Annotated in this window: 44 protein-coding genes (1 of these 44 running past the window's edge); 20 read left to right on the forward strand and 24 right to left on the reverse strand. The window is 72.1% G+C overall.

Annotated elements, in window-relative coordinates:
- The first annotated feature begins 163 nt into the window (after positions 1–163).
- Positions 164–2,362 carry a transglycosylase domain-containing protein gene (locus AB0K10_RS27680; RefSeq protein ID WP_363688202.1) on the forward strand — a complete coding sequence of 733 codons (2,199 nt, stop codon included), beginning with the start codon at positions 164–166 and terminating at the stop codon, positions 2,360–2,362.
- Between the two features lie 141 nt (positions 2,363–2,503).
- Here AB0K10_RS27680 and AB0K10_RS27685 read toward each other — a convergent pair whose 3' ends face one another.
- Positions 2,504–2,866, reverse strand: coding sequence for a DUF1330 domain-containing protein (locus tag AB0K10_RS27685; protein WP_363688204.1), 363 nt, complete (start codon positions 2,864–2,866; stop codon positions 2,504–2,506).
- A 134-nt stretch (positions 2,867–3,000) separates the two neighbouring features.
- Between AB0K10_RS27685 and AB0K10_RS27690 the strand changes: the two genes are divergently transcribed.
- The gene (locus tag AB0K10_RS27690) at positions 3,001–3,621 is read left to right on the forward strand and encodes a TetR/AcrR family transcriptional regulator (protein ID WP_363688206.1); all 621 of its coding nucleotides are present in this window, start codon (positions 3,001–3,003) and stop codon (positions 3,619–3,621) included.
- Between the two features lie 129 nt (positions 3,622–3,750).
- On the opposite strand, the gene AB0K10_RS27695 is transcribed toward AB0K10_RS27690, so the two are convergent.
- Together AB0K10_RS27695 and AB0K10_RS27700 are read right to left on the reverse strand one after the other, a co-directional pair.
- Positions 3,751–4,479 carry a hypothetical protein gene (locus AB0K10_RS27695; RefSeq protein WP_363688208.1) on the reverse strand — a complete coding sequence of 243 codons (729 nt, stop codon included), beginning with the start codon at positions 4,477–4,479 and terminating at the stop codon, positions 3,751–3,753.
- 121 nt (positions 4,480–4,600) lie between these two features.
- Complete coding sequence (locus AB0K10_RS27700; protein WP_363688210.1) at positions 4,601–6,448, reverse strand: thiamine pyrophosphate-requiring protein; 1,848 nt, start codon at positions 6,446–6,448, stop codon at positions 4,601–4,603.
- 120 nt (positions 6,449–6,568) lie between these two features.
- Between AB0K10_RS27700 and AB0K10_RS27705 the strand changes: the two genes are divergently transcribed.
- The 3 genes from AB0K10_RS27705 to AB0K10_RS27715 are packed head-to-tail and all read left to right on the forward strand — an operon-like array spanning position 6,569 to position 10,624.
- Positions 6,569–7,381: an RNA methyltransferase gene (locus AB0K10_RS27705; RefSeq protein WP_363688212.1), complete on the forward strand. Its 813-nt coding sequence runs from the start codon at positions 6,569–6,571 to the stop codon at positions 7,379–7,381.
- Between the two features lie 28 nt (positions 7,382–7,409).
- A complete protein-coding gene (gene argG / locus AB0K10_RS27710) occupies positions 7,410–8,861 on the forward strand; it encodes an argininosuccinate synthase (RefSeq protein ID WP_363688214.1) in 1,452 nt (483 codons plus the stop codon).
- Positions 8,862–8,902: 41 nt separating this feature from the next.
- Positions 8,903–10,624, forward strand: a complete 1,722-nt coding sequence (locus tag AB0K10_RS27715; protein ID WP_363688216.1) for a PucR family transcriptional regulator ligand-binding domain-containing protein — start codon at positions 8,903–8,905, stop codon at positions 10,622–10,624.
- Positions 10,625–10,762: 138 nt separating this feature from the next.
- Here AB0K10_RS27715 and AB0K10_RS27720 read toward each other — a convergent pair whose 3' ends face one another.
- Entirely contained in the window at positions 10,763–12,112 is a 1,350-nt protein-coding gene (locus AB0K10_RS27720) for a hypothetical protein (RefSeq protein ID WP_363688218.1), read from the reverse strand.
- An 83-nt stretch (positions 12,113–12,195) separates the two neighbouring features.
- On the opposite strand from AB0K10_RS27720, the gene murD reads away from it, so the two are divergent.
- Positions 12,196–13,542 carry a UDP-N-acetylmuramoyl-L-alanine--D-glutamate ligase gene (gene murD, locus AB0K10_RS27725; protein WP_363688220.1) on the forward strand — a complete coding sequence of 449 codons (1,347 nt, stop codon included), beginning with the start codon at positions 12,196–12,198 and terminating at the stop codon, positions 13,540–13,542.
- A 7-nt stretch (positions 13,543–13,549) separates the two neighbouring features.
- Here the strand turns inward: murD and AB0K10_RS27730 are convergent, their stop codons facing one another.
- Entirely contained in the window at positions 13,550–14,518 is a 969-nt protein-coding gene (locus AB0K10_RS27730) for a hypothetical protein (RefSeq protein ID WP_363688222.1), read from the reverse strand.
- An 87-nt stretch (positions 14,519–14,605) separates the two neighbouring features.
- Here AB0K10_RS27730 and AB0K10_RS27735 point away from each other — a divergent pair, with 87 nt between their 5' ends.
- Both AB0K10_RS27735 and AB0K10_RS27740 read left to right on the forward strand, forming a co-directional pair.
- Positions 14,606–15,490: a hypothetical protein gene (locus AB0K10_RS27735; protein WP_363688224.1), complete on the forward strand. Its 885-nt coding sequence runs from the start codon at positions 14,606–14,608 to the stop codon at positions 15,488–15,490.
- A gap of 19 nt (positions 15,491–15,509) precedes the next feature.
- Positions 15,510–16,322, forward strand: coding sequence for a hypothetical protein (locus tag AB0K10_RS27740; protein WP_363688226.1), 813 nt, complete (start codon positions 15,510–15,512; stop codon positions 16,320–16,322).
- Here the strand turns inward: AB0K10_RS27740 and AB0K10_RS27745 are convergent.
- Positions 16,306–17,199 carry a glutamate cyclase domain-containing protein gene (locus AB0K10_RS27745; RefSeq protein WP_363688228.1) on the reverse strand — a complete coding sequence of 298 codons (894 nt, stop codon included), beginning with the start codon at positions 17,197–17,199 and terminating at the stop codon, positions 16,306–16,308. The genes AB0K10_RS27740 and AB0K10_RS27745 overlap by 17 nt on opposite strands.
- A gap of 253 nt (positions 17,200–17,452) precedes the next feature.
- Here AB0K10_RS27745 and ngcE (AB0K10_RS27750) point away from each other — a divergent pair, with 253 nt between their 5' ends.
- From ngcE (AB0K10_RS27750) to AB0K10_RS27760, 3 genes are all read left to right on the forward strand, one after another.
- Positions 17,453–18,868: an N-acetylglucosamine/diacetylchitobiose ABC transporter substrate-binding protein gene (ngcE, locus tag AB0K10_RS27750; RefSeq protein WP_363688230.1), complete on the forward strand. Its 1,416-nt coding sequence runs from the start codon at positions 17,453–17,455 to the stop codon at positions 18,866–18,868.
- 63 nt (positions 18,869–18,931) lie between these two features.
- A complete protein-coding gene (locus AB0K10_RS27755; RefSeq protein ID WP_363688232.1) occupies positions 18,932–19,840 on the forward strand; it encodes a sugar ABC transporter permease in 909 nt (302 codons plus the stop codon).
- A gap of 5 nt (positions 19,841–19,845) precedes the next feature.
- On the forward strand, positions 19,846–20,736 hold the full coding sequence (locus AB0K10_RS27760) for a carbohydrate ABC transporter permease (protein ID WP_363688412.1): 891 nt from the start codon (positions 19,846–19,848) through the stop codon (positions 20,734–20,736).
- 235 nt (positions 20,737–20,971) lie between these two features.
- Here AB0K10_RS27760 and AB0K10_RS27765 read toward each other — a convergent pair whose 3' ends face one another.
- The gene (locus AB0K10_RS27765) at positions 20,972–21,958 is read right to left on the reverse strand and encodes a BadF/BadG/BcrA/BcrD ATPase family protein (RefSeq protein ID WP_363688234.1); all 987 of its coding nucleotides are present in this window, start codon (positions 21,956–21,958) and stop codon (positions 20,972–20,974) included.
- Positions 21,959–22,162: 204 nt separating this feature from the next.
- Between AB0K10_RS27765 and AB0K10_RS27770 the strand changes: the two genes are divergently transcribed.
- Genes AB0K10_RS27770 through AB0K10_RS27790 form a run of 5 tightly spaced genes read left to right on the forward strand, consistent with a single transcriptional unit; the run spans position 22,163 to position 27,181 of the window.
- Positions 22,163–23,116: a MurR/RpiR family transcriptional regulator gene (locus tag AB0K10_RS27770; protein ID WP_363688236.1), complete on the forward strand. Its 954-nt coding sequence runs from the start codon at positions 22,163–22,165 to the stop codon at positions 23,114–23,116.
- Complete coding sequence (locus tag AB0K10_RS27775) at positions 23,113–23,862, forward strand: SIS domain-containing protein (RefSeq protein WP_363688238.1); 750 nt, start codon at positions 23,113–23,115, stop codon at positions 23,860–23,862. The genes AB0K10_RS27770 and AB0K10_RS27775 overlap by 4 nt, the downstream gene beginning before the upstream one ends.
- A gap of 26 nt (positions 23,863–23,888) precedes the next feature.
- Complete coding sequence (gene ngcE, locus AB0K10_RS27780) at positions 23,889–25,325, forward strand: N-acetylglucosamine/diacetylchitobiose ABC transporter substrate-binding protein (RefSeq protein WP_363688240.1); 1,437 nt, start codon at positions 23,889–23,891, stop codon at positions 25,323–25,325.
- An 18-nt stretch (positions 25,326–25,343) separates the two neighbouring features.
- Positions 25,344–26,252, forward strand: a complete 909-nt coding sequence (locus AB0K10_RS27785; RefSeq protein WP_363688242.1) for a sugar ABC transporter permease — start codon at positions 25,344–25,346, stop codon at positions 26,250–26,252.
- On the forward strand, positions 26,252–27,181 hold the full coding sequence (locus AB0K10_RS27790) for a carbohydrate ABC transporter permease (protein WP_363688244.1): 930 nt from the start codon (positions 26,252–26,254) through the stop codon (positions 27,179–27,181). Before AB0K10_RS27785 ends, AB0K10_RS27790 begins: the two co-directional genes overlap by 1 nt.
- 4 nt (positions 27,182–27,185) lie before the next feature.
- On the opposite strand, the gene AB0K10_RS27795 is transcribed toward AB0K10_RS27790, so the two are convergent.
- Both AB0K10_RS27795 and AB0K10_RS27800 read right to left on the reverse strand, forming a co-directional pair.
- Entirely contained in the window at positions 27,186–28,883 is a 1,698-nt protein-coding gene (locus AB0K10_RS27795; RefSeq protein WP_363688414.1) for an ABC transporter ATP-binding protein, read from the reverse strand.
- 50 nt (positions 28,884–28,933) lie between these two features.
- Positions 28,934–30,661, reverse strand: a complete 1,728-nt coding sequence (locus tag AB0K10_RS27800; RefSeq protein ID WP_363688416.1) for an ABC transporter ATP-binding protein — start codon at positions 30,659–30,661, stop codon at positions 28,934–28,936.
- A 99-nt stretch (positions 30,662–30,760) separates the two neighbouring features.
- Between AB0K10_RS27800 and AB0K10_RS27805 the strand changes: the two genes are divergently transcribed.
- Both AB0K10_RS27805 and AB0K10_RS27810 read left to right on the forward strand, forming a co-directional pair.
- Positions 30,761–32,470, forward strand: coding sequence for a bifunctional 3'-5' exonuclease/DNA polymerase (locus AB0K10_RS27805; protein WP_363688418.1), 1,710 nt, complete (start codon positions 30,761–30,763; stop codon positions 32,468–32,470).
- 252 nt (positions 32,471–32,722) lie between these two features.
- Positions 32,723–33,316, forward strand: a complete 594-nt coding sequence (locus AB0K10_RS27810; RefSeq protein ID WP_363688420.1) for an NTP transferase domain-containing protein — start codon at positions 32,723–32,725, stop codon at positions 33,314–33,316.
- A 54-nt stretch (positions 33,317–33,370) separates the two neighbouring features.
- Here the strand turns inward: AB0K10_RS27810 and AB0K10_RS27815 are convergent, their stop codons facing one another.
- Positions 33,371–34,432, reverse strand: coding sequence for a LacI family DNA-binding transcriptional regulator (locus AB0K10_RS27815; RefSeq protein WP_363688246.1), 1,062 nt, complete (start codon positions 34,430–34,432; stop codon positions 33,371–33,373).
- A 16-nt stretch (positions 34,433–34,448) separates the two neighbouring features.
- Here AB0K10_RS27815 and AB0K10_RS27820 point away from each other — a divergent pair, with 16 nt between their 5' ends.
- Positions 34,449–35,654, forward strand: a complete 1,206-nt coding sequence (locus AB0K10_RS27820) for an MFS transporter (RefSeq protein WP_363688248.1) — start codon at positions 34,449–34,451, stop codon at positions 35,652–35,654.
- Positions 35,655–35,687: 33 nt separating this feature from the next.
- Here the strand turns inward: AB0K10_RS27820 and AB0K10_RS27825 are convergent, their stop codons facing one another.
- From AB0K10_RS27825 to AB0K10_RS27890, 14 genes are all read right to left on the reverse strand, one after another.
- Positions 35,688–36,335 (reverse strand): DJ-1/PfpI family protein, encoded by a 648-nt coding sequence (locus tag AB0K10_RS27825; protein ID WP_363688250.1) that lies wholly within the window; start codon positions 36,333–36,335, stop codon positions 35,688–35,690.
- Between the two features lie 30 nt (positions 36,336–36,365).
- The gene (locus AB0K10_RS27830; protein ID WP_363688252.1) at positions 36,366–37,322 is read right to left on the reverse strand and encodes a helix-turn-helix domain-containing protein; all 957 of its coding nucleotides are present in this window, start codon (positions 37,320–37,322) and stop codon (positions 36,366–36,368) included.
- Between the two features lie 201 nt (positions 37,323–37,523).
- Positions 37,524–38,933 carry a GH1 family beta-glucosidase gene (locus AB0K10_RS27835; protein ID WP_363688254.1) on the reverse strand — a complete coding sequence of 470 codons (1,410 nt, stop codon included), beginning with the start codon at positions 38,931–38,933 and terminating at the stop codon, positions 37,524–37,526.
- Positions 38,930–41,170: an alpha-xylosidase gene (gene yicI / locus AB0K10_RS27840; protein WP_363688256.1), complete on the reverse strand. Its 2,241-nt coding sequence runs from the start codon at positions 41,168–41,170 to the stop codon at positions 38,930–38,932. The genes AB0K10_RS27835 and yicI overlap by 4 nt, the downstream gene beginning before the upstream one ends.
- Complete coding sequence (locus AB0K10_RS27845; RefSeq protein ID WP_363688258.1) at positions 41,167–42,042, reverse strand: carbohydrate ABC transporter permease; 876 nt, start codon at positions 42,040–42,042, stop codon at positions 41,167–41,169. The genes yicI and AB0K10_RS27845 overlap by 4 nt, the downstream gene beginning before the upstream one ends.
- A 1-nt stretch (position 42,043) precedes the next feature.
- Positions 42,044–43,015: a sugar ABC transporter permease gene (locus tag AB0K10_RS27850; protein ID WP_363688260.1), complete on the reverse strand. Its 972-nt coding sequence runs from the start codon at positions 43,013–43,015 to the stop codon at positions 42,044–42,046.
- Between the two features lie 67 nt (positions 43,016–43,082).
- Positions 43,083–44,387 (reverse strand): extracellular solute-binding protein, encoded by a 1,305-nt coding sequence (locus AB0K10_RS27855; protein WP_363688262.1) that lies wholly within the window; start codon positions 44,385–44,387, stop codon positions 43,083–43,085.
- Positions 44,388–44,472: 85 nt separating this feature from the next.
- Positions 44,473–45,522 carry a LacI family DNA-binding transcriptional regulator gene (locus AB0K10_RS27860; protein WP_363688422.1) on the reverse strand — a complete coding sequence of 350 codons (1,050 nt, stop codon included), beginning with the start codon at positions 45,520–45,522 and terminating at the stop codon, positions 44,473–44,475.
- A gap of 634 nt (positions 45,523–46,156) precedes the next feature.
- Complete coding sequence (locus AB0K10_RS27865; protein ID WP_363688264.1) at positions 46,157–47,065, reverse strand: amidohydrolase family protein; 909 nt, start codon at positions 47,063–47,065, stop codon at positions 46,157–46,159.
- On the reverse strand, positions 47,062–47,871 hold the full coding sequence (locus tag AB0K10_RS27870; protein ID WP_363688266.1) for a metal-dependent hydrolase: 810 nt from the start codon (positions 47,869–47,871) through the stop codon (positions 47,062–47,064). The genes AB0K10_RS27865 and AB0K10_RS27870 overlap by 4 nt, the downstream gene beginning before the upstream one ends.
- Before the next feature lie 103 nt (positions 47,872–47,974).
- The gene (locus AB0K10_RS27875) at positions 47,975–49,660 is read right to left on the reverse strand and encodes a serine/threonine-protein kinase (RefSeq protein ID WP_363688268.1); all 1,686 of its coding nucleotides are present in this window, start codon (positions 49,658–49,660) and stop codon (positions 47,975–47,977) included.
- A 118-nt stretch (positions 49,661–49,778) separates the two neighbouring features.
- Entirely contained in the window at positions 49,779–51,701 is a 1,923-nt protein-coding gene (locus tag AB0K10_RS27880) for a protein kinase (RefSeq protein WP_363688270.1), read from the reverse strand.
- 83 nt (positions 51,702–51,784) lie between these two features.
- Entirely contained in the window at positions 51,785–53,119 is a 1,335-nt protein-coding gene (locus AB0K10_RS27885) for a glycosyltransferase family 4 protein (protein WP_363688272.1), read from the reverse strand.
- A 138-nt stretch (positions 53,120–53,257) separates the two neighbouring features.
- Positions 53,258–55,201 (reverse strand): amylo-alpha-1,6-glucosidase, encoded by a 1,944-nt coding sequence (locus tag AB0K10_RS27890; RefSeq protein ID WP_363688274.1) that lies wholly within the window; start codon positions 55,199–55,201, stop codon positions 53,258–53,260.
- A 42-nt stretch (positions 55,202–55,243) separates the two neighbouring features.
- Here AB0K10_RS27890 and AB0K10_RS27895 point away from each other — a divergent pair, with 42 nt between their 5' ends.
- Positions 55,244–57,671: the 5' portion of a glucosidase gene (locus AB0K10_RS27895; protein WP_363688276.1), read on the forward strand. The gene runs 281 nt beyond the window's last position; only the first 2,428 of its 2,709 coding nucleotides appear in the window; its start codon is at positions 55,244–55,246; the stop codon falls past the right edge of the window.

The raw sequence follows: 57,671 nt of genomic DNA on the forward strand, positions 1-57,671 counted from the left end.
GGCGAACTGGGGGCTGCTCGCCTGGCCGGCGGACGACACGGTGACGGTGGCCGCCGCCCGGCTACGGGAGGACCGGGCCCCGCTGTACGTGGGGGGGTGAAGTTGGTGACAGTTGGGTTTGCGGGGTGGCCGGTTGGCGTTTTTTGTGGCAATCCTGGGGAGCATGGCCGCCTCTCGCTCGCCGCTGTCGCGGCTGCTCACCGTGTTGCTCGCCGGCGTGCTGGCAGGGCTCGCCCTGGCCGTCGCCGCGCTCCCGGGCAACCTGCTGGTCGGGTTCGCCGCGCGCGCCGCGATCGGGTCGTACGCCGCGTTGCCGGCCTCGCTGAAGACACCGGCCACCCCGCAGCGCTCGTACCTCTACGCCAACGACGGCAAGACGCTGCTCACCACGTTCTACGACGTGAACCGCACCGACGTCGCGCTGGCGGACGTCGCCCCGGTGATGCGGCAGGCGATCGTGGCGGCCGAGGACCGGCGGTTCTACGACCACGGCGGCGCGGACCTGCGGGGCCTGGCCCGGGCGGTGGTCGCCAACGTCAAGGGCGGCGGCACCGAGCAGGGTGGCTCCACGCTGACCATGCAGTACGTCCGCAACGTCCTCAAGACCGACCCCACCCGTACGCCGGAGGAGCGCGCCGCCGCCACCGACCCCACCGTCGGGCGCAAGCTCCAGGAGATCCGGTACGCGGGCGCGCTGGACAAGAGCCTCGGTAAGGACGAGATCCTCAACCGGTACCTGAACATCGCCTACTTCGGCGCGGGGGCGTACGGGATCGCGGCGGCCAGCCAGCGCTACTTCGGCACGGCGCCGGCGAAGCTGACCCTGGCCGAGTCGGCGCTGCTCGCCGGCCTGGTGCAGTCCCCGGACGCGTACAGCCCGATCGGTGGCGACAAGGACGAGGCGCTGGCCCGTCGGTCGTACGTGCTGGACTCGATGGTCGCCACCGGCGCGATCACCGCCGTCCAGGCCACGCAGGCGAAGGCGCAGCCGCTGGCCCTGCACCCGACCGCGCAGCCCAACGGCTGCACCGCCGTCGCCCAGGGCCACGACGACTGGGGCTACTTCTGTGACTATCTGCGCCAGTGGTGGCTGACCCAGCCGGCCTTCGGCGCCACCACCGCCGAGCGCGAGCAGGCCCTGCGCTCGGGCGGCTACACAGTCGTCACGTCGCTGGACCCGAAGGTCCAGGCCACCGCGCAACAGCAGGCCACCAAGGTGTACTCCTACGACAACAAGCGCGCCCTGCCGATCGCGGCCGTGCAGCCGGGCACCGGGCGGGTGCTGGCGATGGCGGTCAACAGGCACTACAGCCTGGCCGACAACCCGACCGGGCAGGCGAACTACCCGAACACCGTCAACCCGTTGATCTCCGGCGGGGCCAGTGTCGACGGGTACCAGGCGGGTTCGACGTTCAAGCTGTTCACCATGCTCGCCGCGCTGGAGTCGGGCCGTACCCTCTCCACCGGCTTCGACGCGCCCGCCAAGCTGCCCACCCGCTACGCCGCCGAGGGCCCGGGCAGTTGCGACGGGCACTGGTGCCCGGCGAACGCCAACCCGGACTGGATGGACGGGTACCGGATGATGTGGGACGGCTTCGGTCGTTCCGTGAACACCTACTTCGTCTGGCTGGCCGAGCAGGTCGGCCAGGACAAGGTGGTGCAGATGGCGCAGCGGCTCGGCATCACCTTCCGCGCCGACTCGGACGCCTCCTTCGCCAAGAACAACGCCGCCAACTGGGGTTCCTTCACTCTCGGCGTGGCGGCCACCACTCCGTTGGACCTGGCGAACGCGTACGCCACGGTGGCTGCCGAAGGCACCTACTGCACGCCGGTGCCGGTGGTCTCGGTGACCGACGCGAACGGCGCGAAGGTGCCGGTCGGGCAGCCGTCCTGCAAGAAGGTCCTCGACCCCGACGTCGCGCGTGCCGCGACCGACGCCGCTCGGTGCCCGGTGGGCCAGCAGTCGGCGTTCGGGCAGTGCAACGGCGGCACCGCCACCGGCGTGAACGACATCCTCGACGGTCGGCCGGTGGCCGGTAAGACGGGTAGCTCGGAGGAGAACGCCACCGAGACGTTCGTCGGCTTCACCCCGCAGGTGGCCGTTGCCGGCATCGCCGCCAACCCGGACGACCCGGCCGACTCGGTGGGCTCGGCGGTGCAGAGCAAGGTGATCGACGCGGTCGCCCGGGTCATCGCCACGGCGGTGAAGGGGCAGCCGGAGAAGGCGTTCGCCGCTCCCAGCAAGGAGTTGGCAGGCGAGCCCCACCGCCCGGTGGAGCGCCCGACCGTCCCCGAGCGTCAGCAGCAGCCCGCTCAGGACCCGCGTTCGGCCCTGCAACGCTGGCTCGACCGTCGGGGCTGACCCCGGACGCAGTGGCGGCCTGGCCCACCTCGGGCCGGGCCGCCGTGCTCTTCCCGCAGGTCCGCTGGCGGGCCTCGGTCACTCCGAGGTCACTGCCGTGCCTGGCGGCGACCTCGGAGTGCGACTCGACCGGGCCCAGCCTCAGCTGTTGGCGGAGGCTGCCGAGATGGCGGCGCGCACCTGCTGGGCGAAACCGGCGACGGTGAAGTCCGGGGCCAGGCTGTCGACCAGGATGATGTCCGAGACCGCGTTGTTCGTCCGCAGTGGCAGGATCGCCCGGTACTCGGGCGAGTTGTACCAGTTCTCGGCGTCGGCGCGGGTGGGGAACTCCATCAGGACGACGGAGCCGGGCCAGGTGCCCTCGACCACGTCCACGTCGCCCTGGGCGAGCCACTTGCCGCCGTACGGGCGCACGGTCGCCTCAACCTGCTCCAGGTACGACAGGCCCGCCTCGTTCGGGATGCCGCCGGGGATGCGCAGGTGGTTGATCAGGTAGGTGCTCATGGGGCTCTCCAAGTCCTCGAGCTTTAGATGACGCCTATAATCTAACGAAGGCTCGCCGTTGCGGCAAGTTTTGGATTAGGAGCATCCTCTATAATCGAGGAGTCGAGTGGTGAGCACGTGAGAGAGGAAGCGCGATGGGCAGGACGTCACGTGCCGAAGCGGCGAGGCACCGCGAGGAAGTGGTGGCCGTCACCTCGCGGCTGCTCCGCGAACGCGGCGCGGCGGGCATGAGCGTGCAGGACCTCATGGGTGCCGCCGGACTGACCCACGGAGGGTTCTACAAGCAATTCAGCTCCAAGGACGAGTTGCTGGGCATTGCCGCCACGACGGCGTTCGGCGAACTCCTGGCCCTGCTGGACCAGTTCTCCGACGACCTGCCCGACCGGTCGGAAGCGCGGAGGGCGTTGCTGCGGCACTACCTGTCACCCGAGCATCGCGACACACCCGGCACGGGATGTGCCAACACCGCGCTGGCCGCCGACGCCGCCCGGGCATCCGCCGACAGCCCGCTCCGCACGTCGTACGCGGTGGGTCTTCAGGAGACCGTCAAGCGAATGACGGACCTCGCGGAGGCGCCCGGCCGAGACGGGACCGAGGCCCGCCGGCGCGCGCTCGTCGACCTCGCCACGATGGTCGGTGCGCTCACGCTGGCCCGCGCGACGGGGCAGACGCCCCTGTCGGAGGAGATCCTCCAGACCGCGCAGGAAGCCCTGTCGAGCCCGGCCAGCGCACGCGGCGACGGGGACGGCAGCTGACGATTCGCCGGCAGCGGTCCACCCGGGACCCAGCGTTCGGCCCCGCGACGCCGGCGCGACCGTCGGGGCTGACCCGCGACGCGACGGCGCCTCCCCACCCGCAGGGTTGGGGAGGCGCCGTCGGGTCGACTACTTCTTGTTCTTCAACTGGTCGAAGTCGACAACCTGGCCCGCCGGCGGCGCCTTCACGTCGTCGAAGGTCGCGCCGAACTCGCTGAACGTGATCTGACCGGGTGAGTCCTGGTTGCCTTCCATCCGCATCGGGTACGGCTCGCCGGTGGTGGCGATGTAGAGCGTGCCGCTCTTGTCGCCGTCGACGAGGCCGATGGTCTTGACGCCGTCGATCTCCTTGCCCTCGCCCTTGGTCATGGTGCCGTCCGGCTTGAGCAGCTCGTCGATGTTGGCGACGTCGAACAGCTGGGAGAAGTCGTCCTTGGCGGACACCTTGGCCCACTTGTCGCCCATCAGCTTCACGATCTGGTCCGACGCCTGGGCGCCGGCGTTCTTGGCCCAGAATTTCTCGTCCGGCCGGATGTACTGCTGCCCGGCGACGGAGAGCAGCTCCACGGTGCCCTCGTTCGTGGACACCTGGCCACCCAGGTCGCTGCCGGTCACCTTGAAGTCGAGCTTCATCTTCTGGCCGTCGTTGTCGACGTCGCCCACCAGGTGGTACGACTTGGCGTTCTGCACGGCCGTCGTGGCGCGCTGCAGAGCCTCGTTCGGCGCGAGCGCGGCGACACCGTTGTCGGCGGGTGCCGTCGACTCCGGCTTCCCGTCGTCACCGCCACCCCCGCAGCCGCTCAGCAGGGCCGCCACCACGAACGCGGCCACACTTGCTCTGACTGTCGTCGATCCCATCGTCAGCTCCCTTGTGCCACCCCCCGTGGGTGAGCGGCAGGCAGGTACCCACGATTGATCTCGGGCAATCCTTCGATCTACCGGCACCGCAGGCGCCGGGCTCCTCTCGCGACCGTCGCGGTCAGCCCTTGCGGCGGCGGGGGCGGTAGCTGGCGATCGTCGCGGGCAGGCCACGGCGGATGATGCCGGCCCAGTCGGTGTCGCCGCGGAGCACCGCCGCGGCGGTCTTGCGGGCCTGCTCCACGGTGAAGTGCGGCGGCAGCATCAGCTCGGCCGGGTCGACAAGCGCGTTGATGACGACCGGCCGGTCGGCGGTCAGCGCCCGCTCCCAGACGCCGGGCACCTGCTCGGGCGCGTCGACCAATTCCCCGTGCAGCCCGAGCACCTCGGCCCACCGGTGGTAGCCGATGTCCGGCAGTTGCTGGCTGTCCGGGAACATCGGCGTGCCCTCGCTGGAGCGCTGTTCCCAGCTGACGAACGCCAGGTCCCTGTTGTTGAGCACCAGCACCACGAACCGCGGGTCGGCCCAGCTGCGCCAGTACTTCGCCACGGTGATCAGCTCGTTGACACCGTTCATCTGCATGGCCCCGTCGCCGATCATCGCGATCAGCGGCCGGTCCGGGTGGGCGAACTTGGCACTCAGCGCGTACGGCATGGCGCCGCCCATCGACAGCAGCGTCCCGGACAGGCTGGCCAGCATTCCGGGTCGGACCTGCACGTGGCGGGCGTACCAGGCGGTCGCGGTGCCGCAGTCCACGGCGAGCATCGCGTCGTCGGGGAGCCGGTCGCTGAGCGTGGTGAACAGCAGTTGCGGGTTCACCGGGTCGGCGGTCTGCGCGGCCAGGTCGCGCTGGGCGCGTCGCCACGCCGAGGTGGCCTCGGCGATCTCCGCCCGCCAGGCGGTCGGACCCGGGCCGGGGCCCAGCTCGTCCAGCAACGCCCGGAGGGTGGGGCGGGCGTCGCCGGTCAGGTTCACCTCGGTCGGATAGCGCAACCCGAGCTGCGTGCCGTCCAGGTCGATCTGCACCGCGCGGGCCTTGCCCGGCGGCGGGTAGAACTCCGAGTACGGCATGTTGCTGCCCACGATCAGCAGCCGGTCGCAGCCGCTCATGAGCTGCCAGCTCGGCCGGGTGCCGAGCAGCCCGATCGCGCCTGTCACCCACGGCTCCCGGTGGTCGACGACCGTGAAGCCGAGCAGCGCGGTGGACACCCCGGCGCCGAGCCGGTGGGCGATCTCGCGGACCTCGTCCTCGGCGCCGAGCGCGCCCTGCCCGACAAGCATGGCCACCCGCTCGCCGCCGCGCAGCACCTCGGCGGCGCGGCGCAGGTCGGCCTGCGGCGGCACGGTCGGCGTGCTGCTCGGCACGTTGCTGGTGTGGTAGTAGCCGTGCGCGTGCGGCGGGTCGGGGATGGCCGGCTCGTCCTGCAGGTCCGACGGGAGGATCAGGGCGGTGACGGTACGCCGAGACAGCGCCGTGCGGCACGCCCGGTCGACGAGGTGACGCACCTGCGCCGGGTGGTCGAGCTGGGCCAGGAACGCCGAGGCCACGTCCTTGTAGAGGGCGAGGAGGTCCACCTCCTGGTAGTAGCCGCCGCCCTCGGCGGTGACAGCGGTGTGCCCGACCAGGGCGACCACCGGTTGGTGGTCGAGTTTGGCGTCGTACAGGCCGTTGAGCAGGTGGATGGCACCGGGACCGCTGGTCACCAGCGCGCAGCCCAGCGGCCCGCCGCCGTACTTGACGTGCGCGGAGGCGGCGAAGCCGGCGGTCTCCTCGTGCCGTACCTGGACGAACTGGGCGCGCTCGTTGGTGCGTTGCAGAGCCGAGGTGATGCCGTTGATGCCGTCGCCGGGATAGCCGAAGTAGCGGCGCACGCCCCAGCTCGCCAGGCGGGAGACGATGTGGTCCGCGACGGTCGGACGTCGGGGCAGCGTGCCCTCTTCGCCCGGTGCCGTGTGGTCTGCGCTCACCTGGCTGGTCCTTCCCGTCGGGTCCGGTACGCCATCGGTCGTTCCCCTTCTCGACCGGACAAAACACCCTGCGGGGCGGGCGTCCGGGGTGGGGGTCGGCGGTCGGGGCAGAATCGTCGGGTGCCCGTCCACCAGATCACCGACCCCGACGACGACCGGATCGCCGACTACCGCGCGCTCACAGACGTCGAGCTGCGCACCCGCTGGGAACCCCCGCACGGCCTGTTCATCGCCGAGGGTGAGCTGGTGCTGCGCCGAGCGCTGCGCGCCGGCTACCCGGCCCGGTCGTACCTGGTCGACGCCAAGCGCGCCGACCAGCTCGCCGACCTGGACACCGGCGACGCGCCCGTCTACGCCGCCACCCAGGACGTGCTGCAGCGGGCCACCGGCTTCCACGTACACCGGGGGGTGCTGGCGTCGTTCCACCGCCGTTCGCTGCCGACGGCGGCCGAGGTGCTCGCCGCCGCGCGCCGGGTGGTGATCCTGGAGGACGTCAACAACCACACGAACCTCGGCGCGATCTTCCGGGGCGCCGCCGCGCTGGGCGTCGATGCCGTGCTGCTGTCGCCGTCCTGCGCCGATCCGCTCTACCGGCGCAGCGTCCGGGTCAGCATGGGCGAGGTCTTCGCGATGCCGTACGCGAAGTTGGAGCGCTGGCCCGCCGGCCTCGACGAGGTGCGGGACGCGGGCTTCACAGTGCTCGCCATGACGCCGGCGCCGGACGCCGTACCCATTCAGCGGTTGACCCCGGCGCAGCGCGCGCGGGCGGCGTTGCTGCTCGGCGCCGAGGGTCCCGGCCTCACCGCCGCGGCGCAGGCGGCCAGCGACGTGCGGGTGGTCGTCCCGATGCGGCGTGGCGTGGACTCGTTGAACGTCGCCGCAGCGGCTGCGGTGGCGTTCTGGGAACTGGGTCGCGACGATCCGCTTGCATGACCATGCGTCTTGTTGAATAATCTTCCCCGTGTCCAAGGTTCTCACCTCCCTGCCCATCGGCGAACGTGTCGGCATCGCCTTCTCCGGCGGCCTCGACACCTCTGTCGCGGTCGCGTGGATGCGCGACAAGGGCGCCGTCCCCTGTGCCTACACCGCCGACATCGGCCAGTACGACGAGCCCGACATCGGCTCGGTGCCCGGCCGTGCGCTCAGCTACGGCGCCGAGGTCGCCCGGCTTGTCGACTGCCGCGCCGCCCTGGTCGAGGAGGGCCTGGCGGCGCTGACCTGCGGCGCCTTCCACATCCGCTCGGGCGGGCGGGCGTACTTCAACACCACCCCGCTGGGCCGGGCGGTGACCGGGACCCTGCTGGTGCGGGCGATGATCTCCGACGACGTCCAGATCTGGGGCGACGGCTCGACCTTCAAGGGCAACGACATCGAGCGGTTCTACCGCTACGGCCTGCTGGCCAACCCGATGCTGCGCATCTACAAGCCGTGGCTCGACACCGACTTCGTCACCGAACTGGGTGGCCGCAAGGAGATGTCGGAGTGGCTGCTGGAGCGCGGCCTGCCGTACCGGGACAGCACCGAGAAGGCATACTCCACCGACGCCAACATCTGGGGCGCGACGCACGAGGCGAAGACGCTGGAGCACCTCGACACCGGCATCGAGACGGTCAGCCCGATCATGGGCGTCCGTTTCTGGGACCCGTCGGTGGAGATCCCGACCGAGGACGTCACCATCGGCTTCGACCAGGGCCGCCCGGTGACGATCAACGGCAAGGAGTTCGGCAGCCCCGTCGACCTGGTGCTGGAGGCCAACGCCATCGGCGGTCGGCACGGCCTGGGCATGTCCGACCAGATCGAGAACCGGATCATCGAGGCCAAGAGCCGGGGCATCTACGAGGCGCCCGGCATGGCGCTGCTGCACGCCGCGTACGAGCGGCTGGTCAACGCCATCCACAACGAGGACACCCTGGCCAACTACCACAGCGAGGGCCGCCGCCTCGGCCGCCTGATGTACGAGGGCCGCTGGCTCGACCCGCAGGCGCTGATGCTGCGCGAGTCGTTGCAGCGCTGGGTCGGCACGGCGGTCACCGGCGAGGTGACGCTGCGGCTGCGCCGGGGCGAGGACTACTCGATCCTGGACACCACCGGCCCCGCGTTCAGCTACCACCCGGACAAGCTGTCGATGGAGCGCACCGAGGACTCGGCGTTCGGCCCGTCCGACCGGATCGGCCAGCTCACCATGCGCAACCTGGACATCGCCGACTCGCGGGCGAAGCTGGAGCAGTACGCCTCCCTCGGCATGGTCGGCGGCGCGGCGCCCCAGCGGATGATCGGCGCCGCGCAGGCGGCCTCGACCGGGTTGATCGGCGCGATGCCCGAGGGCGGCGCGGAGGCCATCGCCTCCCGGGGCGTCGCCTCCGCCGCCGACGAGGCCCTCGACCGCGCCGCCATGGAGTTCGGCGTCGACTGATCGGCCCCGGCACGTCGAGGTCCGGGGTCACGGACGGTAGCGTGTCGGCCGTGTTCCCTACCGTCCGTGAGGTCCTCGCCCTGGACCCCGTCCGCCACGGCACTCCGCGCGTGGTGGCCGGGGACGCCGGGCTGGACCGACCGGTCCGCTGGGTGCACGTCGCCGAGGTGCCCGACATCGCCACCCTGCTGGGCGGTGGCGAGCTGGTGCTCACCACGGGCATCGGGCTGCCGGCCGACGACGCGGGACTGCGCGCGTTCATCGGCGACCTCGCCGACGTCGGCGTCTCCGGGCTCGTCGTCGAGCTGGGCCGCCGCTACGTCGGCGGCGTACCCCGGGTGATGATCGCCGCCGCCGAGCGACGCGGCCTGCCCCTGGTCGAGCTGCGCCGGGGCACCCCGTTCGTACGGATCACCGAGGCGGTGCACGCGCTGATCGTCGACGCGCAGCTCACCGAGCTGCGGGCCGCCGAGGAGATCCACCAGCGGTTCACCGACCTCTCCGTCGAGGGCGCCGACGCGTCCGAGGTGATCCGGCAGGCCGCCGAGTTGTCCGGGTGCCCCGTCGTGCTGGAGAACCTGTCCCGGCAGGTCCTCGGGTACGACCCGGCGGGGGAGAGCGCCGAGCTGCTGCTGGACGGCTGGGAGCAGCACTCGCGGCGGATCCGGCCGGCCGGGCGTACCGCGTACGACCCGGACAGCGGCTGGCTGGTGACTGTCGTCGGCGCCCGGGGGCAGGACTGGGGGCGACTGCTGCTGCGCTGGCCGGCCAGCGGGGATGCGTCGAGCGCCCGGGCCGGCGAGCCGACAGTCGCCCCGCCGACCCGGCTCACCATCCTCATCGAGCGGGCCGCGTCGACCCTCGCGCTGGGCCGGTTGATCCGCCGCGACGCCGAAGGGCTGGAACGGCAGCTCCACCGCACCCTGCTCACGGCGTTGCTCGACCACTCCCGACCCGTCGACGAGGTGGCGCTGCGGGCCAAGGCGCTCGGAGTGGCACTGGACCGGCGGCACCTCGTCGGCGTGATGGTTCGCCAGCGGGCCGACGACCCCGCCGGAGAGGCCGGCCCGGAGGCCGGCCAGGCCCGGCTGCGGGACCTGTCCGAGGCCGTCGGCCAGGCACTGCGGGAGGCGAAGCTGACCGCGCTGACCAGCGCGGTCGACGACAACTCGGTGGGCGCGCTGCTGGCGCTGCCCGACCCGGCCGCCGAGGACCGCGCGCTGTCCGCGTTCGCCCACGCCCTTCGTCGGGTACGCCTCGACGCCGGCACCGGCCGCGCGGCAGCCGGCGACGGCTCCCGGGGCGGTGTCCCGGGCGCGGTGATCGTGGCCGCCGGGTCCGGGGTGAGCAGTCTGCGCGAGGCGCGGCGGTCGCTCGTCGAGGCGCGGCAGGTCGCCGAGGCGGCCCGGCGGGACCGGCGGGACCTGCCGATCTTCCGGCTGCCGCACGTGGGCCTCGCGGGGCTGCTGCACCTGCTGCGCGACGAGCCCCGGCTGCAGACCTTCGTGGAGCGCGAACTCGGCCCGCTGCTGCAGTACGACGCCCAGCACCCCCGGGAGCGGCTCCTCGACACCCTCCGCGCGTACCTGGAGCAGGGGCGCAACAAGTCCGCCGGCGCCGCGGCCGCCCACCTGTCCCGCCCGGCCTTCTACGAGCGCCTGGCCCGCATCGCCCGCATCCTCGACGTGGACCTCGACTCGGTAGAGGCAAGCCTCTCCCTGCACGTGGCCCTGCTGGCCCTGGAAGCGGTAAGAACCCCCTGACGCGCCTGCCCCACCAACCCACGGTTGGTTGATCATGAAGTTATTGTCATGACACGCCGATGCGAGTGGCAATAACTTCATGATCAACGGGGCGAGGGCGGGGCCGGGCGGGGCCGGGCGGGGCCGGCCGGGCCGGGGTTAGGACAGGGTGGTCAGGGCTTTCGCGTAGGTTTCGGGAATGTGGTTGGGGCCGCCGGGGGTGAAGACGTCCGAATGGGCCACCGCCGACCAGGCCGTCTCCGGTACGGCTTCGACCAGTGCCTTGATCACCGGGGCGTCGCGCCACTGGTCCTGCTCGGCGAGCAGGCCGAGAGCCACCACCGACTCCTCGACCTCGCCCACGCACTCGAACGGCTTGTGCCCGTCCACGCCCAGCAGCTCCCGGTAGCCGGGGATCTGCTCCGGGTCGGCCAGCAGGTCGCCGCCGAAGATGTGGGTGACCCGCTCGCGGGGCATGAACGGCGCCATGGCGAGGAAGACGAACCGGCACTTCGGGCAGTCCCGGCACCAGCGCTCGGACGCGTCGCGCAGCTTGAACGCCTGGTTGCAGCTCGTCACCACGTCGTCGTACCGGGTGAACTCGGCGAACAGCCGGGCGATGTGCAACTCGGACAACGACCGCAGCAGCGAGAAGTACGGTTCGGTCAGGCCGGCGTGCTCGGCCAACGCCCCCCGCAGCAGGCCCTCGGCCTCGACGCCCTTGGACCACTGGTGGTTGATCTCGTGGCCGTTCCAGACCAGGTTCGGGTCGGACGCGGAGCGCTCGTTGGACATCACTACCGGGCCGAGCCCGTGCAGCACCGCCGTCGCGACCGCGATCAGCGAGTTGATGGCGGTGACGGGAATGTGCCCGTTCAGCGCGCCCGCCGCGTTCAGGTCGAACAGCACCGGGTCGATGCGCCGCCGGGCCGAGAGGGGGGTGAGCCCGGACGCCTCGTTGACCGAGACGATGACGTGGTTCGGGTTGACCGAGAACGGCACCGGGTCCAGCTCGGCTCGGCGCAGCGCCTCCAGGCTGACGATCGAGTCCTTGCCGCCGCCGACCGCGGAGAGGGGGCGACGGTTGGAGTCGTCGTACACGCGCGGTGGCTCCGGTGCGCCGCCCGGCACCTCCGGGCGCAACTCGAGCACGTGCGGCAACTGGTTGCGGTACGCGTACTCCGCGAGGCCCTTGCTGTAGACGGCCGTGACGTAGTCGACGGTGGCCGCGCCCAGCGGCGCCGGCAGTACGAGCCGGGGCGGCGCGGCGGTCTTGTAGTAGCTGACCCCGGCGACGAGGTGCAGCACCTCCAGCACCCGGCCGAGGGTAGCCACGGTCTCGTCCGACGGCGGCTGCGCCGGCAGCGGAAGGGTGATCACCTCGGTGAACCGTTGCTCACCGGCCGGGCCGGTCAGCGCGTAGTCGAACAACACCTCGCCGGTGGCGAAGTCGATCGAGTAGGACGGGAAGGTGAAGGCGTCCATCCGCCGGAGCTGCTCGTTGGGCACACGCCATACTAGGCCCTGGTTCGTCCGGCCGTGTCCGGACCGGGCCCCCGCCCTGCCGCCGCCGCGACCCCGAGGAGAGCCCAGTGCGCCTGTCTGACCTGCGCGGACGTACCGTCGCCGTCTGGGGGACCGGCCGGGAGGGCCGGGCCGCTGTGACGGCGATCGCCGCGCACGGCCCCGCCGAGCTGGTCGCCGTCGACGACAGCGCCAACTTCCTGTCCCTGCCCTGGGACGGCCCGCTGGCCGAGGCGGCCCCGCTGGTCACCGGGGAGGCCGGCTTCGCCCGGCTGGCCGCCGCGGACGTGGTGGTCCGCTCGCCCGGCGTGCCGCAGACCCACCCCTGGCTGATCGAGCTGCGCCGACGCGGCGTGCCCGTCACCCAGGGCACGGCGCTGTGGATGGCCGACCACGCCGCGCGCACGGTCGGGGTCACCGGCAGCAAGGGCAAGAGCACCACCTCCAGCCTGATCAGCCACCTGCTCACCGCGATGGGCCGCCCGAACGTCTTCGGCGGCAACATCGGCGTGCCGACCCTCGACCTGCCGGAGGCGGAGCTGTACGTGCTGGAGCTGTCCAGCTACCAGTGCAGCGACCTCACCGACTCGCCCCGGGTGGCAGTGGTCACCGCCCTCTTCCCCGAACACCTGGACGCGCACGGCGGTGAGCGGGAGTACTACCGCGACAAGCTCAATTTGCTCGCCCACGATCCGCAGACGATCGTGGTCAACGGCGCCGACCCACGGCTCGCCGCCGAACTGGGGGAGCTGCCGGCCGTCCGCGCCGGCCGACCCGACACCACCCACGTCGCCACCGGAGCGGACGGCACGCAGTGGTTCCACCTCGGTGACCAGCCGCTCTTCCCCCGCGCCGTGCTGCCGCTGGTCGGCCGGCACAACGAGGGCAACCTGTGCGTGGCCCTGGCCGTGCTCGACGCGCTCGGCGTGGACGTGGTGGCCGGCAAGGACCACCTCGCCGTCGCGGTGGCCGAGTTCCAGGGGCTGGCCCACCGGCTCACCGAGATCACCGACCCGTCCGGCTTGACCTTCGTCGACGACACCCTGGCCACCAGCCCGTACGCGGCCATGCACGCCATCGACGCGTACGAGGGGCGGCCGTTGACCGTGATCGTCGGCGGGACCGACCGAGGGCTGGACTACACGCCCCTGGCCGAGCACCTCGCCGAGCGGGAGCTGACCGTGATCGGCATCCCGGACAGCGGCGCCCGCATCGTCGCGGCCCTCGACGGCCTGCCCAAGGTGCGGACGGAGTTGGTCGACGACCTGGTGGAGGCGGTCCGGCTGTCCCGGGAGGTCACCCCGGCCGGTGGGGTGGTGCTGCTGTCCCCGGCCGCGCCGAGCTACGGCCGGTTCCGCAACTTCGAGCACCGCTCCGAGGTCTTCGCCCAGGCCGTCGCCGACACCGCGAGCTGAGCCCGGGTCACCGCCGGGCGACCTGGTCGTGCAGGGCGCGCATCGAGCGGATGGCTGAGCGGATCTCCTGGAGGTAGCGCCCCGGCGTGAGCGTCTGCTCGGGCAGCACCGCGAGGTCGGCAAGCGTCGGGTCCACCCCGACGGTCTCGATGCGGCACCCGTACGGCACGGCCAGCGTGCGCAGCGCGTCGCAGTGCTGGAACGGCACGTAGATCGGCGCGGTGACCATCAGCACCTCGTCGTCCGGCGCGAGCCGGACGTGCTCGGCCCAGAATCGCTGCGTGTCGGCGGTGTGGGCGCGCCGCCGGTGCGGTTCGCTGGACGGCGCGGCCAGCACCCGTACCGCGGGCAGGCCCCTCGGCCGGTAGGTCCGCGACGACCAGGAGTGGTGGGGGTGGCCGGCGTCGACGCCTGCCTGCTCGGCCGGGGCGGTCACCCCGAACACCTGCCGGACCGCCGTGTCCAGCACGTCCACCTCGGTCTCGTCCGGCGGCAGCCCCGCGTCGGCAAGGGTGGCGCGTTCCCACTCGGACAGTGGTCGGAAGCTGCCCAGCACGGCGACCTCGCCGGTCACCCGCAGGCCGGTGCGCAGCAGGTGCGAGGCGTACGCGACGCGACGCACGCAGGCGTGCGCCAGGCCGCCCAGCACGACCAGGTGGGCGTACGCCGAGCGGGCCGGCGGCGTCGCCCGCGCCATGCCGAGCGCGGTGGCCGCGTCGAGGACCAGCCTGGACGTGAGCGCGTCGAAGGCCGGCTCCCGGGCGTCCGGGCGTTCCCGCCCCTGCCGGAAGTCCCAGTGCCGGGCGGAGAAGTCGTCGAGGAAGCGCAGCACGTCGGCGAGGTCGCCGGCCGGCCAGTCACCGCCGAAGTGCCGGACCAGGCCGCGGAGCGGGGTGGAGTCGACCCAGGCCCGGACGTCCGCCGTGATCTGCTCGGCGACCGTCCCGGTGGACGGAGCCGCGTCCGCGCTCTGCACCTGCCGGATGCTACCGCCCCGGCTCGGCGGCGCTTGCGATTGTGGCCAGCGTCTACCCTGGCGGCACCGGCTGAGGGGAGACGTGCGTTGGCCCGTGACATGCCCCGGAACGTGCCCCGTCCGCGGTTGCGGGGGCGCGGCGGCGCGTCCGACGGTTTCGCGCGTCTGGTGGCGCACACCGACCCCGTGGCGTTGGTCGGCATCACGCTGTCGATCAGCCTCAGCGTCATTCTCGACCTCACCAACGCCGCCTCCGGGGTGGAGTCGCTGCTGGCCGGCCTGATGGGCATCACCATCTCGCTGCTGGTGGACTCGCTGGCCCGCGCGGAGCGCCGGTTCCACCTGCGGACGTTGCTGGACGGCCCGCCGTGGCTCGTCCACACCACCACGGAGCTGGCCGGGGCCATGCGGGAGGCGGCCGAGCAGCACGCCGGTACGCGGGTCGCGGCGGAGGCGCAGCGGCGCTACGAGCAGTTCCGGCTGGAGGCCGAGCAGCTCGCGCAGGGGCGGATCATCCGGCGCGGCGACGAGGACGAGGACCTGGTCGGCGCGACCCGCGACTGCGTGCACCGGCTGGACGCGTTGACAAACGTGATGCCCCGGGTGAGCGGGGAGCTGAGCTGGTGGCGCAGCGAGATCGGCCGGCGCTACTGGGAGGCGAACATCGCTGCCCTGCAGCGGGGTGTCCGGATCACCCGGGTCTTCGTCTACGCCACGCTTACCGACGAGCTGTCCGACCTGGTGCAGCGGCAACGCGCGGCCGGGGCGCGGGTGGGTCTGCTGCCCTTCGGTGTGGTCAGTCCACAGCTCCTCGTCAATCTGACAATCTGGGACGGGTCGAGCTGTTGGGAGGCCCGGATGACCGCGCACGGGGAGATCGGCGAGAACCAGTTCTCGGTCAACCGGGCGGACGTCGAGCGTCTCGGTCGCGTGTTCGACGTCTGCGTGAACGCCGCGACCTTCCAGGACTGACGGCGGAGACGGGGACGCCATGACGTGGAGCGCGGTCCTGCTGGTGACTGTCGTGGTCTGGGCGGTCAGCGTGATCCGCTCGGTCCGGCTCCGGGCGCTTGTCTACAGCCTGCCGTTGCCGATGACGCTCGCCCTGGTCAGCACCCCGTACGGGGTGGGCGGCGCGCAGGTGCTCGGCGTGCTCGGGCTCAACCTCTTCTTCGTCACCGTGGCGGTCACCCACCAGCGGATGCGCTGGCCGATCCTGCTGGCGGACGGCGCGGGGATCGGTGTGTACGTGGCGCTGAGCGCCGGTCTGCTGGCCGTCGACATCCCGTTCGAGGTCGCCCTCGCCGCCACTCTCGTGCTCTGGCTGGCGGCCGTGCTGTTGCTGCGCCGTCGCGCCCGCTTGCGCACCGCAGCCGCTGACGACCCGGTCGCCGTCGCCGAGACGCGTACGGACGGTCTGCCCGCGCTGCTCAAGCTGGTGGTCATCTTCGTGGGGGCGATCCTCACCGCGTTGCTCGGCACGGTGCTGCGCGGCATGGTGGTGACGTTCCCGTACTCGGGGGTCCTGGTCGCCGTCGAGGCTCGCCGTCAGTTGTTCGAGTTCAGCGGGCACTTCGTCCGCAACAGCCTCGCGCTTGTCGGTTTCCTCACCGCGTACCACTACGTGCAGGGTGTCTCGCCGGCCGTCGCGCTGGGTGCCGGCTGGGTGGCCTTCGCGGTGGTCGCCGCCGCCCTGCACCTGCCGCTGCGCTCCCGTGGAGCCGCCGGGGCCAGCCCGCCGAGACGCGTGTCGAGACCGCTGCGGCCGGCGGCCGATCCTCCCACCCCTACCGGCCTGCCCTGACCAGCTCGGCGATCTCGCTGAGCGGTGCGGCGTACGCGGGCCAGTCGAGGCCGTCGACGCTGAGGGTGGGGCGGCGGCGTACCCCGTCCACCGCGCCCGCGCGCACGATCGCGGTCAGCAGGTCGTACGACCACGCGGGCTTCAGGAGCGTCCGAAGCTCGGGCACCTCGGGGCGCAGCAGCGACAGCGCGCCGACGAGGGCGGCGGCGGCCCAGTTGGAGGTGCCGCCGACGAGCAGCGCGTCCGCGCCCACCACGCACCGGATCCGCTCGCCCGAGGCGACCACCCGTCCGATCAGGTCCGCCGGCAGCAGGCCCATGCCGAGTTCGTTGCCGCCGTCGCCGATGCCGATCCGAAAGGCCGACCCGGCGCGGTAGAGCCGGTCCAGGGGCGCGGTGTGCGCGCCGATGTCCTCGCCACGCATGTTGCGGGGGCGCCCGTCCACTCCGGGTCCGGCCCGTTCGCAGGCGATGAGGTGCGTCAGCCGACCGTAGCGGGGCAGGAGGGCTGCGGCCCACTCCTCGTACCCCCGCAGTGGCGCGACGTCCACCGGCAGGCCCGGCGCGGCGGCGGCGACTGCGGCCTCGACGACCGGCGCGCAGGGCTCGTCGGTGACGAGCCGGCACCGGCCGCCGAGCAGGCGCAGCGCGGCGGCGATCTGCACCGCGCCGAGCGGGCCGTCGGTCTCCGCGGCCGGCGGTTCGGCGCCGGGGATGAAGAACCCGGTGAACACCGCGGCGTCCGGCGCGCCGGCGGCGAGCGACCGGGCGGCGGCCGACAGTCCGCCGGCCGCCGGCGCGGCCAGCGCCTCGCTGCCTCGGCCCACCTCGCGGGCGGCGACGCGTTCCAGCGCGGCGATGGTCTCGTCGATACGCATCGCGTGCCTCCCCGGCGAGAGTGGACGGACCCAGGGTAGGAGACCCCGGCCAGCGAGGCTCCCCACCCCGATCTGAACGGTCACCGCAGGCGGTGGTGATAACGGTTCGACCCTCAGGACTTGAAGTCGCGGCCTCGCTGTCGTAGAAATTCTTCAGCAACAACGCGTTAACTGAAGAGAATCGACGTGCCTCGCGCGGCGGACACCTTCCCCCACTTCCGGCGATCCGCCCGACCCGACCCGAGGAGACCTGATGAACAGGCGTGACATCCTGCGGCGCAGTGCCGCTGCCGGCCTGCTGGCCACCCCCGCCGCCGGCCTGTTGGCCGGTTGTGCGACAGGCGGTGGCGGTGACAAGGGCGATGCCGGCACCTACCAGGGCACCAAGAGCGCCGAGAACCCGCTCGGCGTGAAGGAGGACGCCCCGCTCGAGGTGGTGATCTTCGGCGGTGGGTTCGGTGAGGAGTACGCCAAGGCCCACGAGGCCATGTACACCGAGAAGTACCCGAAGGCGAAGATCAAGCACTCCGCCACCCAGGAGATCAGCAAGACCCTCCAGCCGCGCTTCGTCGACGGCACCCCGCCCGACGTGGTCAACAACTCCGGCGCCGGCCAGATCGACTTCAACGGCCTGGTCAGCCAGAACGCCATCGCCGACCTGGGCGACCTGCTCGCCGCGCCGAGCCTCGACGTGCCAGGCAAGACGGTCCGCGAAACCCTGCTGCCCGGCGCGGTCGAGGTCGGCTCGTACGACGGCAAGTTCCTGGTGCTCAACTACACCTACACGGCGTACGGCATCTGGTATTCCAGCAAGCTCTTCGCCGACCGCGGCTGGTCGTACGCCAAGAACTGGGACGAGCACATCGCCCTCTGCCGGCAGATCAAGGCCGCCGGCATCGCCCCCTGGACGTACGCGGGCCTGCACCCGCGCTACATGAGCTGGCCACTGATCGCCACCGCGATCAAGCTCGGCGGACCGTCGGTGGCGACCGCTATCGACAACCTGGAGCCGAACGCCTGGAAGTCCGACTCGATGCGGACCGCCGCCGACGCGTGGCACCAGATCATCAAGGACAAGTTCATCCTGGAGGGCTCGCCCGGCCTGGACCACAAGCAGTCGCAGACCGCCTGGTGCCAGGGCAAGGCCGCCTTCATCTCCTGCGGCTCCTGGCTGGAGAGTGAGCAGAAGGACGTCACGCCTGCCGGGTTCAACATGACCATTGCGCCCACCCCGAGCCTGGGCAGCGGCGACAAGCTGCCGTTCGAGGCGATCCGGGGCACCGCCGGTGAGCCGTTCATGGTGCCCGCGAAGGCCCGCAACCTCGCCGGTGGCCTGGAGTACTTCCGGACCATGCTGTCGCGCAAGGGCGCCCAGGACTTCACGAAGAAGGTCGCCAGCCTCACCGTGGTCGCCGGCGCGAGCGAGGGCGTCGAGCTGCCGTACGGGCTCAACACAGTGGTCAAGGCGCTCGACGCGTCCGGCGCCAACGGCTTCAACTGGGTCTACAACAACTACTACCGCAAGCTGGAGCGCAATCTCGTCGACGCGGCGTGCGGCGAGTTCTTCAGCGGCCGGATCGGCCCGGCGGAGTTCCTTGAGCAGTGCCAGAAGGGCGCCGACTCGATCGCCCAGGACAGCTCGATCAAGAAGTACAAGCGAGCGGCCTGACCGCCCGGCCGGTGGGGGAGAGATCCACCCCCACCGGCCGTACCCAACGGAAGGGGTCCCCTCGTGAGACATGGCAAGTGGCCGCTGATCGTCACGTTCCTGGTGCCACCGGTGCTGCTGTACGTCTTCTTCGTCGTCTCGCCGTACCTGCAGGCGTTCCAGATCTCCACCACCGACTGGCTCGGCTACTCCGCCGACGCCAACCCGGTCGGCCTGGCGAACTTCAAGGCCCTGTGGCACGACGACTACGTCTGGAACGCGCTGACGAACAACGCGATCCTGCTGGCACTGGTGCCCGTGCTGACCATCGGGTTCGGGCTCTTCTTCGCCACCATGCTCGCCCTGGGCGGGCGCCGGGGCCGCGCCGGGGTGACAGGGGTACGCGGCGGCGCTTTCTACCGCACCGTGTACTTCTTTCCCCAGGTGCTCTCCGTGGTGATCATCGCGCTGCTGTTCAAGGAGGTCTACCACCCCAACAAGGGGCTGCTGACCAGCGCGCTGCACGCCGTCGGCCTGCCCGCGCCGACCTGGCTCGGCGACCCCGCGACCGCCTTCTGGTGTGTGCTGGCGGTGATGGTGTGGAGCAACGTCGGCTTCTACGTCGTCCTGTTCGGCGCCGCGATGTCGGCCGTGCCGAAGGAGATCTACGAGGCGGTGCTGCTCGACGGCGCGTCCCGCTTCACCACGCTGCGGCGGATCACCCTGCCGCTGCTCTGGGACACCGTGCAGGTCGCCTGGGTCTACCTGGCGATCTTCGCCCTGGACGGCTTCATCCTCGTCCAGCTGATGACCAACGGCGGGCCGAACTTCTCCACCGACGTGATCGGCGTCCGCATGTACGACACCGCCTTCGGCAGCGAGACCAAGTTCGGCTACGCCTCGGCGATCGGCGTGGTGATGTTCTTCCTGACCCTCTCGGTGGCGGTGCTGTCGCTGCGGGTCGGCCGGCGCGATCGGATCGAGTACTCGTGACCACAATGGACCAGCCCACAGTCACCGCGCCGACGCCGGCCGCCGGTCGGGACCGCCCGGTCCGCCGGGAACTCGGCGTCGCCAACGCTCTCTCGCACGGCTTCCTGCTGCTCTGGGGCCTGCTCACCGTCCTGCCGCTGCTCTGGATGTTCCTCAGCTCGTTCAAGACCAACGGCGAGATCCTGGCCGACCCCTGGGGGCTACCCGAGGCACTGCGCTGGGACAACTGGGCGCGGGCGTGGACCGGGGCGCACATCGGCAGGTACTTCCTCAACAGCCTCGTGGTGGTCACCGGCTCGGTGAGCCTCACCATGCTGATGGGCGCCGCCGCCGCGTACGTCTTCGCCCGCTATGAGTTCCGTGGCCGGCAGATCTTCTACTACCTGTTCGTGGGCGGCCTGATGTTCCCGGTGTTCCTCGCACTGGTGCCGCTGTTCTTCGTGGTCCGCAACGCCGGCCTCTTCGGCACCTGGACCGGCCTGATCCTGGTGTACGCGGCGTACTCGCTCCCGTTCACGGTGTTCTTCCTGACCGCTTTCTTCCGGACCCTGCCGACCTCGGTGGCGGAGGCGGCCATGGTCGACGGCTGCGGTCACTTCCGGCTGTTCTTCCGGGTGATGCTCCCGATGGCACGTCCGGGACTGATCAGCGTGGGGATCTTCAACTTCCTCAGCCACTGGAACCAGTTCCTGCTGCCGCAGGTGCTGATGCAGGGCGACGAGTCCAAGTGGATGCTCGCCCAGGGGTTGTTCGCGCTGTCGGTGAGCCAGGGCTACGCGGGCGACTACGCCCGACTCTTCGCCGGGCTGAGCATCGCGGTGCTGCCGGTGCTGGCGATCTACGTGGCCTTCCAGCGGCAGGTCCAGGCCGGCCTCACCGCCGGCCAACTCAAGTAGGACACAGTCACTACTGACCGATCCCGATCATCCCACCGGCCGCCCGGCCAGCCCTCCAGAGCCGGCCCCGCCCACCCGACCCACCCAAGATCCGCGCAACTTCGGTGAAACTGCTGCTGCACGGCTCGTCGAGGCAGCAATTTCGCGGATCTTGGCTCGAGCGCGATCCTGGGCGGGGCGGCGCGGTGCGGCCCCGGGGCGGCGCGGGGGCGGCCCGGGGCGGTGGGTGGGTGGGTCAGGGGTTGGGGAAGAGTCGGGCGTGTAGGGCCGCTGGGTCGGTGACCTCGGGGAGGTCGCGGGCGGCGAGCCAGGCCGCGGCGGCGGCCCCGTCACCGGCGGTGCGCAGGGGCGCGGACGGCCAGCGTCGGCCGACCTCGGCGCGGACGGCAGTGGCCAGCGGGGTGTCCGCGGTGAGCAGCCCGCCGCCGAGGACCACGGGCGTCGTCGCCCCCGCCGGACGGATCCGGCCGACGCTCTCGGCGAGGTGGGCGGCAGCCTCCGCGATCAGGGCGGTGGCGACCGGTTCGCCGTCGGTCGCGGCGGTGACGACAAGTGGCGTCAGCCGGGCAAGCTCGATCGGCGGCCGGCGGGTGACCGCCTGGATCGTGGCGTCCACTGTGTCGCGAGGGCGGGGAGCGACGTCGGCGCTGCCCAGCAGGTCGGTGAGCACCGCCGCGCCCAGCGTGCCGGGGGCACGGCCGGCGTCCAGGTCGGCGAGGAGCCGGCGGACCGCCTCGCGGCCGAGCCAGAAGCCCGACCCGGTGTCGCCGAGCAGCCAGCCGTGGCCGTCGGCGATCCGGTCGAGTCGCAGGTCGGTGACCTGCGCGGTGATCGCGCCCGTGCCGGCGATGAGCACCGTCCCGTCGGGCTCGGCGGTACCGGAGGCGTAGGCCACCAGGGCGTCGCCGTGCACGGCGTACGGGCAGCGTAGGCCGGCGTCGTGCCAGGCCCGGTCGAAGGCGGCCCGGCCGGCGGGGTCGGCGAGCAGCCGGGGGGCGCCGGCCAGCCCGATGGTGCCGGCGGCCACCCGGGTCGGGTCGACGTCGGCGAGCGCGGCGCGCAGCGCGGTCAGCAGTTCGGCGGCGGCCCGTTCGGCACCGTGGCTGGTGGGGTTGCCACCGCCGGCCCGACCGGTGCCGAGGCGTTCGCCGGTGAGGGTCAGGGCGGTCGCCCGGGTGGACGTACCCCCGACGTCGAGACCGACCACGACGGTGTCGGACATCGGCACGAGCCTCCTTGCGCTGGCGGTACTGGGCCTGTTCATGCTGGTCGGCGCGGCCGCGTAGGGCAACTTCGGGCGGCCGCGAGGGCCAGTGCGCCAGGTAACAGTTTGAAAACTTCGCCCACAGTCTTGACACGGAGGGCCGTTCAGTAAGAACTTTTACCACTAACAGTTAACAGTCTTTTCGGAAAGGTGAGGCGTCCCATGGTTGATCACGAGGTGGACACCGTCGCGGGGACCGCGATGGTCGACGCCCCCGTGACCGACCGACGACACTCGCCCTCCAACGGCGTGCTGGCCCGGGTGCGCAACAGTCTCGGCGAGCTGACCGGAGCGCTGCGCCGGGTCGCCGAGCACGTGCTCAGCGACCCGGAGGCCGCCGCGCGCTCGACAATCGTGGAGCTGGCCGAGCGCAGCGGCACCTCGCCGGCCACCATCACCCGCTTCTGCCGGGCGATGGGCTTCGAGGGGTACGCCGACCTGCGGCTGGGCATCGCCGCCGAGACCGGCCGGGCCCGCTCGGCCGGCTGGACCGTCGACATCGGCCGCGAGATCCAGCCGAACGACCCCCTCGCGCGGGTCCTCGACCAGATCATGGCCGCCGACACCAGGGCCATGCACGACACCGCGGCGCTGCTCGACCTCGGGGAGGTGGAACGCGCCGCCGTGGCGATCGCCGGCGCCAGCCGGGTGAACATCTTCGGCGCCAGCGGCAGCGCCCTCGTCGGCGAGGAGATGCAGTTCAGCCTGCACCGCATCGGCGTGGCCGCCTGGGCCTGGAGTGACGTGCACGAGGGGCTGGCCAGCGCCGCGCTGCTCGGTGTCGGCGACGTCGCGCTCGGCATCTCGCACACCGGGCAGACCAGGGAGACCATCGAGATGCTCGCCGAGGCGGGCAGCCGGGGCGCCACCACTCTCGCCCTCACCGGCTTTCCCCGCTCACCGCTGGCCGAGCTTGCCGACATCGTGCTGCTCACCGCGAGCCAGGCCACCACCTTCCGGCCGGACGCGCTCTCCGCCCGCCACCCGCAACTGGTGGTGCTCGACCTGCTCTACATCGCCGTCGCCCAGCGCACCCACGACCGCGCCCACGCGGCCTTCCGCCGTACCGCGCAGGCCGTCGACGGGCACAAGGCCGCGAAGGGAACCCTCTCATGATCAGTGCCCAGGGGTACGCGGACGCCGTCCGCCCCGTGCTCGACCGGCTGCTCGACTCGGAGGCCGACGGGATCACCCGGGCCGCCGACCTGATCGCCGACAGCCTGCGCTCCGGCGGGGTGCTCCAGGCGTTCGGCGCGGGGCACTCCGAGGCGTTCGCCGCCGAGCTGGTCGCCCGCGCCGGTGGGCTGGTCCCCACCAACCGGCTCTCGGTACGGGATCTGGTGGTGCACGGTGACGCCCCGCGTGACGTGCTCGCCGACCCCAAGCTGGAACGCGATCCCTCCATCGCCCACCAGATCTACGCGCTCGCGGCGCCCCAGCCGCGCGACGTGTTCGTGGTGGCGTCCCAGTCCGGCATCAACGGCTCGGTGGTCGAGCTGGCGGCGCTGGTCACCGAGCGCGGTCACCCGTTGATCGCGGTCACCTCGGTCGAGCACACCGCACGGGTGGCGCCACGGCACCCGTCCGGTCAACGGCTCGCCGACCTCGCCGACGTCGTGCTGGACAACGGCGCGCCGTACGGTGACGCACTGCTGCCGCTCGAGGGCGGCGGCGCGGTCTGTGCGGTCTCCTCGGTCACCACGGCGCTGCTGGCGCAGTTGCTGACCGCCGAGGTCGTACGACGGTTCCACCAGGCCGGGGAGGTACCCCCTATCTACCTCTCCGCCAACGTCCCCGGCGGGGACGAGCACAACAACGCCCTCGAGTCGCGGTACGCCGGACGTCTCCGGCGCACCGCCTGACCCGAATTCCACAAGGAGAGACGACGATGTCGATTACCCCCGAGCACCCGGCCGCACTCGACCGTCGCACGGTGCTGCGTCGCGCCGCCGCCGTGGGCATGCTCGCCACCCCGGCCATCGGCCTGCTCAGCGCCTGCGCCACGAGCAGCGGTGACAAGGAGAACGAGCAGGTCGCCGGCGGCACCAAGAGCGAGAAGAACCCGCTGGGCGTCAAGGAGGACGCGCCCATCGAGGTGATCATCTTCAACGGCGGCTACGGCGAGAAGTACGCCACCGACGTGCACGAGCCGCTGTACAAGACCGCGTTCCCCAAGGCGGAGATCAAGCACCAGTCCACGCAGGCGGTCTCCACCGTCCTGCAGCCGCGATTCGCGTCCGGCAACCCGCCGGAGTTCGTGAACAACTCGGGCGAGAAGCTGATGGACTTCGGCGCGCTTGTCGCCGACGGCCAACTCCAGGACCTCACCGAGCTGTGGGACGCCCCGTCGGTCGACGACCCGGCCAAGAAGGTCCGCGACACCGTCGTGCCGGGCACCGTCGAGGCGGGCTCGTTCAACGGCAAGCCGTACGTGCTGTACTACGTCTCCACCGTCTTCGGCATCTGGTACTCGGCCAAGCTCTTCAAGGACAACGGCTGGGCGCCGGCGAAGACCTGGGACGAGTTCATCACCCTGCTCACCGCCATCAAGGCCAAGGGCATCACCCCGTACGGCTACGCCGGGGCGAACGCGGCGTACTACCAGTGGAACGTCATCCTCACCCAGGCCGCCAAGCTCGGTGGCGTCGAGGTGCTGAAGAACATCGACAACCTGGAGGACGGCGCCTGGAAGCAGGACGCGGTCAAGCAGGCGGCCACGGCGTGGGCCGAGGTCGGGGCGAAGTTCAGCGACAAGAGCTTCGAGGGGCTCAAGCACACCGACGTGCAGCTGCGGCAGAACCAGTACAAGGTGGCCCTGTACCCCAGCGGTGACTGGCTGGAGGGCGAGCAGAAGAAGGACACCCCGGCCGGCTTCGACTACCAGCTCATGCCGGTGCCGAGCCTCACCGCGTCGGACAAGCTGCCGGCGACGGCTCTGCGGGCCACCGCGGGCGAGGGCTACTTCGTCTCGGCGAAGAGCAAGAACCCCAAGGGCGGCCTGGAGTACATGCGCCAGATGCTGTCCAAGGCGGGCGCGAAGGGCTTCACCGAGGTGGTCAAGGCCCCGACCGTGGTCACCGCCGGCTCGGAGGGCTTCGCCTTCCCGCCCGGTGTGGCCAGCTCGCAGGCCGCGCTCAAGGCGGCCGGGCAGGACGTGTTCAACCTGTACTTCGACGGCTGGTACAAGGAGCTCGACACGGAGGCGCGCAGCGCCACCAACGAGCTGATGTTCGGCCGGATCAACGCGGACGCCTTCGTGGAGCGGATCCAGAAGCGCGCCGACGCGATCAAGAAGGACAGCTCGGTCGCCAAGTTCAAGCGCTGATCGATCGGAGCTAGGGTCATGCGGCACGGCAAGTATCCATTCGTGATCGGGTTCCTGTTCGCCCCGGTCGCGCTGTACGTGACATTCGTGATCTGGCCGTACGCGCAGGCGTTCCAGATCTCGATGACCAACTGGCGAGGGCTCTCCGCCCCGCAGTGGGTGGGCTTCGACAACTACCGGAGGCTGCTCGACGACGGCGCCTTCTGGAAGGCGGTCCAGCACCACGGCGTACTGCTGCTTGCCCTGCCGCTGATCACCATCGCCATCGCGTTGTTCTTCGCCTTCCTGCTCAACGTGGGCGGCAAGAGCAGCGGCGGTCAACGCCAGGGGGTCTGGGGGGCGAAGTTCTACCGGGTGGTGTTCTTCTTCCCCCAGGTCCTGGCGGTGGCGATCATCGCGGTGCTGTTCCAGATGGTCTACCGGCCGAACGAGTCGGGTCTGATCAACGGCGTGCTGATGAAGCTCGGCCTGGACCCGATCCTCTTCCTGGTCAAGCCGAACCTGGCCCTCTGGTCGATCCTCGCGGTGCTGGTCTGGCAGGCCGTCGGCTTCTACGTGGTGCTCTTCTCGGCCGGGATGGCCTCCATCCCGGGTGAGATCTACGAGGCCGCGGAGATGGACGGGGCGAGCAGGGTGACGCTGTTCTTCCGGGTCACCCTGCCGCTGCTCTGGGACACCCTCCAGGTCGCGTGGGTGTATCTGGGCATCGCGGCGTTCGACGCGTTCGCCATCGTGGCGGTGCTCTCGGTGGACGGGGGTGGCCCGGACGGCGCCACCACAGTCCTGGCCATGGAGATCTACCGCAACGCGTTCGTCTACTCGAAGTACGGCTACGCCTCGGCGATGGGCGTGGCGCTGTTCTTCCTCACCCTCACGTTCGCGGCGCTGACGCTGCGGCTCACCAAGCGGGAAAGCGTGGAGTACTGATGAACCCGCAGTCGACGCTGCCGCCGACGCCGGCGGCCCTACCGCCGAAGACCGGCGGCCCGTCCGCGCCCGGCGGCCGGCGCGGCAAGGACCCCCGCTCGGAGGTACGGCTCTTCGCCGGCCTGGGGCACGTCGCGCTCGCCGTGTGGGCGGTGATCGTGATCGTGCCGATCCTCTGGACCTTCCTCGCCGCGTTCAAGAACACCAGCGAGATCTTCAGCAGCCCGTGGACGCTCCCGGCTGAGCTGCGGTGGGAGAACTTCGGCCGGGCGTGGACCAAGGCGCACGTCGGCCGGTACTTCCTCAACAGCGTCCTCGTGGTCTCGTGCAGCACGTTCCTCACCATGCTGCTCGGCTCGATGGCGGCCTACGTGCTGGCGCGGTACCGGTTCTGGGGCAACCGGGCGATCTACTACCTGTTCGTCTCGGGGTTGGCGTTCCCGGTCTTCCTGGCCCTGGTGCCGCTCTTCTTCGTGGTGAAGCAGCTGGGCATGCTGGACACCTACCAGGGCGTGATCCTGGTCTACACCGCGTACTCGCTGCCGTTCACGATCTTCTTCCTGGCCGCGTTCTTCAAGACGCTGCCGACGTCGGTGGCCGAGGCCGGGATGATCGACGGCGCTGGGCACACCCGGCTGTTCTTCCAGGTCATGATGCCAATGGCGAAGCCGGGTCTGATCAGCGTGGCGATCTTCAACATCATCGGGCAGTGGGCGCAGTACCAGCTTCCGTTGGTGCTGCTCTCCAACGCCAAGGACAAGTGGGTGCTCACCCAGGGCATCGCCGACATCTCGGTCAACGCCGGCTACGAGGCGGACTGGTCCGGGCTGTTCGCCGCGCTGACGATCGCCATCCTCCCGATGATCATCGTGTACGCGGTCTTCCAGCGTCAGATCCAGGCCGGCCTCACCTCCGGCGCGGTGAAGTAGGCGCTCACCTCGGCCGATCGTCGGCGTGGGCGTGCCACGAGCGCCAGAGCGCGGCGTACGCCCCGCCGGCCGCCACCAGGTCGTCGTGGCTGCCGATCTCGGTGATCCGGCCGTCGGCCAGGACGGCTACCCGGTCGGCGTCGTGCGCGGTGTTGAGCCGGTGCGCGATGGCGATGACGGTCCGCCCGACGAGCACGGCGGCCAGGGCCCGCTCGGTCCGCCGGGCGGTGCTCGGGTCGAGCGCCGCGGTCGCCTCGTCCAGGATCAGCGTGTGCGGGTCGGCGAGCACCAACCGGGCCAGCGCCAGTTGCTGGGCCTCGGCCGCGCCGAGCTGCCGGGCGCCGTCGCCGAGCGCCGTGTCCAGACCCTCGGGCAGCCCGTCGTACCAGTCGGCGCCCACGGTGGCCAGCGCGGCGCGCATCTGCTCGTCCGAGGCGTCCGGCGCGGCGAACGCGAGGTTGTCGCGTACCGAGCCGATGAACACGTGGTGCTCCTGGGTGACCAGGGCGATCCGCCGTCGGCGTTCGGCCGGGTCCAGGTCGGTGACCGGGCAGCCGCCGATGCTGACGACGCCACGGCGGGGCGCGTCGATGCCGGCCAGCAGCCGGGCCAGGGTCGACTTGCCGGCGCCCGACGGGCCGACGACTGCCAGCCGTTCGCCGGGCCGCACCTCCAGGTCGATGCCGTGCAGCACGTCGTGCCCGTCGGCGTAGGAGAACCGCGCCTCGCGGACGACGAGCCGCTCGCCCGGCGACGGGGCCGTGGTGCCGGGCGGCTCCGGTGGGACCAGCCCGACGCCGAGCACCCGGGCGAACGACGCGAAGCCGCGCTGCGCCTGCTCGGTCCACAGCAGGAGCCGGTCCAGCGGGTCGATGGCCTGCTGGAGGTAGAGCGCGGCGGCGACCACCGCGCCGAGCGAGACCCGGTCGGCGGCGAACAGGTAGCCACCGACGAGCAGGATCGTGGCGACGGGCAGCGGATAGCTGGCCTCCACGACCGAGAAGAACACCGTACGCAGCGCGAGGGTCGCCCGCCGGGCCTGCCACAGCCGGGTGACGCGTGTGGTGCCGTGTCGGATCCGGTCGTCGGCCAGCCGCAGCGCCTCCACCGTGCGAGCGCCCTCGGCGGTGGTGGTCAACGCCTCGGTCAACTCGGCCGCCGCGGCGCCCTCGGCGAGGTACGCGGAGCTGGCCCGACGCAGATACCACCGCGTCACCGCCACGATCGACGGCAGCCCGGCCAGCGCCGCGAGCCCGAGCAGCGGATGCAGCAGGAACACCGCCCCGAACAGCAACGTCAACTGCACCGAGGCGATGACGATGACGGGCACGACGTCCCGCACCGTGGTCCCGACGGTCGCCACGTCGACCGAGCTGCGGGTCGCCAGGTCGCCGGACCCGGCGCGCTCGACGACCGAGACGGGCAGCCCGAGCGTGCGGCCGACGAACTGCTCGCGCAGCTCGGCGACGGCCCGTTCGGCGAAGCGGTGGCCGGCGTACTGGGCGTAGCGGGAGAGCAGGGCGCTGACCAGGACACAGCCGGTGATCGCCAGTGCCAGCCGGTCCACGGTGGCCACGCCGGCGCCGGCGGTGACCCGGTCGACGATGGTGCCCAGCAGCCAGGGTGGGGCCAGCCCGGCGAGCGCGGCGGCGCTGTGCAACGCCAGTACGACGCCGACGGCCCGGCGATGGCGGCTCATCATGTCGCGCAGGGCACGGCGTACGGTGCCCCGGTCGGCGACCGGCAGCCGGCTCACCGGTAGACCTCCTCGGCGTCGGTGGCCTGGTCGAGATCCGCGCTGCCCCGGGCCACCAGGTGCCGGTAGGCCGGCACGTATTCGAGCAGGCCGTCGTGGGTGCCGGTGGCGGTGATTCCGCCCTTGCTCAGGAGCGCTACCACGTCGGCGCGGCCGAGCAGCAGCGGCGACGTGGCGAGCACCACTGTGGTCCGGCCGGCCCGAGCGGTCGTCAGCCGCTCGGCGATCCGTGCCTCGGTGTGCGCGTCCACGGCCGACGTCGGGTCCACGAGGATCAGCACCTCCGGTTCGGCGAGCAGCGCCCGGGCCAGGCGTATCCGTTGGCGTTGACCGCCGGAGAGCGTCCGGGCCCGGGCGTCCAGCGGCGTGGCCAGCCCGGCCGGGAGGGCGTCGACGATGTCGTCGGCCGAGGCGGTCCGCAGGGCGTCGCCGAGCCGTTCGTCGTCGGTTCCGGGGCGCAGGACGTCGCGCAGCGTCCCGGCGAAGAGGTACGAGTCGTGGTCGGCGACCAGGATCCGGGCACGGACCTCGTCCAGGGCGACCTGGGCCAGCGGCACGCCGCCCCAGGTGGTGTCGCTGACGACGTACCGGCCCAGCCGGTCGGCGAGCGCCACGGCCGCCGCCGGGTCGTCGGCCGCCACCGCGGTCAGCTGGCCGGCGCGTACGGTCAGCCCGGTCACCGGGTCGTGCAGGTTGGCGGGGCCGGTCGGCGCGGCCGCCGCGTGCGGGTGACGCGCCTCGGGGACGGCGGACGGCCACCGGCGACCCGGGCCACCGACGTCGTCCGGGGTCACGTTGAGCAGGTCGGCGATGCGTCGGGCGGCGACCCGCCCCCGGATCAACTGGTGGCTGCCCTCCAGCAGAAACCAGACCGGCACGATCAGGGTCGCCACGTAGCCGTAGACGGCGACCAGCTCGCCGATCGTGACGGCGCCGCTCACCGCCATCCGCGCCGTCAGCCAGACCACCGCGGCCAGGAACAACCCGGGGATGGCGACCGTCGCCGCGTCGATCCAGCTGTTGACCGCGCCGACCCGGTACCCCTCGGCGCGCAGCTCCTGGGAGCGGGCCGCGTACCGTCGGGCGAACAGATCCCGGCCACCCACCCCGGCGAGCACGCGCAGCCCGGCCACGATGTCGCCGGAGCGGGCGGTGAGCGCGCCCTGCTGCCGGCGGTAGACGGATTCGGCGCGTTCCAGCCGGCGCAGCAGCGGCCCCACGACCAGACCGACCGCCGGCATCCCCACCAGCACGCAGAGCGCGAGCAGCGGGGAGATCGACCAGAGCACCACGGCGATGACCCCGTACGCGACGATCGCGCCGACGCCCGGCCCGGTCAGTGTCAGCACCTGCGCCGACCAGTCGATGTCGGAACCGCCCACGGTGGCCACCTCACCCGCTGCGGTACGGCGTTGCAGCGCCGCGCCGACCCGGGACAGCTGACGCAGCAGTACCTCCGCCGAGCGGGCCTTGGCGTCCTCCCGGATGAAGGTCATCGTGCGGTGTCGCGAGATGCCCAGGTACGACAACGCCACCCCCGCCACGACGATCGCCGCGACCCACAGGGCCAGGGCGCGGCTGTCGCGGGCGCGCAGGCCGTCGTCGACGGCACGGGAGATCAGGTAGGGCCGGGCCGAGAGCCCGACCATCCAGGCCGTGCCGATCACGCTGCCGCGCAGCACCCGCCACGGCTGGCAGCGGACCAGCCACCACAGGTATCGCATCGGACCGCGGGTGTCGGGGGTGCCGGGATCGGAGTGCGGGATCTGGGGAGGCACCGGACCACGCTATCGAGCACCGGCCCGACCTACCGACCCGTTTTCCTGTCGGAGGGGGAGGGCAGAATCATATTCGTGCTGGTGGCGGTGGTGGCGGGCGAACGCGGTGGGGGAGAGCTGCGTCCGCTCGACGCCGCCGGCCGACCCGTCGGTCCGACGGAGACCGTCAGCGACCTCGCGGCCGCGATGGCCGCACGCGAGGCGGCCGAGCACCCGCGGTGGGTCTGGGCCGCCGCGGGCGCGATCTACCCGGCGCTGCTGCGGGCCGGGGTTCGTGTCGAGCGTTGCCACGACGTGGAGCTGACCGAGGCCCTGTTGCTCGGGCACGCCGGCCGTTGGGGTGAGCCCCGCTCGCTGGCCGCCGCCTGGGCCCGCCTGACCGGTGCTCCGGTGCCGGCCGACCCGCTGCCGCGCGCCGCCGCGCCACCCGGGCACGGCCAGGCCGCGCTCTTCGACACGCTGCCCGGCCCGCCGGGCCCGGGCATCGAGGCACTGACCCGGGTGTACGCCGACCAGCTCGCCCGGGTCGCCACCACCGAGCACCCGGGTCGGTTCCGGCTGCTGGTGGCCGCCGAGTCCGCCGGCGCGTTGATCGCGGTGGAGATGGGCGTCGCCGGGCTGCCCTGGCGGGCCGAGGTGCACGACGCGATCCTCGCCGAGCTGTTGGGGGAGCCGTCCCCGGTCGGCGGGCCGCCGCGCCGGTTGGCCGAGTTGGCGGCCCGGATCGCCGAGGCGTTCGGCGTCCGCCAGCTGCACGCCGACTCCCCGGCCGAGCTGTTGCGGGCGTTCGCCCGGGCCGGGGTGGAGCTGCCCAACACCCGGGCCTGGGTGTTGCGCGGGGTGGACCATCCGGCGGTGCCTCTGCTGCTGGAATACAAGGAGCTGTACCGGATCTGGACGGCGCACGGCTGGTCCTGGCGTGAGCAGTGGGTGCGCGACGGTCGGTTCCAGCCGGAGTACGTGCCGGGCGGGGTGGTCTCCGGCCGCTGGGCGACCCGGGGCGGTGGCGCGTTGCAGATCCCCAAGGTGATCCGCCGGGCGGTGGTGGCCGACCCGGGCTGGCGGCTGGTGGTCGCCGACGCCGGCCAGTTGGAGCCCCGCGTCCTGGCGGCGGTCTCCGGGGACGAGCGGCTGGCGGCGGCGGGCGGCGCCGGCGACCTCTACGCCGCGCTCGCCCGGGACTCGTTCGGCGGTGACCGTCCCCGTGCCAAGGTGGCCCTGCTCGGCGCGATGTACGGGCAGACCGGCGGCGCGGCGGTGCCCGCGCTGGCGGTGCTGAAGCGCAGCTATCCGACGGCGTTCGGCTACGTCGAGGCGGCCGCGCGCACCGGCGAGGCGGGCGGGTTGGTCCGCTCGTGGCTGGGGCGCACCTGCCCACCCGGCTCGGTCGGGCACGGTGACCCCGACGAGGGGCCGACAGACCCGGACGCCGTGGCCGACCGGCAGAGCCCTCGGGCGCGAGCCGCCCGGTCCCGGGGGCGGTTCACCCGCAACTTCGTCATCCAGGCCACCGCCGCGGAGTGGGCCTCGACGCTGCTGGCCACGCTGCGCACCGAGCTGGCCGACACCAGCGCCGAGCTGGTCTTCTTCCAGCACGACGAGGTGCTGGCGCACTGTCCGGCCGAGCAGGCCGAGACCGTGGCGGCGACTGTGCGCCGGGCGGGTGAGCGGGCCACCGCCCTGCTGTTCGGCGACACTCCGGTGCGCTTCCCCCTGGATCTGTCCATCGTCGACTGCTACGCCGACGCGGCCTGACCGACGGCCTCGCTCTGCCGTTGTCCATTGACGGCAAGGAGGTCGACGACCCGAAGACCTCCGCTACCCGGAGAGCGCTCGTTGCTCAGTTGATCCACGGACGCGGCCGTCTGGTGCGTAACGATTGCACTTTTTCTCCTATTCGCCCCGCCACTCGTGCGCGGCCCTCCTCGTTGCAGTGTCCGTAGGAGGGGGCGCCCGGTCACGGGTGGTCCCGTGCTTGAGGGGGCGCAGCTGAACCGGATCGCAGGAATGATCATCGCCGCGGGCGGGGGACGCCGCATCGGCGGTCCCGAGGCGCTGCTGCACCAGGGTGAGAAGCCCCTGGTCAACCAGATGATCGACACGATGACCGAGGCGGGCTGCGAGCAGATCGTGGTCGTGCTGGGGGCCGCCGCGGAGCAGGTTCGGGAAACTGCCGACCTGGGCAGGGCGACCGTTGTGATCAACAAGGCGTGGGGCACCGGGGTCGGCTCGTCCATCCGCGCCGGGCTGGCCGCCATGGACGACGCGGGGATCGAGGCGGTGGTGGTGGTGCCCGTCGACATGCCGGGCCTGACCGCCGCTGCGGTCCGCCGGGTGGCGGCGTTGCCGTACCCGGATGTGCTGGTCTGCGCCACCTACGACGGGCTGCGCGGTTACCCGATGCTGTTCGGCCGCCGGCACTGGCCCGGCATCGCGACCCTGGCCAGCGCCGACGTGGGCGCCCGGCCGTACCTGCTGGCACACAAGGACCAGATCGTCGACATCGCTTGCGACACGGTGGCCGACGGCAGTCGCGTCGACACCCCCGAGCTGATGGCGCTCTACGGGCTCACGGTTCCGCCCCAGCGCGTCGGGGTGTAGGCCGTCAGCCGTCGACGACCGGGAAGCGCGGCAATCGAGCGGGCGGTGCCGGCGTCACTGTGGACGGCGGGTGGTCGACCGAGTCACCACGTGCCACTCGTGCCGCGCCGAAGCGCCGGTGGGATGCCCGAGCGCCACGCGTGCGCAGTGGGCCCCCTGCTCGCGCAGTGACTGGGCCAGGGTGGTCAGGTCGGCGTCCACGGCGGCGTCCGCGTCGTCCCAGCCGGTCAGCGTCAGATCGTCGGGAACGCGCAGGCCGACTCGCGCGGCGGCGCGCAGGGCACCGAGGGCGAGTTCGTCACTCATCGCGGCGATGGCGTCCGGTGGCTCTTCGCCCTGAAGCAACTCCAGGGCGAAGGTCTCCCCTTCGGCGCTGCGGTTGACAGGGCAGACGGCCAGTCGCAGCTGCGCGGCCGGGCGGCCCGCGTCCGTCCAGGCGTCCCGGAAGCCCTCCCACCGGTGGCGGGTGACCGGGAACGTCGCGTCGACCAGGGCGTCGCCGGTGAGCAGTTGGCGGGCGCGCCCGCGGTCCAGCGGAAAGCCGAGCACGAGTGGGCGGCGGGCTTCGGTGAACGCGATCCGCCCGATCGCGGCGGCGGCGGCCCGGTCGTCGATGCCGATCACCGGCATCCCCCGCCGGTGCGGGCCGGCGTGGACCACCGCGGGCAGGCCGGTGTCGGCTACGGCGTCCAGGACCGGGTCGTCGTCGCTGGTGGTCCAGACGACGAAGCCGTCCACTGCCGCCTGCGCGACGCGCTCGGCGTCGGTGCCCGCGCCGGTGATCGGGACCAGGGTGAGCCCGACGCCCTCGGCGGCACACACGTCGGAGACCCCCGCGAGAAAGCGCGCCGCCTGGGGATCGTCGAAGGCGTAGCTCAACCGCTCGCCGAGCACGACACCGAGCGTGCCGACCCGCCCGCGACGCAGTCCACGAGCGGCCGGGTGCGGCCCGGGATAGCCCAGTTCCCGCGCCGCCGCGCGTACCTTCGCCGCAGCCTCGGCGGACACCCTGCCCGGCTGGGAGTAGGTGTAGGACACCGTCATCGGCGAGACGCCGGCGGCGCTCGCGACCTCGCGCAGGGTCGGCCGCTTCGGGTTGTCCGCGGGGTGGTTCATGGGTCACACTCTATCTGTGTATCGATACACAACGCGGCGGCGGCCGGTCCGGCCGTCGCCCCGGACCGAGACCGACATGTTCGTGCGGGACGCGCCGACAGTGCTCTCGTACACCGCGCTGGGCTGCTGGACGTTCTGGCTGTACGCCTTCGGGCCGGCGCTGACCCTTCTGCGCGACGAGTTGGATTTCTCGTACACGCTGCTCGGCGTCTACCAGCTGCTGTTGGCGGCGGGCGCGGCCCTGGCCGCGGTCGGGTTCGTATGGGCGGCCCGTCGCCTGGCGCGGGGTGCCCTGCTGTGGTGCTCGGCTCTCGCCACCGTCTCCGGCGCCGCCCTGTTCACCCTCGGCGGGAGCGTGCCGGTGACCCTGCTCGGGGCCATGGGGCTCGGTCTGGTCGGCACCATGATGCTCACCGTGCTCCAGGCGATCCTGTCCGACCGGCACGGCGACCGGCGGGACCGGGCGTTGACCGAGGCCAACGTCGCTGCCGGCGCGTCCGCGGTGTTCGCCCCGCTGGTGCTCGGCGCGTTGGCGGCCAGCGCGGTGGGCTGGCGGGCCACGTTCGCGCTGCCGGCCGTCGTCCTCGTGGCGCTGTACCTGCGCTATCGCCGCCACCCGCTACCGGCGGCGCCGCGGCCCTCCGCCGCCAGGGGAACCGGCGGCCTGCCGCTGGCCTGCTGGCTGTTCGCCGTGCTGACCGCGGTCAGCTCGGCGATCGAGTTCTGCCTGGTGTACTTCGGCCCCCAACTGCTCGTCCACGCCGGCCTGTCCGCCGCGGCCGCCAGCACCGCGCTGAGCGGCAACTACCTCGGTATCCTGCTCGGACGCCTGCTCGGTGCGCGGCTCACCCGCCGTCGGGGCCGCGCCGTCGCCCTGCTGTACGGCTCATTGGCGATCACCGGCCCCAGCTTCGTCCTGTTCTGGCTGACCGAGCGGCCGGTGCTCGCCATCGTCGGACTGTTCCTGTGCGGAGTGGGCATCGCGAACCTCTATCCGCTGTCGCTCGCACTCACCCTCGGCGCGGCCGGCGGCCGGGAGGATCAGGCCAACGCCCGGTCGCAGCTGGTCCTCGGCGTGGTCGCCGGCGTGTCCCCGTTCCTGCTCGGCAGCCTGGCGGACCGGCACGGGCTGGTCACCGCCTTCGCCCTCGAACCGGTGCTGATCGGCATCTGCGCCCTCATGCTGTGGGGCGGGCTTCGTGCCCGCCGCAGCGGAACCTGAGACCACGCGGCCGGCACCCGCCGGCCCGACAGGTCAGGTGGCCACTCGGGCCGCGCTCTCGTACGCCGCCGCTCGTGCGATCACCTCGTCGGTGGCGCGAGAGGGGTGGCCGCTGTCGAAGGGCGGTTGTGGGTCGTACTCCATCCAGAGCTGGACGGCCTCCGCGGTCGTCCGGTCCGTCAGGAGTTCGACGAGTCGCAGACCCATGTCGATGCCGCTCGACACGCCGGCGGCGGTGATGATCCGCGCGTCCAGCTCTTCGACGACCCGCTGGTCCGTCGGGTCGGCGCCGAAGCGGGTCAGTTCCTGCCGCACCCGGTAGTGGCTGGTGCCCCGCCGTCCCCGAAGCAGACCGGCCGCTCCCAGGAGAAACGAGCCGGAACAGACGGAGGCGGTGAACGACGTCGTCTCGTGGATCCGCCTGATCCAGCCCGGCAGGGGGCCGGCGAGGGCCTGGATGGTCCCGGGTCCTCCCGGGACGACGAGAACGTCGGCCGCCTCCACGTCGTCGAACGCCTGCCCGGCCACGAGGGACACCGCCCCGCAGTCGTCGCGGACGGGCCCCGGGCGCTCGGCGACCAGGACCACCTCGATGCCCGGGGCGAGGGCCAGCGGCTGGTAGACGCCTATGACGTCCAACGCGGTGAAACGCTCGTACAGCGGGATGACGACGTGGATCACCGGAAGCTCCTGTCGACGACGTGGCTACGGTCAGAGGGTCGAGAAGCGTGCGCGGAATGCGCCGGGAGTCGTGCCGAGCCGTTCACCGAAGACGCGTCGCAGCGACTCGGCGGACCCGAACCCCGCCCTCGTCGCCACCGTGTCGAGGGCGAGGTCGGACTGCACCAGGAGGCGTTTGGCCGTCTCCAGGCGTAGCTCGGTGAGGTAACGCCCGACGGTGAGCCCGGTCTCCCGCGCGAAGAGACGCTGAAAGTGCCGGGGCGACATGGCGTACGCGGCGGCAAGGTCGTCGACCCGGTGTGGGGCGGCCGGATCGGCGTCGATGACGCGCTGCGCGGCCGCCACCCGCTTCTCGGTGGCGCGTTCCAACCACACCGGGCCGGCGAACTGACCCTGCTGTCCGGGCCGGTGCAGAAACATCACGAGCCAGCGGGCGATCTGCTGGGCGACCCGTGGTCCGTGGTCGGCCGCGACGACCGCCAGGGCCAGATCGATTCCGGCCGTGACGCCACCCGACGTCCACACCGGGCCGTCATGCACGTAGAGGGCGTCGTGGTCGACGGTGAGATCGGGGAAACGCCTGCCGAGATCGCTGGACAGCGACCAGTGGGTGGCCACCCGGCGACCGCTGAGCAATCCGGCCCGTGCGCACAGGAACGCGCCGGAACAGATCGACAACAGCCGCGTGGGGCGACACCGCCGCAACCAGGCCACGAGGTCGGCGTGCTCATCCGTGGCGGCCGCCGAACGGCCGCCGGGCACGACGAGGGTGCCGGCCCGGACGGGCTCCCCGAGCGCGCCGGCCACCATGGTCAGGCCGCTCTCGGACACCACCTCGGCCTGGGTTCCGGCCAGCCTCAGGTCGTACGCGGGGCGGTCACCACGTGCCGTCCGGTACCGGTTCGTCCCGGCGAGGACCTCCCACGGTCCGCTGACGTCGAGAGACTGCACGCCCGCGAAGCCGACAACGGTGACCCGCTCAACCATGCCCCGAGTCTGCCGGCGGGAGCGCCGTGTCGCCATGACGCGGTACCCACGGATGATGACACCGCGCAGGTCCGGTGCCGCCGACGTCCCCATCCCGTCGAGGGAGGCCGGCGCTGGACGACCGCCGACGCGGTGACCATCGACAACCCGGATGCGCTCGGGCTCAGGCCGAGCGCATCCAGCGCGTCGCGGGCGCCCGGGTCAGTCCCGCGCCTGGTCCAGTTCGCCGGTGGCGGCGAGCCGCCGGTACCAGTGCGCGCTGTCCTTCCAGACGCGTTCCTGGGTGTCGTAGTCCACGCGGATGATCCCGAACCGGCGGTCGTAGCCGTAGCCCCACTCGAAGTTGTCGAGCAGCGACCAGACGAAGTAGCCCCGGACGTCCACGCCCTGCTCGCGGGCGTCGGCCACGGCGGAGATGTGCCGACGCAGGTAGTCGATCCGCCGATCGTCGTGGATCCGGCCGTCGGCCGACACGGCGTCGTCGAAGGCCGCGCCGTTCTCGGTGATCATCAGCGGCTGGCCCGGGTACTCCCGGCCCAGCCGCAGCAGCAGCTCGGTCAGCGCCGGCGGGTCGATGTTCCACCCCATGGCCGTGTACGGGCCGGGCTGCGGCAGGAAGTCGACGTCGTCGGCGCCGACCCACGGCGAGTGCGCCGACGCGCCGTGCCCGTCGGCGTCCGAGCGGGCCGAGTGCCCGTCCCAGGCGCGTACCAGCGTGCTCGAGTAGTAGTTGACGCCGAGCACGTCCAGCGGGACAGCGGCGACCTTCTCGTCGCCCTGGCGCACGAACGACCAGTCGGTGACCCCCGCCGTGTCGGCCAGCAGGTCGGCCGGGTACGCCCCGGTGAGCATCGGCCCGAGGAACGCCCGGTTCGCCAGCGCGTCGATGCGGCGGGCCGCGTCGACGTCCGCCGCCGAGTCGGACGCCGGGCGGATCACGTGCAGGTTCAGCGTCACCGACAGCTCGGCGGTCGGGGCCAACTCCCGGACCACCCGGCCGGCCAGGCCGTGCGCCAGGTTCAGGTGGTGCACCGCCGCCAGCGCCGCCGCCGGCTCGGTCCGCCCCGGCGCGTGCACGCCGGAGCCGTAACCCAGGTACGCCGAGCACCACGGCTCGTTGAGCGTCGTCCAGGTGTGCACCCGGTCACCGAGTGCGGCGACGATCCCCGACGCGTACTCCTCGAAGCGCAGCGCGGTGTCCCGCACCGGCCACCCGCCGTCGTCCTCCAGCTCCTGCGGCAGGTCCCAGTGGTACATGGTGGCCACCGGGCGGACGCCGCGCTCCAGCAGCCCGTCGACCAGCCGCGAGTAGAAGTCCAGGCCGGCCTGGTTGAACCGCCCGGAACCGCCCGGCTGCACCCGCGGCCAGGAGATCGAGAAGCGGTACGCGCCCAGGCCCAGCTCGGCGATGTGGTCGAGGTCCTGCGGCCAGCGGTGGTAGTGGTCGGCGGCCACGTCACCGGTGTCGCCGTTCAGCGTCCGCCCGGGGGTGTGGCTGTAGGTGTCCCAGATGGACGGCCCCCGCCCGTCCTCGCTGGCCGCGCCCTCGATCTGGTACGCCGCCGTGGCCGAACCCCAGAGGAAACTCTCCGGAAAGGTACGTGCCGTCATCGTCCTGCCACCTCCGTGCCGGCGACCACGCAGTGGTACGCCGACGAGTCGCCCGTCACCAGCTCCGCGGTGGCCACGCCGCCGCGGAAACTCACCTCGAACTCCGCGCCCGGCCCGTCGCCGGGCGACGGGATCCGTACCCGTTGCCGCTGTCCCTCCGCCGGGGCGTAGAGACGCAGTTGCACGCCGTCCGCCCAGTCGTAGTCGGGCCGGTCGGAGCGCGCCCCGAACGGGATGACCGCGCCCGGCCGGGCGAGCACCGGAAGGCTGTCGAACTCGTGCTTCTCGGTCACCCAGGCCGGGCCGGTGAGCTGAGCGCCGGTCACCAGGTGTGTCCACGTGCCGGCGGGCACATAGTAGGTGACCTGGCCGTCGGCGCTGAGCACCGGTGCGACAAGTACGTCGGAGCCGAGCATGTACTGACGGTCCAGGTGCGCCGCGGCCGGGTCGTCCGGGAACTCCACGATCATCGGGCGCATCATCGGGATGCCGTCGCGGTGCGCCTCCTGCGCGGCGGCGGCCAGGTACGGCATCAGGCTGAGCTTGAGCCGGGTGAAGTGCCGCAGCACGTCGACGGCCTCCTCGTCGTACGCCCACGGCACCCGGTACGAGCCGGAGCCGTGCAGCCGGGAGTGCGAGGAGAGCAGGCCGAACGCGATCCACCGCTTGAAGACGGCCGGGTCCGGGTTGCCCTCGAAGCCGCCGATGTCGTGGCTCCAGTAGCCGAAACCGGACGACGCCAGGGACAGCCCGCCGCGCAGCGACTCGGCCATCGCGACGAACGTCGACTCGCAGTCACCGCCCCAGTGCACCGGAAACTGCTGCCCGCCGGTGGTGGCCGAGCGGGCGAACACGACCGCCTCGCCCTCGCCCCGCTCGGTCTCCAGCAGCTCGAAGACGGCCTTGTTGTAGAGGTACGAGTAGTAGTTGTGCATCCGCTTCGGGTCCGAGCCGTCGTGCCAGACCACGTCGGTCGGGATGCGCTCGCCGAAATCGGTCTTGAAGCAGTCGACGCCCATGTCCAGCAGAACCTTGAGCTTGCCGGTGAACCAGCGGACGGCGTCCGGGTTGGTGAAGTCGACAAGCGCCATGCCGGCCTGCCACATGTCCCACTGCCAGACCGACCCGTCCGGGTTGCGGACCAGGTATCCGGCCTGGCGGCCCTCCTCGAAGAGGTACGAGCGCTGCGCGATGTACGGGTTGATCCAGACGCACACCTTCAGGTCGCGCTCGTGCAGCCGGCGCAGCATCCCCTCGGGGTCGGGGAAGGTCGCCGGGTCCCAGACGAAGTCGACCCAGTGGAACTGGCGCATCCAGAAGCAGTCGAAGTGGAACACCGACAGCGGCAGGTCCCGCTCGGCCATCCCGTCGACGAACTCGGTCACCGTCTTCTCGTCGTACGACGTGGTGAACGACGTGGACAGCCACAGCCCGTACGACCAGGCGGGCACCCGGGCCGGACGGCCGGTCAGCGCCGTGTAGCGGCGCAGCACGTCCTTCGGAGTGGGCCCGTCGATGACGTGGTAGGTCAGGGACTGACCCTCGACGCTGAACTGGTTCTGCGCCACGACCTCCGAGCCGACCTCGAACGACACGTGCTCCGGATGGTCCACGAAGACCCCGTAGCCGGCGCTGCTCAGATAGAACGGCACGTTCTTGTACGCCTGCTCGCTGGCGGTGCCGCCGTCGGCATTCCAGATGTCGACGGTCTGGCCGTTCTTCACGAACGGGCCGAAGCGCTCGCCCAGCCCGTACACCGTCTCGCCGACGCCGAGGGCGAGTCGTTCGTGCACGTACCGGCGGCCCTCGCCGTCGGTGGCGATGCCGACGCTGCGCGCGGTGGACGCGGTGATCAGCCGGTCGCCGTGCAGGAACTCCACCCGCCAGCCGTCGATGAGCGCGACCCGGACGGTCAGCTCGCCGGTGGTCAGCGACGCGGTGATGCCTGTGATCTCGACGGTGACCGGGTGCTCCTCGTCGGTGCTCAGGCCGAAGTGCGGCTCGCGGGGCAGCCCGCCGCTGTGGTGACCGATGGTCACCCCGACGACGCCGGGGGCGGGGGAGAAGAACCGGGCGGTGACGACGGGCCGGTTGAGGGTGTCGCGCCGCCCGGTGATCTGACCGGCCGGCGCGAAGACGGTGAAGCCGCGGTCGTCCGGCTCGACCGATTCCACTGTGCCGGGGCGCAGCACGCTGATCCCCGGGCGCAGTTGCCAGTACCCGTCGGTGAACTTCACTTCTCGGCTCCTGCCGTGATGCCGCGCGCCAGAGTGCGCTGGAAGATGAGGAAGAAGAGGATGGCCGGCACCAGGCTGATCAACGCGCCGGCGTTTGTCGTCGGGGCGTCCATCAGCCGGTCGCCCTGCAGGGACGCCAGCGCTACCGGGATCGTCTGCGTCTGGTTGTCGATGAGCATGACCAGCGGGATGAGGAACTCGTTCCAGGTCCAGATGAAGAAGAAGATGAGCAGCACGGCGAGGGTGGGCCGCAGGTTGGGAAAGACCACCCGCCACAGCACCGTCCACTTGCCGGCGCCGTCGAGCGCGGCGGCCTCCAGCAGCGAACGGGGGAACGTGCCCAGCACCGAGGCCAGCAGGTACGTGCCGAACGCGCTCTGGATCACCGTGAAGATGATGATCACCGCGAGTCGGGTGTTGTAGAGCCCGACCTCCTTGGCCACGTAGTAGAGCGGGTAGATCAGCGCCTCCTGCGGCAGCATGTTGGCCAGCAGGAACAACCCGACGATCCACAGCCGGCCGCGGACCCGGCCGATGCCCAGGGCGTACGCGTTGAGCAGGGACACGACCACGCCGAGCACCGCCACCGAGCCGGCGATGAGCGCCGAGTTCCACAGCTTGAGGGGGAAGTTGACCTCGGTCCAGTACGTCCGCAGACCCTTGCTGTAGAACTCCGTCGGCCAGCTCAGCGGCCCGCCCGACGAGTAGTCACCTGGCGACTTGAAGGCGTTGAGCAGCATGAACGCGAACGGCACCAGCATGACGAGCGCACCGAGGGTGACCAGGACGAGCACGACCCAGCGGCTGACGCCGCGGTGGTGCCTGTCGGGTACGGGGCGGCGAACCGGCACCGGCGTGAGCGTGACGGCCATGTCAGAACCCCCGGTCCCGGCGCTCGCTGCGCGCCTGCATCCAGATGAAGACCCCGGCCACCACGACGATGATCAGCGTGAGCACCGTGGAGATCGCCGAGCCGTAGCCGACCTGGAGCTTCTTGAAGAACGTGTAGTAAGCGAAGTACGACGGAACGTTCGTGGCGTTCTCCGGGCCACCCCGGGTCAGCGCGAAGATCGGGCCGAACACCTTCAGCGCCGCGATGGTGCAGGTCAGGGCCACCACGAACGTCTCCGGCCGGATCTGCGGGAGGGTGATCGCCCGGAACCGGTGCAACCAGTTCGCGCCGTCGACCTCGGCCGCCTCGTACAGCTCCGGGTCGACGCGCTGCAACGCGGCCATGAAGACCACCACCGGATAGCCGATCTGTACCCAGATCATCACCGCCATGACGGCCGGCAGGGCCGTGCCCGGGTCGCCGAGCCAGTCGTGACGCAGCGCGCCGAGGCCGACCGCGTCGAGCAGGCTGTTGAACGCGCCGTCGGGGCGCAGGATCCAACCCCAGACGATGCCGGCCACCACCACGGGCAGCACCTGCGGCAGGTAGAACGCGGCCCGCAGCGCGGCGGCGGTACGTGGCTTGAACCGACGCCCGATGACGTCGAACAGCACCGAGGCGAGCAGCAACCCGAGCACTGTGGGCACCACCACCATCGCGACGATCATCGCCACGGTGTTGCGGAACGACGCCCAGAACACGTCGTCGTCAAGCAGGCGCTGGTAGTTGTCGAAGCCCACGAAGGTGGGGTCGCCGATCCCGGACCACTTCGTCAGCGACAGGTAGACGGTGCCGACCAGCGGAGCGCCGATGACCAGGACGAACAGGACCGCTCCGGGGAGCAGGTAGAGCCAGTACGCCGCCTTGCGGCCGCGAGGTGCGCGGCGGGTCTCGCGCGGAGTGGGTGTCGTCGCCGTCGGGGATGTGGCGGCGACGGTCTCGGAGGCTGCCATGGAAGATCCTTCCCGGTGGAGCGGGCGGGCACGCCTGTGGTGCCTGTCGTGCCCGCCGCTCGCCGTGTCACTTGCCGGTGATCTCCTTGACGCCGTCGGCGTACGGCTTGGCGATCGTGTCGAGCACCTGGTCCGGGGACTTCGACCCGTTGATCAGGGCCTGGAAGCCACCGACCAGCACGTCGTAGTAGCCGGGCACCGGCCAGTCCGGGTAGAAGGCCAGGCCGTCGGACTTGCTGACCGTGTTGAAGTCCTCGATCAGCTTGCGGTCCTTCGGGTCGCTGATCTTCGACGCGTCAGCGGCGACCGGTACGCCACCGTTGTTGCCGATCAGGTCCTGGATTTCCGGACGCAGGGTGATGTCGATGAAGTCGTACGCCAGGCTCTTGGCCTTGCTGTTCTCCGGGACCACCCAGATGTTGCCCGACGAGCCGGCGTTGAGGGTGTTGCCGGGGAAGAGGAAGGTGTCCCAGTTGGCCTTCATCTCGGTCTTGAACCGGCCGTACCACCAGCTGCCCGAGACGATCATCGGGGTCTTGCCGGCGATGAACGCCGTGCCCATGTCCTCGGCCTTGAGGCTCGCCGAGTTCTTGGCCACGTAGCCCTTGCGCACCCACTCGGCGAAGGTGTCCGCGCCGTACTTCAGCGGGTCCGCCGTGAAGTCGACCGGGTTCTTGTAGAGCTGGTAGTTGTCGACGAACTGCCGATCGGCCTTGGACAGCGCCAACTGGTAGAAGAGCTGCCCGGCCGGGTACTCGGCGCCGGCCATGCCCAGCGGCGTGACGCCCTTGCCGACGAACGTGTCCATCGCGGCGGTCATCTCGGCCATGCTGGTCGGCACCTTGACGCCGTTGCGCTCGAACAGGTCCTTGTTGTAGTAGACCGTGACGTACTCGCCGTAGTTCGGCACGCCGAACCACTTGCCCGACCCCATCACGCCCTTGTCGCTGTACCGGGCGGTGGTCTGCAGGCTGGGGCTGAGCTTGCCGGCCCAGCCGCGCTTGTCGGCCTCGGCGCTCAGGTCGGTGAGCAGACCCTGCGACGACAGCAGGCCGGCCGTCGCGTTGCCCTTGTTGTACTCCATGATGTCCGGGCCCTCGGACGAGTTGATGATCATGCCGGCGTTCTGCTGGATCTGCTCGAACGCCTTGCGCTCGAAGCGCACCTCGACGCCCGGGTGCTCGGCCTTGAAGATCTCGATCGCCCGGTTCCAGCCGACCCCCATCGCGCTGTTCTCGCTCTCGTAGTGCCAGAGCTTGAGGGTCTTGGCCCCGGTGTCGTCCTCGCTCTCGCCGCCGCCGCACGCGGCCACGGTGGTCGTCGCGGTCGCCGCCAGGGCGATCGCCGCGACGATCCGGCGAAATCGCTGCATTGCTATCCTCCTCGTGAGTATCGAGCCCGGTACTTCACTGGGTCCGTCGTCGCGTTGCCGCGCGGCGGCGGGCCGTTTCGGCTGGTCAGCCCCCGCTCGTCGGAGACGGTTCGGCGTTGACCAGGGCCGGCCGTCGTGGCTCGGCGGTCGATCCCCGGATCTCCAGCGCGCACGGCAGCAGTTGCTGGTGGCGCTCGTTGCCGGGTCCGTTCAGGTGGCGCACCAGCGCCTCGATCGCGATCCGGCCCAGGGCCGACCCGGGCGACGTCATCGCGGTCAGCGCCGGGGTGGCCAGCTCGGCGACCTGTGGTGAGGTGACCATCGAGACGACCGAGACGTCGTCGGGCACCGACAGCCCTCGGCCGGTCAGCTCGCCGAGGATGCCGAAGATCGCCGTCTCGTTCATCGCCAGCACGGCGGTCAGCTCCGGCGTCCGCGCGAACGCGGCGGCCAGGGCCGCCCGCCCACCGGCGGCGCTGTCCTCGGCCGGGATCATGACCGGCTCCAGGCCGTGCCCGCTCATCGCCGTGACGAACGCGTCCCGGGTACGCAACGCGGGGCCGTAGCCGCTGGCCAGTGTGGCGGCCGAGTGGTTGACGTAGACGATCCGACGGTGCCCCAGGCCGACCAGGTGCGCGACGGCCTCCCGCACGGTCTGTTCGAAGTCGATGTCGACGTAGGAGAGCCCGGTGGTGTCGCCGGTGCGCCCGATCAGCACCAGCGGCACGCCCGCCTCCTGGAGCACGGTGACCCGCTCGTCGGCGAGCTGCACCTCCATCAGCACGACGCCGTCGAGCATCCGCTGGCTGGCCAGCCGCCGCAGGTCGTCGAGGTTGCCGCCGCCGACCGGCGAGAGCACCAGGTGGTAGCCGACGGCGCTGGCCGCGGCGGCGGCGCCGGTGACGAACGCGGTCTCGGTCGCGCCCAGGCCGCGCTCGTCCATCGGCATCAGCAGACCCAGGATGCGGCTGCGGCGGCTGGCCAGCCCACGGGCCATCGCGTTGGGCTGGTAGTCGAGCTGGGCCATCGCGGCGAGGACCTTGTCCCGGGTGGCCTGGGAGATCGGCCGGGCGCCGGTGAGCACGTACGACACCGTGCTGACCGAGACCCCCGCGAGGCGGGCGACGTCGTGCATGGTGGCCACCGCGCACCTCCTCCGGCCCGGGAGCACGGGATCGCTCCCGAACGTCGAAGCGTTTCGACAAAGCGTTTCGACAGACGCTAGGCCACCTGTTACGGAGTCGTCAATTGCCGATGTCGAAAAGAAGTCGGGCCCCTCGCCCCGGTCGCGCGCCCCGGCCCCTCGCCCGGTCGCGCGCCCCGGTCGCGCGCCCCGGTCGCCGCCGGTGGGAGCCCTCCGGGCGGGCCGCCGAAAACTAGCCCCGCCCGCCGTCGCAGGGCGCGCTCGCTCGCTCCCGCAGGCCAAGATCGTGCTCGATCCAGGATCCAGTCCCCTCGAACCGCGGGGAGGCCACTACATCCAGGATCGAGCACGACCTGGCGGCGGAAGGGGTCGCAGGGTGAACGCGAACAGCGAGCGGCGCATGACCGGCGTGGGTGCTCGAAACCCCGCGCCCAGTCGGCCGCGCTTGGTGTTCCTGGTCAAGATCCGCGCAACATCAGGGATGTTGCTGTCTCCCGCGCGCCGGAGGCAGCAATATCCGGGATGTTGCGACGATCTTGGCGCGGGGGCGCGGGGGCGCGGGGGCGCGGGGGCGCGGGGGCGCGGGGGCGCGGGGGCGCGGGGGCGGGCGCGGGGGCGCGGGGCGTCAGGTGAGGTCGAACAGGGTGGCGGCGTTGTTCCAGCACACCGCGCGTAGCCAGTCATCCCCCAGGTCCAGTCGGGCGAGCCCGGTCAGCTGGTCGGCGTACGGGTAGGGGATGTTGGGGAAGTCGCTGCCGAGCAGCACCTTGCCGGCGAGGCCCAGGTCGCGCAGTCGGGGCAGCTCGTCGGCGGGGAAGGGCACGAACCGGTCGAAGAACGGGGTGAACGCCATAGTGGTGTCCAGCCGGACCCGCTCGTACGCCTCGGCGAGGTCGAGGAACGCCCGGTAGTCGGGGGCGCCGAGGTGCGCCACCACGGCGGCCAGCCGGGGGTGGCGGGCGAGCAGGTCGGCGAACGGGGCGGGCCCGGTGTGGGTCGTCCCCACCGGGGCGTGCCCGGCGTGCACGACCACCGGCACGCCCGCGTCGGCAAGCGTCCCCCACACCTCGTCCAGCGCCGGGTCGGTGGGGGAGAAGCCGCCGACCTGCACGTGCACCTTGAACAGGCGTGCCCCGCCGGTCAGCGCGGCGTCGACGTACGCGGCGACACCGGGTTCGGGGAAGAAGGTGGCCGAGGGCAGACAGCCCGGGGTGTCCCGGGCGAACCGCAGCGTCCAGCGGTTCAGGTCCGCCGCCATGCCCGGTCGGTGGGGGTACGCCAGCGCGCTGAACGCCCGTACGCCGAGGTGGCGCAGGTGGGCGACGCGGTCCGCGTCGCTCCACCGGTAGCGGATCGGCCACTCGGTGCCCACCAGCGGCCCGGCGGCGTCGAAGTACTCCCAGACGCGGCGCAGCAGTCTCGGCGGCAGGAAGTGCACGTGCACGTCCGCCAGCCCGGGGAGCCCGAGCGCGCGCCAGAACTCCGGCACCCGCGCGTCCGCGGCCGGAGGCGACGGCTGCGCGGGGGCGGTCATATGTCGATGTTGAACCGCTGCAGCACCGACGGGGCGATCAGGCCGACGGTGGAGAGCGCCACCACGACGGTCAGGACGGCGCGCAGCACGACGACCTCGGTCTTACTGCCGGTACGCAGTGCGATGCTGTTGGGCAGGCCGATCATCGTCCACATGCGGCGGCGGATCGGGATCGGCCAGAGGATCGGCACCCCCGCTCTGGTGATCATGTCACCGAGGATGTGCACGAAGCAGCCCACCCCGACGGCCGTGCCGATCAGCGGATAGCCCCGCCCGCCCGGCAGGTTGGCGAAGGTGAACCAGGCCGCCCCGGCTGACGCGAGCGTCACGATCACCCAGCCGGCCCGCTCGGCCCACTCGTCGAAGAGCCCGCGCAGGGCCAGACCGAACATGAAGAACAGGATCGTGATCACCGCCCACTTGCCGTACGCGGCGCAGAGCGCGGTGGTGCCCCACCCGACCAGCAGCGTGAACGGAAGCGTGTGGGTGAGGGTGCGGTGCCCGTTGTTGCGGCGCGGATCCTTGCTGAGCTTCGTCGCGTAGTAGACACCGAGGGAGATCTTCTCCATCACCTCGGCGACGAACAGCGAGAAGACCCCGAACGTGCGGGCGACGGTGGCGCCACCCTGGTTGCGTGTCACCTTGCCGGACAGGTCCAGGTCGGGAAAGAGCGCCCCACCCGCGCAGACCGCCGTGCCCACCGCCAGCGCCAGAGGCGACTGGTGATAGTCGGCGAACTGGTCCAGCGCCCAGGACCCGGCCAGCCATACCGCCGCGCCGGACAGCGCGTGCGACGGTCCCATCATCTCGGCTCACCCTCCCCAGGGATCTTGAGCGCCCAAAACTACGCCACTGTAGCCAGCGCCCGTGTCACAGGGGCGTCGGTCGTGTCGTCCACACTGGACAGCGTCAGAGGGTGGGCGTGAAGCTCTGCCGGATCATCACGAAGTATGCCGCGTTGACCTGCCAGTCGAACTCTTTTGTCAACCACGAGACGGTGTAGGCGCGCCCGGCCGAGGTGTTGGTGAGCAGCCGGATGCTGTGCACCTGCTCACCGGCGGCGTTCTCCCAACCGCACTCCCAGAGTGCCCCGCCGTCGAAGATGTCCAGCGCCGAGATGTCCACCTTGCGGTAGCCCGGCAGCGCGCCACCGCCGACGAGCCGCTTCTCCTCGGCCTTCCAGTGCGCCACCGGATCGACCCGCGGCGGCCCCGCCTCGACGCTGAGCACCCGGGTCCCATTCGGCTCCCGGAAGCAGGTCACCGCGCCCTCGGTCCAGCGTGCCCAGGCCACCGGCGCCGCGATACGGAAGCCGGTCGGGTCCACGTGCCAGGTCCAACCCTCCAGCAGCCCGTACCGCGCATCGCGGGGCGGCGACACCGACGGCACCGGGGTGGCCGTCGGCGGTGGAGGCGCCGCGCAGGCGAACGCGGCCGGTCGGGAGGCGGTCGCGCCACCTCCGGCGCCGGACGGCGGCGTCCGCTCGTCGTGACGGCTGAGCAGCACCGCCGTGACACCCCCGGCGACGAGCAGGGCGGCGGCGGTCGCCGCGCCACCCAGCGCGATCAACCGGCCGCGTCGGCCGACCGGGCGAGCCACCGGTGGGCGGGCCGTTGAAGGCGCGTCGGCCGGTGGGCGGGTCATCAGCGGGCGGGCCGCCGGTGGGCGGGTCGGTGGCGGCGCGTCGTCCGGCGAGCCGCCCTGGGCCGCCAGCGCGGAACGGCCCGCGCTGCGGACCGCCGCCACTGCCGAGGAGCGGGCCGGGCCGGCCGGCCCGTCGTGACCGGCGGCCGCGGCGCGCAGCAGCGGCTCGGCCTCGATGGCTGTCAACCGCCGCCGGGGATCGCGCTGCAACAAACCGGTGATCACCGGCCGCATCGGGCCGGCCCGGCGCATCGGATCCGGCGGTTCCGTGGCCAGCGCGCTGAGCGTCGCCATCGCGCTGGACCGGGCGTACGGGGACTGCCCCTCGACCGTCGCGTAGAGGGTGGCGCCCAGCGACCACAGGTCGGTACGCGGATCCGACACGCCGTCGCGGGCACGCTCCGGCGCGACGAACTGCGGCGAGCCGAGCACCAGGCCCGGGCCTGTCATCGCCCCGTCGCCGCCGTCGAAGGTCGCCAGGCCGAAGTCGGTGAGCACCACCCGCCCGTCGTCGGCGACCAGCACATTGTGCGGCTTCACGTCGCGGTGCAGCACGCCTGCGGTGTGTGCCGCCCGCAACGCGGCGAGCACCGCCAGCCCGATCCGGGCCGTACGTTGTGGACTCACCGGGCCTTCAGCGCTGATGATCTGCTGCACCGACCGGGACGCCACGTACTCCATCACGATCCACGGGTTCTCCCGGTCGTGCACCACGTCGTAGAGGCGTACGACGTTGGGGTGGTTGAGCCGCGCGGCGGTGCGCGCCTCGCGTAGCGTCCGCAGTCGTAGCTCGGCGCGGTCGGCCTCGGCCAGCCAGGCCGGTGGCACGACCTCCTTCACCGCCACGTCCCGGTGCAGCATCTCGTCACGGGCCAGCCACACCCGGCCCATCCCGCCGGTGCCGACCAGGTCGAGCAGCCGGTACCGACCCGCGATCAGCAACTGCTGCACCGCCGCTCCCCCTCGGTCACCCCGAGTTACACGATAGCCACCACTGTGGGTTTTCTCATCCGCTGAGCGGCCTCGATCCACGCCGGACGGAGGGCCGAGCAGGGCCATACGGCGCAGGTCAGCGGGGTGGTCGGAAACTGTTTCGCACTGCGGTCCAGTCCGCGCCGGCGGCCGTCCAGTCCCTGTCGTCGGTGATCCACCCCAGTGTCCAGCGCTGGTCCGCGAGGATCTGCCGCCGGGCGTGCAGGACGGGCCCGTACGGCGCCGTCCACCGGCACTCCCACTCCGCGCCGCCGCCGCCCGCGGCGAGCCGGATCTCGTCGTAGCTCGGCAGCGCCCCGGCGCCGGCCGCCTCGTCGCGGGCCGACCGCAGTCGGATGAGCGGGTCGGCCGCGCCGCCCGGCGCGACGCTCAACGCCCGCCCGGTGGCCGGGTCCTGGAAGCACGCCACCCCGCCCTCGCGCGAGTAGTGCCAGGTCGCCGGCACGGAGACCCGGAAGCCGGTGCTGTCGGCATGCCAGACCCAACCCGGCGGCGGCCGGAACCGCTCGTCCGGCCCGGGGGATCCGGCCGAGACCGGCGGGCCCGCGACGTCCGGATGGACGCACGGGAACGGCGGCGGAGGAACGTCGCGGCCATTCGGCGGCGGGCCGGGCCGGTCGGGGCCACCACCGCCGTACGGACCGCCGGGACTGCCACCGCCGTACGGACCGCCCCGGTCGTCGCCGTAGCCCCCGTTCGGGCCGCCGCCGTCGTTCGGACGGTTCGTCGATGGCGCGGTGGACCGCCCGGCGGTGTCGGTCGGGGCGTCACCGGCGACGGCCAGCGCGGTGCCCACGCCGGCCGCGGCGGCCACGAGCAGCGCGGTGACGGCGAGCGCCACCCGCCGCGCCGTGGGTCGTCGGCCCAGTCGCCCGGCCGGTCGCTCGGACGCCGGTGGAGTGGAGGCTGTGGCCTCCGTCGGGTCCCGGACGCCCGGTTCGGCGCTCGGGTGGGCGCCGGTCGAAGCGTTCCCAGGTGGAACGGCGCCACCGCCCTTGGTGGCGGCGGTCCGGCCGGGCTCGGACAGCGCGATGGTGGCGTCCTGGTCGGCCGGCTCCCCGGAAGCGGACGCCCCCGAGACGGCGGAGCAGGTCGGGCCCACAGGGCCGGTCGAGCCGGTCGAGCCCGCCGAGCCTGCGGAGCGGGTCGGGGCGCCGGGTGCGGCTTCCGGCTGGTGCTCCGGCGGGCCGGGGTGGCCGGTCGCGGCGGCGGTGAGCAGCCGGCGGGCACCGTCGTGGTCGAGGCGGTCTTCCGGGTCGCGGCGCAGCAGCCCGGAGAGCACCGGCGCGAGCGGTCCGGCGTGCGGGGCCGGGTCCGGTGGGCCCGCTGCCAGCGCGCTGAGCGTGGCCATGGCGTTGCTGCGGGCGTACGGGGAGCGGCCCTCGACGGCGGCGTGCAGGGTGGCCCCGAGCGACCACAGGTCGGCAGCGATCGTGGACACCCCCTCGGCGGCGCGCTCCGGGGCGACGTACTGCGGGGAGCCGAGCACCATCCCGGGGCGGGTCATCGCCCCGTCCCCGCCGTCGAAGGTGGCCAGCCCGAAGTCGGCGAGCATCACCCGACCGTCGTGGGCGACGAGCACGTTCTGCGGTTTGACGTCGCGGTGCAGCACTCCTGCCGTGTGCGCGGCCTCCAGCGCGCCGAGCAGGGCCAGGCCGATCCCCGCGGCGCGGACCGGCGCCAGCGGCCCCTCGGCGTCGATGACGTCCTGCAGGGTGCGTGACGGGACGTACTCCATCACGATCCACGGGCTGCCCTCGACCGGGACGACGTCGTAGAGCCGGACCACGGCGGGGTGGTTGAGCCGGGCCGCGGCGCGCGCCTCGCGCAGCGTGCGCGAGCGCAGCTCGGCCCGCTCGTGGTCGGCCAACCAACTCGGCGGTACGACCTCCTTGACCGCGACCTCGCGGTGCAGCATCTCGTCGCGGGCTCGCCACACCCGACCCATGCCCCCACGACCCACCAGGTCGAGCAGCCGGTACCGACCGGCGATCAGCACCTGCGCACGCTCCTCCTCAGCCGCTGTCCGGGGTACACCCTAACCAGCGGATCGGAAGTCACCTATCGGTCGACCGACCTGGCTCAGCAGGCGGCGTGGTCGGCGGCGGCGAGCAGATTGCCCTCCGGGATGGCGATCCGGTCACGCCCCCCGGCCAGTCGGGCGGCGGCCCGGCGGGCCTGGAGCGGGCCGTACTCACGACGGGCGGTGGCGTAGCTGGCGGCGGTGCGGGCCGCGATGGTGGCCCAGCCGTACCGCTCGCCGACCATGGTGCGAGCCCGTCGGGCCACCCGCCGGGCGAAGACCTCGTCGCCGAGCAGTTGGTCGACCGCGCCCGCCAGGGCGGCCGGGTCGCTGTGCGGGAACGTCACGCCTGTCACGCCGGGTTCGACGATCTCGGCGAGGCCGCCGGTGCGGGCCACGGCGAGGGGTGCCCCGGCAGCGGCCGCTTCCAGGGCCACCATGCCGAACGGCTCGTAGAGGCTGGGGACCACAGTCGCGTCGGTGGCGCCGAGCACCGCCGGCAGTTGGGTGGCGTCGAGGAAGCCCGTGAAGCGGACTGTCGACCCGAGCGCCAGGCGGCGGGCCTGCGCCTCCAACTCGGGGCGGTACGGGCCGTCGCCGGCGATCACCACGCGCAGCCCGGGGTGCCGCTCCCGCAGCCGGGGCACGGCGTGCACGAGGTGCTGCACGCCCTTCTCGTAGACCAGGCGTCCCGCGTACCCGACGAGGGGGCCGTCCGCGGCGAACCGCGCGCGGGCCGACGCGACAGCGCGTGGGCGGGCCCGCCAGGCCCGGTCGTCGACCCCGTTGGGGACCACGTCGACAAGCCCGGCCGGCACGTCGAAGAGCGCGCTGACCTGGTCGCGCATGTAACCCGAACAGGTGATCACCCGGGTGGATGACCCGCTGAGCCAGTGCTCGACGCCGTGGATGGTGCGGTTCATCTCCTCGGGCAGCCAGCCCTGGTGCCGGCCCGCCTCGGTCGCGTGGATGGTGGTGACCAGCGGCAGGTCGAGGTGTTCGGCGACTGTGGTCGCGGTGTGGGCGACGAGCCAGTCGTGGGCGTGGATGACGTCGTAGCTGCCGGCCTGGGTGGCGCGCAGGGCGGTGCGGGTGAGGGTGTGGTTGAAGGCCATCGTCCAGGCCAGGAGGGAGCCGGTGGCGAGGGGGAAGGTGACCGGGTCTTCGGGTGCGCGCAGGATGCGCACGCCGTCGGCGTACTCCTCGAGGGGTGCGCCCTCGGCGTGGCGGGTGACGACTGTGACGTCGTGGCCGGCGGCGGCGAGGGCGACGGAGAGGGCGTGCACGTGTCGACCGAGGCCGCCGACGAGCACCGGCGGATATTCCCAGGACAGCATCAGCACCCGCAGCTGACGAGCGGGGTGGATGTCGATCACGTGGGCGTCGGGTGACATGCGGCCCCCTTTGAGTTGTCCCCGGGCGCGCGCCGACCGACACCGGAAGTCGATGTCGCCGTCGCGTCTGGATCGGGGCCAATCCTGCCCGGGCCTAGATAACCAGCGGAGACACCGCCGTTGCGGTCGTGTAAAGCGCTACTGGCCTTTTCGGCGCACCCGCAGCAACTCGGCCACCGACCACGCCTGGAACGGGCAGCCGGTCGCGGAGTGCGGCGCGACGCCGTCGGCCGTCTCACTTACCGATCCTAGCCCATATTCGGTCAGATGGGACTCTATGCCGATCAATGCGTCATCGACCGACATCTTGCCCCGGCGGCAGGCGTCCACGTACGGCCCGAGCAGCCACGGCCACACCGTCCCCTGGTGGTAGCCGCCATCCCGCTCGGCCGGTCCACCCCGGTGCCGACCGACGAACTCGGGAGAATCCGGGGCGAGACTGCGCGGCCCGAGCGGGGTGAGCAGCCCGGTCGCGATCCGGCGCAGCGTCGGCTCGTCCGGCTCCAACGGCGCGAACGGCAACGACCAGGCCAGCAACTGGTTGGGGCGCAGCGCGTCGTCGTCGTGCAATGCCGCCCCACCCAGCGGGTACGCCGGCGCGGGCGCGTCCAGCACGTCGTGCAGCCAGCCGGTCGGGGCCGGGTAGCGGTCCCGGAACGACGCGGTCGCCTGGGCGTGCCGTCGCCGCAGCTCGGCCGCGTCCTGCCCGGCCAGCTCGGTCAGCTCGGCGAGACCGGCCAGCCCGTTGATCCACAGCGCGTTGACCTCGACCGGCTTGCCCGTACGCGGGGTGACCGGCACCCCGTACACGCGGGCGTCCATCCAGGTGAGCGCGCTGCCGGGGGCGCCCTGGGTGAGCAGCCCGTCGGCCGGGTCGACGGCGATCCCGTACCGGGTGCCGGCCACGTGCGCGTCGACGACAGTGCCCAGCGCCGGCAGCAGCTCGTCGCCGAGGTCGGTGTCGCCGGTGACCGTCACGTGTCGGCTCACCGCGTGCAGGAACCACAGCGTGCCGTCGACGGTGTTGTACTCCACCCGGCCGGTGTCGGCCGTGTTGGCGAGCATCCCCTCGGACAGCGTCGCCGCGTACGCCCGCAGCAGCTCGCGCCCCTCGGCGGCCCGGCCGGTGCAGAGGAACAACCCCTCGTACGAGATCATCGTGTCCCGCGACCAGGCGCCGAACCACGGGTACCCGGCCACCACGTCGACCGCCGCGCCACCGGGACGGACCACGAACGCGTCGGCGGCCAGCGCCAGCGTCGCGTCCACCCCATCGGCCGGCTTCGCCGTGGCCACCACCTGCCGGTTGCGTCGCCGGGCAGTCGCCACGATCTCGGCGGCCGGCGGCGGCTCCTCGTCCAGCCGACCCGCCCAGGCCCGCACCGACACCGTGTCGCCGGGGCGCTCCAGCTCGCCGGCGAAGCGGCCCGCGTACCAGACGTCCTCGTTCGGGTGCAGACCCCGGACGGCCTCCTCGCGGTGGTGCACGCCCAGCCACCACTGCCCGTCCGGCGTCCAGCCGGGGCCGGCGAGCCGGTACGCGCCCTCGACCACCGCGCCGTCGGCGACTGCCTCGACCTGCGGCGTCGGGCCGTCGGCCCGCCGCTCGCCGTGCGCGTCGCGCCAGGTGCACGCGGCGGACAGCTCCAGCCGGACCGGACCGCCGGCGACCAGCCGGTGCACGACCGCCACGCAGGAGCGGCCGGGCAGCATGGCCAGCTCCCGCTCGATCACCACCGCGCCGATCCGCCACCGCCACCGGGGCAGCCCGTCGACCAGGTCGAAGCGCTCCAGCAGCTCGAAGCCGCGCGGGTCGACGTCGCCGGAGGACCACTCGTGGGCGCCGAGCCGGACCCGCGCGCCGGACGGCAGGGTGACAGTCGGGTCGAGGCTCACGAGTCCCACGTGGCGGGAGGCGGGAGTTTCACCCGGCACCACAAGCAGACCGTGGTAGCGGCGGGTCCGCAGCCCGCCGACGGTGCCCATCGCGTATCCGCCGAGGCCGTCGGGCACCAGCCACTCCCGGCTGGACGCGCTGGTCAGGTCGCCGCAGACCTGTGGGCCGAAGTGAATGTCGATCAACTTTCCTCCACCGCCGCCGAGGTGTAACACACCACGACGAGAATGGCCGCTGTGGTCAAGCACCGCGGCGGCGTCAAAGATGTGCACGTGATCAATGACCGCTCGTCCTCCGACGCCTCGCCACCCGACGCTGAGCGGCTCCGGCTCGCCCAGGCCGACTCGGGGGAGCAGGACTGGCGCGCATGGGGTCCCTATCTGTCCGAGCGGGCGTGGGGGACGGTACGGGAGGACTACAGCGAGCACGGTACGGCGTGGGACTACTTCCCACACGACCATGCGCGGTCCAGAGCCTACCGCTGGAACGAAGACGGGATGGCAGGCGTCTGCGACGACCGTCAGACCTTCGCCTTCGCCCTGGCGCTGTGGAACGGCAGGGACCCGATCCTCAAGGAGCGGATGTTCGGCCTCGGCGGCGACAGCGGCAACCACGGGGAGGACGCCAAGGAGTACTGGTGGTACGAGGACTCCACGCCCACCCACTCCTGGATGCGCTGGCGCTACCACTACCCGCAGGCCGCCTTCCCGTACGACGAACTCGTCGCGGTCAACGCGCTGCGCGGCCGGGACGACACCGAGTACGAGCTGGTCGACACCGGGATCTTCGACGACGACAGGTACTGGGCGGTGACCGTCGACTACGCCAAGGCGTCACCGACCGACCTGTGCATCGTGGTGACAGTGGCCAACCGGGGCGACCGGGCGGCGACCCTGCACGTGCTGCCCACCCTGTGGTTCCGCAACACCTGGGCCTGGGGGCTGCCCGGCGGCGACCGGATCCCCCGGCTGACCGGGGAGGGCACCCGGTTGGTCGGTGAGCACCGGGTGCTCGGCCAACTGCTGCTGGAGGGCGACGGCGGCCCGGTGCCGCTGCTCTGCGACAACGACACAAACGCCGAGCGGCTGTGGGGGCTGCCCGGCCGCTCCCCGTACCCCAAGGACGGCATCAACGACCACGTGGTCAACGGCGCCCCCACTGTCAACCCGGCCCGCGAGGGCACCAAGGGCGCGTTGCACTACGTGCTCGACGTGCCGGCCGGCGGGCAGCGCCAGATCCGGTTGCGGCTGACCCGTACCGCGTCCCCGCCGGCCGCCGCCCCGCCGCCCCCGGCCGACCTCCGCGACGGCTTCGAGGCCGTGGTGTGGGCCCGGCGGGCCGAGGCGAACCGCTTCTTCGCCGGGGTGATCCCGGCGGCCGCGACCGCGGACGAGGCGCTTGTCGCGCGGCAGGCCATCGCCGGGCTGATGTGGGGCAAGCAGTTCTACCACTTCGACGTCAAGCGCTGGCTGGACGGCGACCCGGGCTCGTCGCCCCCGCCGGCCGGGCGTCGGCACGGGCGCAACAGCGCCTGGTGGCACATGACCAGCTTCGACGTCATCTCCATGCCCGACCCCTGGGAGTACCCCTGGTACGCGGCCTGGGACCTGGCCTTCCACTGCGTGAGCATCGCCCGGGTCGACCCGGGCTTCGCCAAGGAGCAGATCCTGCTCCTGCTGCGCGAGTGGTATCTGCATCCCAACGGGCAGATCCCGGCGTACGAGTGGGCGTTCGGCGACGTGAACCCGCCGGTGCACGCCTGGGCGGCGCTCAAGGTGTTCGAGATCGACGGCGGCCGGGACTTCGAGTTCCTGGGCCGGGTGATGCACAAGCTGCTGCTCAACTTCACCTGGTGGGTCAACCGCAAGGACACCGGCGGCAACAACGTCTTCGAGGGCGGCTTCCTCGGGCTGGACAACGTCGGGCCGTTCGACCGCTCGGCGGCGCTGCCCGTGGCCGGTGTGCTGGAGCAGTCCGACGGCACCGGCTGGATGGCCATGTACGCCCTCAACCTGCTCGACATGGCCATCGTGCTGGCCGAGCACGACCGGACGTGGGTGGACACCGCCACGAAGTTCTTCGAGCACTTCCTCTACATCGCGGCCGCCGCGTACGAGCAGGGGCTGTGGGACGACGAGGACGCCTTCTTCTACGACGTGCTGCGCCTCGCCGACGGCACGAAGGTGCCGCTGAAGGTCCGCTCGGTGGTCGGGCTGCTGCCGCTGGCCGCCACCACCCGCATCACTGCCACGACCCTGCACCGGCTGCCGGAGCTGGGCGCCCGGCTGCGCTGGTTCCTGACCAACCGCCCGGAGTACGCCCAGGTGATCGGCACCCGCCGGCTCGGCCCGGACGGCCGCCAGCAGCGGCTGCTGTCCATGGTCGGCCAGGAGCAGGTGGTCCGGCTGCTCGCCCGGATGCTCGACCCCGACGAGTTCCTCTCCGACTTCGGCCTGCGGACGCTGTCTCGCGCGCACCTGGACAAGCCGTTCTCGGTAACGCTCGGCGGGCAGGAGTTCTCCGTCGGCTACGAACCGGCCGAGTCGACGAGCGGCCTGTTCGGTGGCAACTCGAACTGGCGCGGGCCGATCTGGATGCCGACGAACTTCCTGCTGATCAGCGCACTGCGCGACTACGCGGCGTTCTTCGGCGACG

It is taken from the genome of Micromonospora sp. NPDC049274 (genome assembly GCF_040678875.1).
Classification (GTDB): Bacteria; Actinomycetota; Actinomycetes; order Mycobacteriales; family Micromonosporaceae; genus Micromonospora.

Coding starts and splice junctions, on each gene's coding strand:
- AB0K10_RS27860 (WP_363688422.1), bottom strand. CDS start 45,522: ATGCACGACGTCGCCCGCCTCGCGGGGGTCTCGGTCAGCACGGTGTCG.
- AB0K10_RS27745 (WP_363688228.1), bottom strand. CDS start 17,199: ATGCGTATCGACGAGACCATCGCCGCGCTGGAACGCGTCGCCGCCCGC.
- AB0K10_RS27850 (WP_363688260.1), bottom strand. CDS start 43,015: ATGGCAGCCTCCGAGACCGTCGCCGCCACATCCCCGACGGCGACGACA.
- ngcE (WP_363688240.1), top strand. CDS start 23,889: ATGTCGATTACCCCCGAGCACCCGGCCGCACTCGACCGTCGCACGGTG.
- AB0K10_RS27835 (WP_363688254.1), bottom strand. CDS start 38,933: ATGACGGCACGTACCTTTCCGGAGAGTTTCCTCTGGGGTTCGGCCACG.
- AB0K10_RS27690 (WP_363688206.1), top strand. CDS start 3,001: ATGGGCAGGACGTCACGTGCCGAAGCGGCGAGGCACCGCGAGGAAGTG.
- AB0K10_RS27885 (WP_363688272.1), bottom strand. CDS start 53,119: ATGTCACCCGACGCCCACGTGATCGACATCCACCCCGCTCGTCAGCTG.
- AB0K10_RS27800 (WP_363688416.1), bottom strand. CDS start 30,661: ATGCGATACCTGTGGTGGCTGGTCCGCTGCCAGCCGTGGCGGGTGCTG.
- AB0K10_RS27865 (WP_363688264.1), bottom strand. CDS start 47,065: ATGACCGCCCCCGCGCAGCCGTCGCCTCCGGCCGCGGACGCGCGGGTG.
- AB0K10_RS27830 (WP_363688252.1), bottom strand. CDS start 37,322: ATGGTTGAGCGGGTCACCGTTGTCGGCTTCGCGGGCGTGCAGTCTCTC.
- AB0K10_RS27685 (WP_363688204.1), bottom strand. CDS start 2,866: ATGAGCACCTACCTGATCAACCACCTGCGCATCCCCGGCGGCATCCCG.
- AB0K10_RS27765 (WP_363688234.1), bottom strand. CDS start 21,958: ATGTCCGACACCGTCGTGGTCGGTCTCGACGTCGGGGGTACGTCCACC.
- AB0K10_RS27680 (WP_363688202.1), top strand. CDS start 164: ATGGCCGCCTCTCGCTCGCCGCTGTCGCGGCTGCTCACCGTGTTGCTC.
- AB0K10_RS27770 (WP_363688236.1), top strand. CDS start 22,163: ATGGTTGATCACGAGGTGGACACCGTCGCGGGGACCGCGATGGTCGAC.
- AB0K10_RS27695 (WP_363688208.1), bottom strand. CDS start 4,479: ATGGGATCGACGACAGTCAGAGCAAGTGTGGCCGCGTTCGTGGTGGCG.
- AB0K10_RS27785 (WP_363688242.1), top strand. CDS start 25,344: ATGCGGCACGGCAAGTATCCATTCGTGATCGGGTTCCTGTTCGCCCCG.
- AB0K10_RS27845 (WP_363688258.1), bottom strand. CDS start 42,042: ATGGCCGTCACGCTCACGCCGGTGCCGGTTCGCCGCCCCGTACCCGAC.
- AB0K10_RS27760 (WP_363688412.1), top strand. CDS start 19,846: ATGGACCAGCCCACAGTCACCGCGCCGACGCCGGCCGCCGGTCGGGAC.
- AB0K10_RS27790 (WP_363688244.1), top strand. CDS start 26,252: ATGAACCCGCAGTCGACGCTGCCGCCGACGCCGGCGGCCCTACCGCCG.
- AB0K10_RS27870 (WP_363688266.1), bottom strand. CDS start 47,871: ATGATGGGACCGTCGCACGCGCTGTCCGGCGCGGCGGTATGGCTGGCC.
- AB0K10_RS27775 (WP_363688238.1), top strand. CDS start 23,113: ATGATCAGTGCCCAGGGGTACGCGGACGCCGTCCGCCCCGTGCTCGAC.
- AB0K10_RS27740 (WP_363688226.1), top strand. CDS start 15,510: ATGACGTGGAGCGCGGTCCTGCTGGTGACTGTCGTGGTCTGGGCGGTC.
- AB0K10_RS27815 (WP_363688246.1), bottom strand. CDS start 34,432: ATGAACCACCCCGCGGACAACCCGAAGCGGCCGACCCTGCGCGAGGTC.
- AB0K10_RS27795 (WP_363688414.1), bottom strand. CDS start 28,883: ATGATGAGCCGCCATCGCCGGGCCGTCGGCGTCGTACTGGCGTTGCAC.
- ngcE (WP_363688230.1), top strand. CDS start 17,453: ATGAACAGGCGTGACATCCTGCGGCGCAGTGCCGCTGCCGGCCTGCTG.
- AB0K10_RS27855 (WP_363688262.1), bottom strand. CDS start 44,387: ATGCAGCGATTTCGCCGGATCGTCGCGGCGATCGCCCTGGCGGCGACC.
- AB0K10_RS27810 (WP_363688420.1), top strand. CDS start 32,723: ATGATCATCGCCGCGGGCGGGGGACGCCGCATCGGCGGTCCCGAGGCG.